Below are 57,671 nucleotides of genomic sequence, written 5' to 3'. Positions count from 1 at the left end.
CAGAATCGACCCCATGCCGCCAATGACCACCACCGCAAACACCACGATCAAAAGATTGGAGCCCATGGTAGGTGAGACAGGGTAAAGCGGTGCAGCCAACACCCCGGCAAAGGCCGCCAGGCCCACGCCAAACCCGTAGGTCAAGGTGATCAACAGCGGTACGTTGACGCCAAACGCCTGCATCAATTGCGAGTTTTCGGTACCTGCCCGCAGGTAGGCACCCAGCCGCGTACGCTCGATCATGAACCAGGTGAACAGACACATGGCCAGCGCCGCCACCAGCACCCAGGCACGGTAGGTGGGCAGGAACATGAAGCCGAGATTGAGCCCACCCTGCAGCACCTCCGGAGTGGCATAACGCGCCCCGGAAACCCCAAAGAAGTTCACCAGAGTGCCTTCAAAAATCAGCGCCAACCCGAACGTCAGCAGCAACCCGTACAGGTGGTCCAGGTGGGCAATGCGACGTAGCAGAAAACGCTCCATCAGCATGCCGAAACCGCCTACCACTACGGGCACCAGCACCAGCGCCAACCAGTAATTGATGCCCAGATAGCGAAAGCCCAGCAGCGCCGCAAAGGCACCCAGCATGTACTGCGCCCCATGGGCAAAGTTGACGATCTTCAGTAGCCCGAAGATAACCGCCAGGCCCAAGCTAAGCAGCGCATAAAAGGCTCCATTCACAAGCCCAAGCGTTAGCTGGCCCATGAAGACGGCCAATGGCACGCCGAATATCATCGTCATGGTGTGATTCTCCTTGTCACCAGGCGGGGGCTGCCCGCCTGGTGCTGTTCAGCGTGACGTGCCGATCAGTTGTTCACCAGCGAACACTGGCTTTCAGAGAGCGGGCGATAGGCTTCTTCGGCGGGAATGGTGCTGAGGATCTCGTACAAGTCCCACTCACCGGTCGACTCTTCCGGCGTTTTCACCTGGGCCAGGTACATGTCGTGAATCATGCGGCCATCTTCACGAATACGGCCATTGCGGGCAAAGAAGTCCTCTACCGGCATCTCGGCCATTTGCGCACGCACGGTCTCCGGGTCATCGGTGCCTGCCGCTTCTACGGCCTTGAGGTAATGCATGGTGCTGGAGTAGATACCGGCCTGAACCATGGTCGGCATGCGACCCACCTGCTCGTAATAGCGCTCGGACCACTCACGCGACTCGTCGTCCATGTCCCAGTACCAGCCAGTAGTCAGCAGCAGCCCTTGGGTGGCTTCCAGGCCCAGCGCGTGCACGTCGTTGAGGAAGATCAGCAGGCCCGCCAGTTGCTGGCCGCTTTGGGTCAGGCCGAACTGGCTCGCCGTTGTGATGGCGTTCACGGTGTCTGCCCCGGCATTCGCCAGACCCACGATCTTGGCACCGGACCCCTGGGCCTGAAGAATGTAGGAGGAGAAGTCGCTGGTGGGGAACGGGTGACGGACACCGCCCACCACTTCACCGCCATTGACGGCCACCACACGAGTCACGTCGCCTTCCAGAGCGTGACCAAAGGCGTAATCAGCGGTCAGCATGAACCAGGTATCGCCCCCCTGCTCCACTACGGCACGCGCCGTACCATTGGCCAGCGGGTAAGTGTCGTAGACCCAGTGAATGTGATTGGGGGTGCAGTGTTCGTTGGTGATACTGGAAGCCGCGGACCCGGACACGATTCCCAAGCCGTTGTTCTCTTCCAGCACGCGGGTCACGGCGATGGTTACCGACGAGGCCACCAGACCGCCCACCATGTCCACGTTGCGCTGATCGATCCACTCGCGCACGGTATTGGCGCCAACGTCCGCGCTATTGCGGTCGTCGGCGCTGAAAATCACGATGGGGGCACCGTTGACGCTGCCACCAAAGTCGGCCACAGCCATCTCCATGGCCGTTTGACCACCCGGACCCGCCAGATCTCGGTAGGTGCCCGACATATCGGCCAGATAGCCAATGCGCACTTCGCCGTCGCTGATCTCGGCCTGGGCGGCAGAGGCCATCATGCTGGCAGTGGCGGCCACGGCAATGCTGGCGGCCAACGTTTTTCTGGTAAAGATCATGTTCGTCTCCTGGCCCTGGGGGCCTTTGTTGTTGTGATGCGGACGCTGTTGTAATGCGGACATTCAATAGTGGTGTTCGAGTGGAGCCTGAGTAGTGCGGTTAAAGGATATGTTGTGTGCGGTGTCTATACCCCCAGCATGCTGTTCAAATGCTCGCGGCGCGAAGGCAGCTGCGCCGCCGTGATCTCTTCGACGATCTGGCCGTGATCCATGACGAAATGGCGGTCGGCCAGCGGCGCGGCAAAACGGAAGTTCTGCTCGACCAGTACGATGGTCATGCCCCGCTCTTTCAGCTGCACCAGCACTTCGCCCAGCTTCTGCACGATGACCGGGGCCAGGCCTTCGGTAATTTCATCGAGCAGCAGCAGCCGCGCACCGGTGCGCAGAATGCGCGCCATGGCCAGCATCTGTTGTTCACCGCCAGAGAGTCGGGTTCCCTGACTCTTGCGCCGCTCGTACAGGTTGGGGAACATGGCATAGATCTCATCCAGGCTCATTCCACCGGAGCGCACCGTGGGCGGCAGCAGCAGGTTTTCGTGCACGTCCAGGCTGGCGAAGATGCCGCGCTCTTCAGGGCAGTAGCCAATACCCAGACGAGGAATATGGTGAGGCTTCATGCGCAGGGTTTCGCTGCCATTGATGACGATGGAGCCGGTGCGGCGCCCCACCATGTTCATGATGGACTTTAGCGTGGTGCTACGCCCTGCACCGTTGCGACCCAGCAGTGTCACCAGCTCGCCCCGCTTGACGTTGAAATTGACCCCATGAAGGATATGCGACTCGCCATAGAAGGCATGCAGGTCCTGCACGCGGAGCATTTCCAGGCTTTGGGTCTCTGCGGCCGGATGTTCGAGGGCTTCTGCGGTCTTCATACGGCGGCCTCCTCACTGGCAGCTTCGCTGCCCATATAGGCTTCACGTACCAGCGGGTTGCGGGAAACGCTGTCGTAGTCGCCTTCCGCCAATACCGCACCTCGGGCCAATACCGTAACGCGGTCACACAAGCGGCTGACCACGCTCAGGTTGTGCTCCACCATCAGCACGGTACGCCCCTGGGAAACGCGCTTGATCAACGCCACGATGCGATCCACGTCTTCGGCACCCATGCCCTGGGTGGGCTCGTCCAGCAGCATCATGCTGGGGTCCAGCGCCAGAGTGGTCGCTACCTCCAGGGCGCGCTTGCGGCCATAGGGCATTTCAACCGTCAATGTATCGGCATACTCGCGCAGCCCCACTTCATCCAGCAAGGCCAGCGCACGATCATTGAGGTGATCCAGCGTTTTTTCGGACTTCCAGAAATGAAACGACGTGCCCAACTGGCGCTGCAGCGCAACGCGTACGTTTTCCAGCGCCGTCATGTGCGCAAACACCGCCGAAATCTGAAACGAGCGCACCAGGCCCAACTGGGCAATGTCATTGGATTTCTTGCTGGTAATCGGCTGGCCACGGTAGAGAATCTCACCGCGCGTTGGAGGGAGGAACTTGGTGAGCAGGTTGAACACCGTGGTTTTGCCAGCACCGTTGGGGCCGATCAGGGCGTGGATATGCCCTTCCTGCACTTGTAGGTTGACGTTATCCACGGCCGTAAAGCCGCGAAATTCTTTGGTCAGCCCTCGCGTTTCGAGCACTGGCCTCTGGGTCACTTCATCTGCACGCATGAGGTAGGACGCCTCTTGTTGTTCTTGTTGAGTGGGAAGCGCGGCGGAGTAACCGACAACGCATCCTTACCTGAACGTAAGCTGTAGGTGCAAACTAGCAACCCAGCACCGGGTATTACAATTACAACTTTGGTCTATGCACCACGATAGCACAGCGCTTGAAAACGCTGAAATCGCTAAATTTCAATAGCTTGCAAATTTTAAACGCTTGCCAACGATAGCCACTCACTACTTTACGTTAACGTAAACTTGTTTTAGCCTCATGGTCAGTGTTCCATAGGGACATCCCCCTATCGACGAGAATAACGATCATGAGCAAAACCTACACGATCAGCGAGTTGGCCAGCGAGTTCGATGTCACCACGCGCAGCATCCGTTTTTATGAAGATCAGGAGCTGCTGCACCCTTCTCGCCGTGGGCAAACACGCATTTACAGCAGTAAGGACCGCGTACGCCTGAAGCTGACCCTGCGCGGCAAACGGCTGGGCTTTTCACTGGCCGAGATTCGCGAACTGTTCGAGCTGTGGGACGAAACCCGCAGCGGTAGCGAAAAGCAGTTGCACCTGATGCTCAGCAAGATCGGCGAACGCAGGGCCGCGCTGGAGCAGCAGATGAAAGACATCACCATGGTGCAACTGGAGTTGGAGAGTGCCGAAATCCGCTGCCGCCAGGCGCTGGAAGAGTTGAACGAGAAGCACCCGACCACTTCCAATTAAGCCGCTCGAATACCGCCAGCAGACACGGCCCATTAACAATTAACAATCAATAAGCAACGACGACAAGGTGATTGAGCATGTTTTCCCACTACACAGAACTGAATTTTGGCCTCGACGATGAGCTGAACATGCTACGCGAACAGGTCAATGCGTTTGCCGCCAGCGAAATCGCGCCCAGAGCCGCCGAGATCGACCGTAACAACGAGTTCCCCAACGACCTGTGGCAGAAGTTTGGTGACATGGGGCTGCTGGGCATTACCGTCCCGGAAGAGGATGGCGGTAGCGGCATGGGCTATCTGGCGCACTGCATTGCCATGGAAGAGATCTCCCGTGCCAGTGCGTCGGTGGCCCTCTCCTATGGCGCGCATTCCAACCTGTGCGTCAACCAATTGAAGATCAACGCCTCCGCCGAGCAGAAAGCCAAATACCTGCCCAAACTGATCAGCGGTGAGCACGTGGGCGCGCTGGCCATGTCGGAGCCGGGTGCCGGTTCCGATGTGGTGTCGATGCAGCTGCGCGCCAAGGAAGATGGCGACCACTACGTGCTCAACGGCAACAAGATGTGGATCACCAACGGCCCCGATGCCGACGTGCTGGTGGTCTACGCCAAGACCGACCCGGAAGCAGGCTCCAAGGGCATCACCGCGTTCATCATCGAGAAAGGCATGCCCGGCTTCACCACCGCCCAGAAGCTCGACAAGTTGGGCATGCGCGGCTCCAACACCTGCGAGCTGGTGTTTCAGGACTGCCGTGTGCCCGCCGAGAACGTGCTGGGCGAGGTAGGCAAGGGCGTGCGGGTATTGATGAGCGGGCTGGATTACGAGCGCACCGTGCTGGCCGCCGGCCCCATCGGCATCATGCAGGCCGCCATGGACGTGGTCATTCCCTATATCCACGAGCGCAAGCAGTTCAACCAATCCATCGGCGAGTTCCAGCTGGTACAGGGCAAAGTGGCCGACATGTACACCACGCTGAATGCTTGCCGCGCTTACCTGTATGCCGTGGCCAGCGCCTGCGACCGGGGCCAGACCTCGCGCAAGGATGCCGCCGGGGTGATTCTGTATTGTGCTGAAAAGGCCACCCAGGTCGCGCTGGACGCCATTCAACTGCTGGGCGGCAATGGCTATATCAACGAATACCCCACCGGCCGCCTGCTGCGCGATGCGAAGCTCTACGAAATTGGCGCCGGTACCAGCGAAATTCGCCGCATGCTGATTGGTCGCGAACTCTTCACCGAAAGCCATTAATCGACTCAGGAAGGTTTGCGCCATGAGCACACTATCGACACAGATCAACCCGCGCAGCGATGTGTTTCAGGCCAACGAGGCCGCCATGCTGGGGGAGGTGAACAAGCTGCGTGAGCTGACCGCGGCCATCGCCCAGGGCGGCGGCGCCAACGCCCGCAGCCGCCACGAAAGCCGTGGCAAGCTGTTCGTACGTGACCGTATCGACCACTTGATCGATGAAGGCTCGCCGTTTCTGGAATTTTCTGCGCTGGCAGCCCATCACGTTTACGACAGCGATGTGCCCGCCGCCGGGGTGGTCACCGGGATTGGCCGGGTATCGGGGGTGGAGTGCGTGATCGTGGCCAACGATGCCACGGTCAAGGGCGGCACCTACTTCCCGCTGACGGTGAAAAAGCACCTGCGCGCCCAGGAAGTGGCTCGCAAGCACCGCCTGCCATGCATCTACCTGGTCGATTCCGGCGGGGCTTTCCTGCCCCGCCAGGACGAGGTCTTCCCCGACCGCGACCACTTCGGCCGCATTTTCTACAACCAGGCCACGCTCTCTGCCGAGGGTATCCCGCAAATCGCGGTGGTCATGGGCTCCTGCACCGCAGGCGGTGCTTATGTGCCCGCCATGGCGGACGAGTCCATCATCGTCAAGGAGCAGGGAACGATCTTTTTGGGCGGCCCACCGCTGGTCAAAGCAGCGACCGGGGAAAACATCAGCGCCGAAGACCTGGGCGGCGCCGATGTGCATACCCGCATCAGCGGCGTGGCCGACCACTACGCCGAAAACGACGCCCATGCGCTGCAGCTGGCACGGGCCTGCGTGTCCCGGCTCAACTGGCAAAAGCGTGGCCAGCTCGCCATGCAACCCCCCAGGCCGCCAAGACTCGACCCCGCAGAGCTGTACGGCATCGTCGGCACCGATCTGAAAAAACCTTACGATGTGCGCGAAGTGATCGGCCGTATCGTCGATGGCTCTGATTTCGATGAGTTCAAGCGCTACTACGGCGACACCCTGGTGACCGGCTTTGCGCATATCCACGGCTACCCGGTGGGTATCGTCGCCAACAACGGCGTGCTGTTTTCGGAAAGCGCCGTGAAAGGCGCGCACTTCATCGAACTGTGTGCCCAGCGCAAGATTCCGCTGGTCTTCCTGCAGAACATCACCGGCTTCATGGTGGGCTCCAAATACGAGCACGAAGGCATCGCCAAGCACGGCGCCAAGCTGGTCACCGCCGTAGCCTGCGCCAACGTACCGAAGTACACCGTGCTGATTGGCGGCAGCTTCGGTGCTGGCAACTACGGCATGTGTGGCCGAGCCTACGACCCCAATCTGCTGTTCATGTGGCCCAATGCGCGTATTTCCGTGATGGGCGGCGAGCAGGCAGCAGGCGTACTTTCCCAGGTGAAGCGCGAGCAGTACGAACGTGAAGGCCGGGAATGGAGCAAGGCAGACGAAGAGGCCTTCAAACAGCCCACCCGCGACCAGTACGAGCACCAGGGCCACCCCTACTACGCCAGCGCGCGCCTGTGGGATGACGGAGTCATCGACCCGCTGCAAACCCGCGACGTGCTGGGTCTCTCGTTGGCCGCCGCCATGAACGCAGAAATCAAAGAGACGCGCTTCGGCGTGTTCCGGATGTAAGGGGCATCACATGGCTTACTCAACCCTGGTTATCGAATCGGGTGTCGCCCGGCTGACCTTGAACCGTCCAGAGGTGCACAACGCCTTTGACGATCGCTTGATCGCCGAACTGAACGGTCATCTGGAGAGCCTGCACGATCTGGCCAGCGCAGGCGACGTGCGCGTAGTGGTCCTCGGCTCCGAGGGCAAGAGCTTTTCGGCCGGTGCGGACCTGAACTGGATGAAGCGCATGGTCGATTACGACCTGGCCGACAACCTGGCCGATTCACGCAAGCTGGCGGCGCTGATGCACGGCCTGGACACGCTGCCCTGCCCCACCCTGTGCCGCGTTCAGGGCGCCGCGTTCGGTGGCGCGGTCGGGCTTGCCGCCTGCTGCGACATCGTCATCGCTTCCGAGAAGGCTCGGTTTTGCCTGTCGGAGGTCAATATCGGCCTGTCACCGGCCGTGATCAGCCCTTACGTCCAGCGCGCCCTTGGCCAACGGCAGATGCGCCGCTACGCGCTGAGCGCCGAAATCATGGATGCCCCTACCGCGCTGCAGCTGGGGCTCGCCCACCAGGTAGTCGAACACGATGCGCTGGATCACGCCATCGATACCATGATCGACACCCTGGCCAAGGGCTCTCCTCAGGCGCAGCGGGCAACCAAAGCCCTGCTGGCCAGCGTGGCCCAGGCCCCGGATTCGGATGCCACCCGCGAGCACACCTGCCAGGTCATCGCCCAGCTGCGGGTCAGTGAAGAAGGCCAGGAGGGCCTGGCCAGCTTTTTCGACAAGCGCCGCCCCGCCTGGACATCCCCCGAAGAACACCAACACGCCGCGGAGCCACGCTCATGACGCCTACCCCGACCCCCTTCGATACCCTGCTGGTAGCCAACCGGGGTGAAATTGCCTGCCGCGTGATGCGCACCGCCCGCCGTCTGGGGCTGAAAACCGTGGCGGTCTACTCGGATGCCGATGCCACCGCCCGCCATGTGCGGGAAGCCGACGAGGCCGTGCGTCTTGGCCCGGCGGCCGCCCGGGAAAGCTACCTGAACATCGAGGCAGTGATCGACGCCGCCCAACGCACCGGCACCGGCGCCATTCACCCCGGTTACGGCTTTCTGTCCGAAAACGGCACTTTCGTCAAAGCGCTGGAACAGGCCGGTATTACCTTCGTTGGCCCGCCCGCTTCCGCCATTGCCGCCATGGGCGACAAATCGGCGGCCAAGGCACGCATGGCCAACGCGGGGGTGCCGCTGGTACCGGGCTACCACGGCGACGATCAGGATGACGCCCTGCTGCGCGCCGAAGCCGACAAGATCGGCTACCCGGTGATGCTGAAAGCCAGCGCAGGCGGCGGCGGCAAGGGCATGCGCGCGGTCGAAAGCGGTGAAGGCTTCAAGGCGGCGCTGGACGGCTGCCGCCGGGAATCGAAAGCCGCCTTTGGCGACGACCGCATGCTGATCGAAAAGTATCTGGTGCAGCCCCGCCATGTAGAGGTACAGGTCTTTTGTGACCGCTACGGCCAAGGCGTGTACCTCTTCGAGCGCGACTGCAGCGTGCAGCGTCGCCACCAGAAAGTCATCGAAGAAGCCCCCGCCCCCGGCATGACGCCCGAGCTGCGCTCTGCCATGGGCGACGCCGCCGTTCGCGCTGCCAAGGAGATCGGCTACGTGGGCGCGGGCACGGTGGAGTTCCTTCTGGACGCCGATGGCTCGTTCTACTTCATGGAGATGAACACCCGCCTGCAGGTGGAGCACCCCGTCACCGAGATGATCACCGGCCAGGATCTGGTGGAGTGGCAATTGAGAGTCGCCATGGGCGAGCCGCTGCCCTGTCGTCAGGACGAGCTGACCATCACCGGTCACAGCTTCGAGGCGAGGCTCTACGCCGAGGACCCGGAGCAGGACTTCTTGCCTGCCACCGGCCTGCTGTCCCGCTTCGAACTGGACACCGAAGGCGCGGGCCTGGCCGCCGACCAGGTGCGCCTGGACAGCGGCGTGGAGAGCGGCGATCGCGTGTCGATGCACTACGACCCCATGCTGGCCAAGCTGATCGTGCACGGTGTCGACCGCGACGCCGCGCTGGCTACCTTGAACCGGGCGCTGGCCGCGCTGGATGTGCAGGGGGTGGTGACCAACCGCGCCTTCCTGCAGCGGCTGGCCAATCACCCCGGCTTCAAGAACGTCGAGCTGGACACGCGCTTCATCGAACGCAACGAAGCGACGCTATTCGCGCCACGCCGCTATACCACGCAGGACTATGCCAGCGCTGCGCTGATCGGGCTGCACCAGCTGGCTCAGGAGTGCGAAAGCGACTCGCCCTGGGACCGCCACGACGGCTTCCGGCTCAATGCCCCGCATACCATCCGCATCACGCTGTGCGACCCCAGCGCGGCGCAAGGCCCGGAGAGTGACAGCCTGGTCGTGGTGGAGGGCAAACGCACGAGCCTGGACGCCCAGTGGCAGCTGACCGTCGGCGAGCACACGCTCAGCGCCAGCCTGCAACCGCTGGCAGGCGATGCGGTGGCGGTGACCCTCGACGGCCATCGCCGTCGCCTGCAGGCCTACCGGGATGGCAATGTCGTCGTGATGGCCGAGCCCAGCGGTGAAACCCGCCTGCTCTGGCAGCGTATCGACGCCATCGACCACGGCCATCAGGAAACCGAGGCGACCCTTACCGCCCCCATGCACGGCACCGTCGTGGCGCTGCTGGTCGAACCCGGCACCACGGTAGAAAAAGGCATGCCCTTGATGGTCATGGAGGCCATGAAAATGGAGCACACCATGACGGCACCGACCCACGGCAGCGTGGCCACGTTCCACTTCCAGGCAGGCGACACGGTCAGCCAGGGTGACGTGCTGCTCGACTTTGCCCCCAGCGAATAGGAGCTTCTCCATGGCACTGCCTACGGCTATCAAGCTGTTTGAAATGGCCCCTCGCGACGGGCTGCAGAACGAACCGGGCACCCTGGTGCCCACTGCCACCAAGATCGCGCTGATCGAGCGCCTGGCAGCGGCCGGCCTGCGGCATATCGAAGCCGCCAGCTTCGTTTCTCCCAAGTGGGTACCGCAGATGGGCGATGCCGCCGAGGTGATGCGCGGCCTCAAGCGCCAGCCCGGCGTGGTGTATTCCGCCCTCACGCCAAACCTGAAGGGGCTGGAAGGCGCTCTGGACGTGGGCGTCGAGGAGGTCGCCGTGTTTGGCGCCGCCTCGGAAGCGTTCTCGCAGAAGAACATCAACTGCTCGATCACCGAGTCGCTGGCACGCTTTGAGCCAGTGCTCGCGCGGGCCAACGAGGCAGGCGTGCGAGTGCGTGGCTACGTCTCCTGCGTGCTGGGGTGCCCCTACGAAGGGGACATCGCCCCGCAGAAAGTCGCCGAGGTGGCGAAAGCGCTCTACGACATGGGCTGTTACGAGATTTCCCTCGGGGACACCATCGGTACCGGCACGCCGCTGGCCGCCAAGCGCATGATCGCAGCCACCGCTCAACACGTGCCCATCGAACGCCTAGCCGCGCACTTCCATGACACTTACGGCATGGCCATCGCCAACCTGTACGCCGTGCTGGAAGAGGGCGTCAGCGTCATCGACGCCGCCACGGCAGGCCTCGGTGGCTGCCCCTATGCAAAGGGCGCCTCCGGCAACGTGGCCATGGAAGACGTGCTGTACCTGCTGCAAGGACTCGGCATCGAGACCGGCATCGACCTGCAAGCGGTGATCGACACCGGCGACTGGATCACGCGGCAGTTGGGCCGCCAGCCCAGCGCCAAAGTGGCGCTGGCCAGAGGGTGCACACAGCGCACTCCCGGCTAGTACGGCCCGGCCCTAATAATTAAAAACGCTTCACTTCCCGTTCAGACAACAAAAAGATTTCGGAGAGACTCACCATGGCATCATCTGCACCGCTTTCCAGCGCCCTGCCCAGCTACACCAGCAGCACCGCCGACAAACCCTTGCTGGGCATGACCATTGGCGACAAATTCGACCAGATTGCCGCCCAATACCCAGACAACGACGCGTTGATCGCACTGCACCAGAACATTCACTGGAGCTACCGAGAACTGCAGCGGGAGGTGAATCGCTGCGCTCGGGCCCTGCTTGCCATGGGGGTCAAGAAAGGCGACCGGGTCGGCATCTGGGCACCCAACTGCAGCGAGTGGACGCTGAGCCAGTTTGCCACCGCCAAGATCGGTGCCATTCTGGTCAACATCAACCCCTCTTACCGGACCCACGAGCTGGAGTACGCGCTCAACCAATCCGGTGCACGCTTTTTGATCACCGCCCACCAGTTCAAGAGCTCCAACTACACCGCCATGCTGTACGAGCTGGCCCCCGAGCTGAACCACTGCGCCGAAGGGGCGCTGAACGCCCATAAGCTGCCGCAGCTGCAGTGCATCATCAACCTCAGCGACGAGAAGCACAGCGGCATGTGGCGCTGGGCCGACTTCATTGGCCAGGCCGACACCGTCAGCCAGACCGAAGTGGACGACCTGCAGGCCACCCTGCAGTTCGACGACCCGATCAACATTCAATACACCTCCGGCACCACGGGGTTTCCCAAGGGGGCCACGCTCTCCCACCACAACATTCTCAACAACGGCTTTTTCGTGGCAGAGAGCATGGGCTTTACCAGCGCCGACCGGCTGGTGATCCCCGTGCCGCTCTACCACTGCTTCGGCATGGTCATGGGCAACCTGGGCTGCATGACCCATGGGGCCGCCATGATCTACCCGGACGAAGGCTTCGACCCCGGTAAAGTCCTGAAAGCCGTCCATGAGCAGAAAGCCACCGCCCTCTACGGTGTACCCACCATGTTCATTGCCGAGCTCGAACACCCCGACTTTGCGTCGACCGACTTTTCCTCGCTGCGTACCGGGATCATGGCTGGCTCCATCTGCCCTGCCGAAATCATGAAGCAGGTCATCGACAAGATGAACATGAAGGGCGTGCAGATTGCCTACGGCATGACCGAGACCAGCCCGGTGTCGACACAGACCGGCGCCAACGACACCATCGACAAGCGCGTTTCCACCGTGGGCCGCACACAACCCCACCTGGAAAGCAAGATCGTCGACCCCGGCAATGGCGGCATTCTGCCCCGTGGTGAAATCGGCGAGCTGTGCACCCGTGGATATAGCGTGATGCTCAAGTACTGGAACAACGACAAAGCCACCGCCGAAGCCATCGACGAGGCAGGCTGGATGCACACCGGCGACCTGGCCACCATGGATGACCAGGGCTACATCCAGATCGTGGGGCGTATCAAGGACATGGTGATTCGCGGCGGTGAAAACGTCTACCCGAAAGAGATCGAAGAGTTTCTGTACGCCCACCCGGCCATTTCCGAAGTCCAGGTCACCGGCGTGCCCGACAAGAAGTATGGCGAAGAGCTGATCGCCTGGGTGAAGCTCAACGCCACCGCGGGCGAGATCACCGGTGAAGACCTGCGCGAATACTGCAAGGGCAAGATCACCCACTTCAAGATCCCACGCTACTTCAAGTTCGTGGATGCGTTCCCCATGACCGTCACCGGCAAGATCCAGAAATTCAAGATGCGCGAAATCTCGATAGAAGAGCTGGGCCTGGACGAGCAGAAGTAGCCGCCATGGCAAAGCCCCTGGCGCATCATTACGATCAGGGGCTGCGCGACCAGGAGATCCTCCAGCAGTTGCGCAGCCATTATCCTGAGGGTCCGACGCTGCACCAGCTCGCGCCACTGGACCAACTGCATATCGGTGGCCTGGCCGCCTCGGCCAGGCTGTTGGCCCTGATCGAGCCGCACAGCCAGGTGCTGGACATCGGTGCCGGGCTGGGCGGGCTGATGCGCCAGGGCGCGGCCATGGGCCTGCACATGACCGGGCTGGATATCACCCACCGCTTCAGCGCGCTCAACCGGGCCATCAGCCAACTCACCCCCACCCCCATGGGCGGAAAATTGCGCTGGGTGACGGGAAATGCCAGCGCTCTGCCGTTTACCGACGCGAGCTTCGATGCGGTGGTGTTTCAACACAGCCTGATGAACATGCCTGACCCGGAAAGCGTACTGGCCCAGTGCCGCCGAGTGCTGCGCCCCGGCGGGCAGCTGGTGATGCACGAAGTGGTAGGCGGCCCGAACCAGGCGGCGCTGCGCTACCCCGTGCCCTGGGCGGAAGGGCCCGAACATTCACACCTGCTCAGCCTGGAAGCACTGACTACCCTGCTGCAACGGCAAGGCTTCACCTTGCAACACCACGAGGATTGGAGCCAGACCGCCCTGGCCTGGCGCCAGCGTCAACGCCAAAAGGAGCAGACCGCCCAGCCTGCGGTCGTCTCGCCCCAGTGGGTATTTGGCGAGCGCTTCCTGACCATGGGCAAGCACCTGCTGGAAAATCTCGCTCAACAGGCAATTAACGTGGTGGAAATCAGCGCCCGTTGCTAACCTGTAACGGTTGGCTCGATAAATGGCGACAATCACGCATAACGACAAGGTCACGATCAAGGACAAGAGGAACGCCAATGAACCGCCTGGCAAGCACCCTGTTCCTGACGCTGGTGAGCGCCGCGCCCTTCGCCACTGCCCTGGCAAATGACGATACGGCACTGCTTGCCTATGCGGCCCCCGACGGTGAGTGGATTCGGCTGGATAACGGCGTGGTGCTGGAAGGCAGCGACCTGAGCAGCCTGGACACCAACACCACCGGCTTTCGGCTGACCGCGGGCTTCAGCCCCGAACGGCTGCCCCGGCTGGATATCGGTGCCGAGATCGCCTATCGCGAAAGTGAAGAAGTCCCCATTACTTCCCAGGTGAACCCGCTGCTCATGGACACCCTGAGCCTGGGTGGCGCCCTGGTGGCAGGCGTGCGCATGGGCGCCATCAGCATTTATGCCAAGTCCGGCTTCACCGAGTGGCGTGGTGAAGCGTACCAGCCCCAGGCCGATGATGGCGGCACGGCGCTACTGCAAGGCTTCGGCGCCACCATGACCATCAACCGGTTGATCAGCCGTTTCGAGTACGAACGTATCGATGCACCCACGCTCAGCCACCTCAATATGCTCAGCGCTTCGCTACACCTGCCGTTTTAATCCCAGTTTTCGATGCTGCCAGCCGAGATGTCTCTTGACCCGGCGTTCATCCGTGTTAATGTACTAGCGTACTAGTACATTAACACGGATTACATCGACCGCTGGTGACTCACTCATGACCCTCTCTCCGTCACATTATCAGACTGAGCTGGTACGCCATCTGGTGGCCATCGAGACCCCCGAGGCCATGGACGCTGCGCTGGCCAGCCTGCTGACACCAGCGGAGTACCAGGAAATCAGCAAGCGCCTGCAGATTTTCAAGCTGCTCAACGAAGGGGTGCCCCACCGCAAGATTGCCGACACCCTCGGGGTCGGTATTGCCACGGTATCCAGGGGCTCTCGCGCACTGAATCAGTCATCTTCATCACGGAACGACCCTTTATGAGCACTCACACTCAGGCCAACACCACTGGCCCAACGCCGTTTACACTGCCTCGTAAACCGCACTACGTGACGCTGGCGGCAGACTGCGACTTCTTCGCCCTGTTTCAGAAAATCGAGCGCCGCTTCGACACCTGCTACATGCTGGAGTCGCTGGGCGAAGATAGCCACATGGCACGCCACTCGATCATTGGCTTCGATCCCGAATATACGCTGTACGCCAATGGCCACACGCTGACCATCGAAAACCGCGACGGTCAGGCCGAGCAGTACACCAGCGAGAACCCCTACGAGCTGCTGCGCAGCCTGATTCCGCAGAACATCATTTCCCGCAAGTACGCCGGCGGCCTCAGCGGCTATCTGGGCTACGACGCCATGCAGTACTTCGAGCCTTCGCTGACGCTGAAAGCCAGCGACGACTTCGATACGTTCCGCTTCGGGCTTTACAAGGATGGCTTGATCCTCGACAAGATGACCGGGGAAGTCACCTACTTCTACTACGACAACAGCCGCTATGATTTTCTGCAGACACTGATCGAAGCAGCAGACGAGCCTGCCGGGGCGCTCAGCATTACCGCACTGGGCGACACCATGAGCAAGGCCCAGCACGCCGAAGCCGTGGCCAAAGTGAAGCAGGACATCATCGACGGCAAGGTGTTCCAGTGTGAAGTGGGATTCAAGAAGCGCTTTCGCATCCAGGGCGATACCCTGGCGCTCTATGACCAGCTGCGCACCATCAACCCCTCACCGCAGATGTATTACGTCAAATTCGGTGAACAGAAGCTGATCGGCGCCAGCCCCGAACTGCTGTTTCGCCTGCGCCAGGGTGAAATGGAAACCTTCCCGCTGGCGGGCACCACGCTCCGTGGCCAGACCCCCCAGGAAGACACGCAGCTGGCCCGCGCACTGCTCAACGACCCGAAAGAGATCGCCGAGCACAACATGATCGTGGACCTGCACCGCAACGACATCGGCCGCGTGGCCCAGTTTGGAACGGTGAAGGTACGCAGCCTGATGGACATCAAGCGGTTCAGCCATGTACAGCACATCTCCAGCGAGATCGTCGGCATCATCGCCGAAGGCGAAGACATGTTCTCCGCCCTGGCCAGCAACTTCCCTGCCGGAACGCTGACCGGCGCTCCCAAGATCGAGGCCATGAAGATCATCGACGACCTGGAAACCGACGGTCGCGGCCCCTATGGCGGCGCAGTGGGTCAGTTTTCCTTCAATGGCGACTGCACCTTCGCCATTCCCATTCGTACGGTGTTCGTCAACGGTGAACGCGCCTACGTGCAAACCTGCGGCGGCAACGTCTATGACAGCAATGCCGAGGATGAGTACGAGGAGATTCGTCGCAAGTTTGCCGGTACCCGCAAGGCGCTAGCCCCCTTTATGAGCACGGAAACGGAGAGCCCCGCATGAAGGTGCTGATCATCGACAACTACGACTCGTTCACCTACAACCTCTACCAGTTCATCGGTGAAATTCTCACTGCCGAAAAGAATCGCGGGGAGCTGCCGCATTTCGAGATCGTGGTGAAGCGGAACAACCATATCGACTTCAAGGCCATCGAGGCCATGGCCCCGGACCGCATCATCATTTCGCCGGGGCCGGGCTCGCCGGACGACCCGCGCTACTTCGGGGTGTGTGCCGAGGTCATCGAAAAACTCGGCAAGACGACGCCACTGCTGGGAGTGTGCCTGGGCATGCAGGGAATCGTGCATGTCTTTGGTGGCAAGGTGGTCAAGGCACCGCTGCCCATGCATGGCAAGATCAGCCCCATTCACCACGATGACCGCTCGGTGTTTCAGGGCGTCCCCGACCAATTGGAAGTGATGCGCTACCACTCCTTGATTGCCGACGCCACCACCCTACCCGAGTGCCTGGAAGTGACCGCCACGGTCGGCGCGCTGACCGCCGAGCATTTTGCCGAGCGCAGCGCCTGGCAGGCCGCAGGCGAGTTCGAGCTGATGGGCGTGAAGCACCGCGACTACCCCATCCACGGCATTCAGTTTCACCCGGAGTCGTTTGCCACCGAAGGCGGCAAGGAACTGATCGCCAACTTCCTGTTCAACTCGGCCAAGGTTGCGTAAGCGCCAGAACAGCCGCCAGACAGGCCAGGTTGAGCACCACCGTGACCCAGAATACTCGCCGAAAAGCGGTTTTCTGGGTCTTGTGGCGCAGCTGCTGCTGAGCGCACCACGCGCCTGGCCAACCCCCTAACAGCGCCAGCCAGTGCAGCGTTTTTTCGCTCACCCGCTGGCGCTTCTTGATCGCCGCCCGCTTGTCCCATGCATAGGTGGCATAAGTCACGACGCTGGCCGCTGCATAGAGCGCCAGCCCGAAAAGCATCCATGAGTTCATGATGGGCCCTGGCTGACTATTTGCGCCGGGAAGACGGCTTACCGGCGGCTGTTCTGCCCCCGCCAGGTCGACCACCCTTGATGGCACTCTTGCCCGCGCCCGGCTTGCCACCGGGTTTACTGCCGGGCCTGCCCTTGCCTTTGGCAGCCGGTTTTCCCGTTGGCTTTGCTTTGGCGCCTGGCTTACCCGACGCGGCTACTTTTCCCTTGGAGTCCTGACGGCTCTTGCCACCCGAACGGGCACCTGGTGAGGCCTTTTTCGCTGCCGGTGGTTTACCTTTCGCGCCATGTCTGTTGCCGCTGTAGTCAGGCCTGTCGCTTTTTTTCTTCTCCGGTGCGGCTTGCGAGGTTTCGGTCAGGGCAATGATGGTCTCGATCTCACGGGGCGTCAGATCGCGCCAGTCGCCCAGCGCCAGGCCTTTCAGGGAGACGTTCATGATGCGTGTACGCACCAGTTGCGTCACTTCGTAACCGAAGTATTCGCACATACGGCGAATTTGACGATTCAGCCCCTGCACCAGCGTAATATTGAAGACGAAAGTAGACTCCTTGACCACGCGACACTTTTTGGTCACCTGGCCAAGAATGGGCACCCCGCCCTGCATACCGGCAATGAACTCATCGGTGATCGGCTTATCCACCGTCACCACGTACTCTTTCTCGTGATGATTGTTGGCGCGCAGAATCTTGTTGACCAGATCGCCATTGTTGGTGAGAAAGATCAGGCCCTGGGAGTCCTTGTCCAGCCGTCCGATGGGAAAGATACGCGTGCCGTGCTTGACGAACTCGACGATGTTGTCCTTCTCGGCAGACTCCGTGGTGCTGACGATGCCCACCGGCTTGTTCAGCGCGATCAATACCAGGTCTTCTTCTTCCTGCGGTTCGATCTCCTGGCCGTTCACCTTGACCCGATCTCCCGCCACCACCTGATCCCCCGTGGTGGCCCGGCGACCGTTGATATAGACATTGCCCTGCTCCACGAAGCGGTCGGCTTCGCGGCGGGAGCACAGGCCGCTTTCACTGATGTACTTGTTGATACGGGTAGAGGTTCTTAACGGCATAAAGCGCTACGTCATCCCATTGGGTTAAAAAAAGGAGCCCGGCTGCTGGAGGAAGGCGACTTCTTCCGGCGTGGCGAGGGCAGGCGCTAAGGTTTGAAACCAGAAGACCATCACGGCCTGAGCATCTGCGTGCATGGTGCACCTCCCCTGGAGTGCGTCGATAAAAGCTCAACGAAAACAGCAGCCCAACATAAACAAAAGCGCCGCCACCCGAGGAGTGACGGCGCTGGCCCACGGTGCGACTAGCCGGTATTGCGCAGCCCGGCAGCGATGCCTGCCATGGTGACCATCAGCGCCCGTGAGAGATCGGCGCTGATGGCGCCGTCAGCATCCCGGTTACGCTGCAGCAGCTCGGCTTGCAGGCCGTGGAGCGGGTCGATGTAAGGGTTGCGAACATCGATGGCCTGACGGATCAGCGGCGTATTCTCCAGCAGCCGCTCCTGCTGAAGAATGTCCAGCACCACCAGCTCCAGCCGCGCAAAGCGTTCTCGCAGCTGCTTGCCCAACGCCTTCAGCGCAGGCTCGTCGACCAGGCGATGCTCGTAATAAGCCGCAATGGCCACATCGGCCTTGGCCAGCAACATCTCCAGCATGTCCAGATAGGTGCCAAAGAATGGCCACTGCGTGCGCATCTCCTGCAGCACTTCCAGGCCGCCCGGCTCCTCAAGGCGTCGGGCAAAGGCCTCACCGCTGCCCAGCCAGGCGGGCAGCATCAGGCGAATCTGCGTCCAGGCAAAGATCCAGGGGATCGCCCGCAGCGTTTCCACGCCGCCATCCTGGCGACGCTTGGCGGGCCGCGAACCCAAGGGCAGCCTGCCCAGCGCGCCCTCGGGCGTCACCGCGCGGAAATAGGGGACGAAATCCGGGTCTTCACGCACCACGCCCACGTAAGCCGCGTGGGCAACCTTGGCCAGCTGGTCCATCTCTTCGCGCCAGTGCGGTTGTGGTGCAGGCGGCGGGAGCAGCGTGGCTTCCAGCACCGCGCAGGCGTAGATCTCCATGGAGCGCAGCGCAATGTCCGGCTGGCCGAACTTGAAGCGAATCATCTCTCCCTGCTCGGTTACCCGCAGGCTGCCGTTCACCGACCCCGGCGGCTGAGAGAGAATCGCCGCATGGGCCGGGCCGCCACCACGGCCTACCGTACCGCCTCGGCCATGGAACAGCGTCAAATCCACGCCGTGCTTCTCGCACACGTTGACCAGCGCTTCCTGGGCGCGGTACTGCGCCCAGGCCGCCGCCAGTTGCCCGGCATCCTTGGCAGAGTCGGAGTAACCGATCATGACTTCCTGACGGTCCTGAGTGAGCGCTCGGTAACCCGGCAGCGACAGCAGCTGATCGATGACAGCACCGGCGTGGTCCAGGTCGTTGAGCGTCTCGAACAGCGGCGCGATGGGCAGCGTCACTTGGCCGCCCACCTCTTTCATGAGTAGCGCCACGGTCAGTACATCGGAAGGCTCGCCTGCCATGGAGATGATATAGGTACCCAGCGCTTCGGCATGCTCCTGGGCAATCACCTTGAACGTATCCAGTACTTCTCTTGATTCGGCGGAACACTCCCAGCGGCGCGGGATCAATGGACGGCGCGAGGCCAGCTCGGAAAGCAGGAACTCCTGACGCTGGGGCTCGCTCCACTCCTGATAATGACCAAGGCCCAGGGCACTGGTGAGTTCTTCCATGACCTGGGCATGGCGGCCCGCTTCCTGGCGCAGATCCAGCTTGGTCAGGGTAACGCCGAACACGGCGACCCGTCGCAGCGTATCCAGCAGCGCGCCGTTGGCGATGGTGTCCAGCCCCACATCGCACAGCGAGCGATAGCAGGCCAGCAGCGGCGCATACAGCTGATCACGGGTTTCGATGATGGGCCCGCCATCGTAGTTGCGCCCCTCCAGCTGTGCCTTGGCCCAGTCACGGGTAGCTTCCATCTTCGTCAACAGACGCTTGAGCAGCTCCCGGTAAGGCTCGGCGACATCGCCCACTTCGGCCTTCAAGGCGCTGTTGGCCTTCCACATGGAAAGCTCGGTCTTCAACTGCTCCAGATCGCGCAGATAGAGGTCTGCCGCCATCCAGCGCCCCAGCAGCAGGACTTCCTGGGTCACCTTCGCCGTGACATTGGGGTTGCCGTCGCGATCGCCACCCATCCACGAGGCGTAGCGAATGGGCGCCGCATCCAGCGGCAGGCGCTCGCCTGCCGTTTCCAGCAACAGGCTATCCAGGTCGCGGTGAAAATCGGGCACCGCCTGCCACAGGGAGTTCTCGATGACCGCAAAGCCCCACTTGGCCTCATCCACCGGGGTGGGACGTTCGTGACGAATCTCGTCGGTGTGCCAGGCCTGGCTGATCAGCTCTTCCAGCCGCCCCTGAGCGCGGGCGCCACGCTCAGGGTAATCCTCGGAGCTTTCAATGGCGGTCAGGCACTCGTCGATGGCGTCATACTTCTGAATCAGGGTGCGGCGAATGACTTCGGTGGGGTGGGCAGTGAGCACCAGCTCCACGCGCATGTTGGCCAGGGTTTCGACCAGTTTGCGGGGGGAGTTGCCCGCCTGCTGGGCGCGACTGAGCAGTTCGCCCAGCACCGGCTGGGTGCCTGGCTTGTAATCCTCCACGCGACGAAACCGGGCGCGGTAATGCTGCTCGGCGATGTTGGCGAGGTTCAGGAACTGGTTGAAGGCACGGGTGACCGGCAGCAGGTCGCGCTCGGGAAGCTGGCGCAGATACTCGATCAACTGCCGCTGTTGAAGGGTGTCGCCCTGGCGACCCCGCTTGGCATGGGCACGAATGGTTTCAATCTTGTCGACGAACGACTGGCCCAGATCATCGGCGATGGTACGCCCAAGACTGTCACCCAGGATACGGACATTATCGCGCAGCGACTCGTGTAGATCATGGCTCATTGGCGGGGCCTCCTTGCGGGGTCGCGTTGATATGGTGAGATATTAGCGTTGTTCTTGGGCTTTCGCGGCTTGCCAGTGGTGTTCCATTTCTTCCAGGGTCGCCTGACCCAGCGGTCGCTCGGCCCTGGCAAGTGCGCCTTCGACATGGCGAAAACGGCGCTCGAATTTGCTGTTGGTCTGGCGCAGGCACTGCTCAGGATCGGCCCCAAGGGTACGCGCCAGGTTGGTGACCGCAAACAGCAGGTCACCCACTTCTTCCTGCGCATGCTGGCGGTCGCCGGCGGCCAGCGCCTCTTCGACCTCGGCCAGCTCTTCACGAATCTTGTCCAGCACGCCGCGGGCATCGGGCCAGTCGAAACCCACTCGGGCGGCACGCTTGGAGAGTTTGGTCGCCCTGCTCAGCGCAGGCAGGTTACGCGGTACATCGTCGAGCACCGATACCTCTTCGACGCTGCGCTGCGCGCGCTCTTCGGCCTTGAGCGCTTCCCAGCGGCTGTTGACCTGCTGGGTTTTGACGGCGTCTGCGCTCATGCCAGGCGGGCGGCGAGACGCCAGCGTCCCCTCTGGAAACACATGCGGATGGCGACGCAGCATCTTTTCCGTCAACGTATGGACGATATCGTGGAAATCGAAGCGCTGCTCCTCGGCGGCGAACTGGGCGTAATAGACCACTTGAAACAGCAGGTCCCCCAGCTCTCCGGGCAGCTCATCGAAAGCACGCCGCTCGATGGCATCGGCAACTTCGTAGGCTTCTTCCAGGGTATGCGGCACGATGGTGTCCCAGTGCTGCTTGACGTCCCACGGGCAGCCCTGCTGCGGGTCACGCAGCACGGCCATCAGCGTCAACAGGTCTTCCAGGCGGTAGCGCATCAGGCCCCTCCTTTACGGGCACTTTTTTCGGGGTCGGCGTTACGCAGGCGGCGAACCTCGGTCACGTTGGGCAACTGCTGAATACGCGAGAACAGCCGTCCCAGGGACTCCAGGCCATCCACCTCCAGGGTGATGCGCAGGCGGGCAATGCCCTCGTCGGTATCGGTCAGCGTGTTGACCGCCAGTACATTGACCTTTTCATTGCCCAGCAGGCCCGTGACATCGCGCAGCAAACCCGAACGGTCCCAGGCCTGAATCTCGATGGTCACCGGATAGCGGGTATGGGCGCGTTCGCCCCACTCCACTTCGATAATGCGCTGAGGCTCCTCCATACGCAATTGGAGAATATTGGTGCAATCCTGACGGTGCACGGTGACCCCACGCCCTTGCGTGATGAAGCCGACAATCGGCTCGCCGGGCACCGGTCGGCAGCAGTTGGCCATGCTGGTCTTCAAGTTGCCCACGCCCAGCACGGTAATATCACTTTTGGTGGCCTTGCTGGGCTGGCGGCGAGGCTTGGCCAGCAGTCGGTCCAACTGCTCCTGGTCATCGGTCTCGCCAAACAGCTGCTGCGCCTGATGCAGTACCTGGCCTATCCGCAGGTCACCGGCGCCCAACGCGGCGTACATGTCGTCAGCGTTCTGGTAATTGACCGCCTTGGCCAGTTTTGGCAGGTCGAGCCCTTCCACATCCAGACGACGCATTTCACGCTCGAAGAGCGTGCGCCCTTCGTCCAGGTTCTGGTCCCGGGCCTGATGTTTGAACCACGCCTGGATCTTGGCCCGCGCCCGCGAGGTGCGTACGTAGCCCAGGCTGGGGTTGAGCCAGTCGCGGCTGGGGCCACCTTTGGTCGCGGTGAGAATCTCGATCTGCTGGCCAGTCTTGAGCTTGTAGGTCAGGGGCACGATACGCCCATTGACCTTGGCACCTCGGCAGCGATGGCCTATTTCGGTGTGTACCCGGTAGGCAAAGTCGATGGGAGTAGCGATACGCGGCAGGTCGATCACGTGGCCGTCAGGGGTGAAAACATAGATTCGGTCCGGCGCCACGTCGCTGGAGAGCCCTTCGCGCAGGTCTCCAAAGCCGCCCACTTCGTCCTGCCACTCCAGCACCTGCCGCAGCCAGGCGATCTTTTCTTCGTAGCTGCGACTCTTGGCATTGGTATCGTGGCCCTTGTAACGCCAGTGGGCACACACCCCAAGCTCGGCCTCGTCGTGCATACCGAAGGTGCGGATCTGAATTTCCAGCACCTTGTTTTCCGGCCCCATGACCGCCGTGTGCAGCGACTGATAACCGTTTTTCTTGGGGTTGGCGATGTAGTCGTCGAACTCGTTGGGCACGTGGTGCCAGCGGGAGTGGACGATACCCAGCACGGTGTAGCAGTCGGTGACTTCGGGTACCAGAATGCGCACGGCGCGCACATCGTGGACCTGGGAAAAATCGATCCGCTTGCGCTTCATCTTGCGCCAGATGGAGTAGATATGCTTTGCCCGGCCACTGACATCGTAACGATGGATATGCTGGGCTTCCATGAGGGTCTTGAGGGTTTCGACCACATCGTGAATATAGCGGTCGCGGTCCAGGCGCTTCTCTGCCAGCAACTTGGCAATCGCCTTGTACTCGTCCTCATGCAGGTAGCGGAACGAGAGGTCTTCCAGCTCCCACTTGATCTGGCCAATGCCCAGGCGGTGGGCCAGCGGCGCGTAGATATCGGCCACTTCCCTGGCCACCTGCAGGCATTTTTCCCGGGGGGCGTCCTTGACCTGACGCAGCGCGCAGGTGCGTTCGGCAATCTTGATCAACGCGACCCGTACATCTCCCACCATATTGACCAGCATTTTGCGCAGGTTTTCCTGCTGGTTATGCTGGCTCATGCCATGGTTGGGCGCCAAGGGGTAGCTGATGGCGGCCATCTGCAGTACGCCATCGATCAGCTTCGCCACTTCATCGCCAAAGCGCTTGGTCACTGCGTCGAGGCTCAGCAACCCTTCGCGCACGGCGCGATACAGCACGGCAGCTTCCAGCGTGGCTTGATCGAGCTTGAGATCGGCCAGAATATCGGCCATTTCCAGGCCCATGCGAAAACTGGAACCTGGTGACAGCCACACACGATGGGTGCGGGGGGCTTCTCGCTCCAACTGGTCGGCCAGCTCGCAGGCCTGAAGCAGGCGCTCGGGCTCACGCAGGCGCACATCTTCCTGAAGGCGCGTTAACCATTGTTGTATGTCCACCTTTCCGCTTTCTGTCAGCGGCTGGTCTTCACGCACTTTCACCATGACAATGACTCATCCTTTTGGGTGGCGGCTTGCTGCAAATGGCACGCTAGCCCGTATATTCAAACAGCATCAGCGTTTCCATGTGCGCCGTATGTACGAACATGTCGGCCACGACAACGTGCTTGATAGCATACCCTGCATGCACAAGATGTGCCGCATCGCGAGCCAGGGTTGCCGGGTCGCAGGAGACATACGCGATCTTGGCAATGCGATGGCGGCCCAGCGCCTGACACACCGCCTCGGCACCGCTACGCGGCGGGTCCAGCACCAGCGCATCCACGGGGTGCTGCCGCAGCACCTTGGCCACGGCCTCGGCATTGCTGAGATCCGCTTGTTCCGCGCTGACCGCCAGGACTGCATCGGCATCGCGGGCGTTATGGGCATTGTCGCGCAGCCGTTCGACCATGCCTTGGCTCCCTTCGACCGCATGAACGCGAGCGCCTGCAGCGGCCAACGGCAGGCTGAAATTGCCGATACCGGCAAACAGATCCAGCAGCACCATGCCGGGCTTGGGCGCCAACCAGCCTACCACTTGTGCCACCATCTGCTGGTTCACCTCGGCATTGACCTGCAAAAAGTCTCCCGGCGCAAAGTCAAGCGACAGGTTGGATGGCAGTGTGCTGGCGTCGATGCCCAACGCCTGCATGTCAACGCGCTCTCTCAGCAAAGGTGGCGCACCATACCAGTGCAGCTGGGGCGTTTCGCGCCCCAGCCAGGCACCGACATGTACCTGGTGCTGCTCAGCGAAACGCTGCCAGCGCAGCTCATCGTCAGGCTGTGCCTTCAACTGACGCACCAGCACGACCGTCGCATCCGAGGTCGCCAGCAGTTCGAGGTGGCCGACCAAGCGCGGGGCTTCCAGGCTCGCCAACAGCGCTCGCAGAGGGGCAATGAGCGCCTGCAAGGCAGGCACCAGCACTGGACAGGTGTCGATATCTACCAGCCGATGCGTGCTGGCGGCGCGAAACCCCAGGTGCACCTTGCCCTGGCTATCCACCTTGACACCCAGCCTCGCCCGACGGCGATACGCCGTGGTCTGCCCGTGGAGCAAGCCGATGGCATCGTGGGCCAGGCCCTGCCGTGCCAGTAGCTCAGCGACCACCTCACGTTTGTGATGGCGCTGGGTGTCGAGCGCCATATGCTGCAAATCGCACCCTCCGCACTGGCCAAAGTGGGCACAGGGCGGCGTCACGCGCAGGGGCGAGGGAGTCAGCAGAGTTTTGACATGCGCCTCATCGAAGCGTTTGCGGGTCACATGGACCGCGACCTCCACTTCCTCGCCGGGCAGCACCCGGTCGATGAATACGGTCTTCCCGGCAGCGTTGTGGGCCACCCCTCGGCCATCATGGGCCAGCCGCTCGATGACCAGCGGCGCACCGGAGAGCTCGCCAGTCTGCTCTTTTGCGGCTCGCCCACTTGGCGTGCGTGCCAGGCCCGAATGGCCCGAGGCGGGGCGTGGAGGCCGCCGCTTACCCAACATGGCCATTCATACCTCCGGGGCGAACAAGCCCGTGGAGAGATAGCGATCACCACGGTCACAGACGATGAACACGATGACCGCGTTTTCGGTTTGTTCGGCGATGCGCAGCGCACCTGCCAGGCTGCCGCCGGATGAAACCCCAGCCAGAATACCCTCTTCCCGGGCCAGGCGACGCATGTGCTCTTCGGCTTCCTGCTGGGCGATGTCCAGCGTGACATCGACTCTCGGCGCTTCGAAGATGGCGGGCAGGTACTCCTGGGGCCAGCGGCGAATGCCGGGAATACTGGCGCCATCGGCCGGCTGCAGCCCGACGATCTGCACGGCCGGGTTCTGCTCCTTGAGATACCGTGACACGCCCATGATGGTGCCCGTAGTACCCATGGAGCTGACGAAGTGTGTGATCTCACCGTCGGTTTGCCGCCATACCTCCGGGCCGGTGGTGCGATAATGCGCCAGCGGGTTGTCCGGGTTGGCAAACTGGTTGAGCGGCTTGCCCTCGCCTCGGGCAATCATGGCGTCGGCGATATCGCGTGCCTCTTCCATGCCTCCCTCCTTGCTCGCCGAGATGAGCCTGGCGCCATAGGCCGCCATGGCTTGCTTGCGCTCGGCGGAAGCATTTTCAGGCATGACCAGCACCATCTTGTAACCCTTGATGGCGGCCGCCATGGCCAGCGCAATGCCGGTATTGCCCGAGGTCGCCTCGATCAGCGTATCACCGGGACGAATGTCACCACGGGCTTCTGCTTCGCTGAGCATCGACAGCGCTGGGCGGTCCTTGACCGAGCCTGCCGGGTTGTTGCCCTCCAGCTTGGCCAGCAGCGTATTGTTGCGGCCTGCCGTGATTCTTTTCAGACGTACCAGCGGTGTGTTGCCGACCACATCTTCAAGCGTGGGATAATTCATCACACATTCCTTATCGTAACCGTTATGCTGCATTATATCGGTGCTGCCCATGCCTGGACAGGCAACCTTCTGGATTCGATGAGCTTCTTTCATGTCTTTAAACACGCGCCTGCTGTTTGCCCTGCTGGGTTTTCCACTGTTGGTGTATGCCATGATGGCGTTTCTGTTCGTCTTTCACGCCGACGCCACAGGCCGTGCGGTACTTGTGGAAAGGCTGGTCAGTACTGGCGAGCTGTTGGCTCCCAGCCTGGGCGAGGCCATGGCCGATGGCGACTCGCAACGCCTGGAGAGCCTCGCGGGAAAACTGCTCGAACAGCGCCACCTACGAGCCGTCACCCTCTTCGATGAACAAGGCAATCGCCTGCTGGTGATGGGTACCTCGCTGCCACCCCCGGCTCGACTGCACGCCCCGGAAACGACGACCATCGCCATGGAAGACGATCTGTGGCGCGTTCAGGTACCGCTGACCAGCGAGTCACTGAGCGGTCGTGGGCGCACGAACAATGGCTGGCTGGAAGCCGAGATGGATATCCGCACGCTGGTGCTGGAGCGCTACAAGCTGATTGCCAGCCTCAGCCTGGGCGGCATGCTGCTGGGCCTGTTGCTGTTTCTGATCGCCTTTGCCATCAGCCGCTATGTTACCCGCCCCATCGAAGAAGCCAGCCAGGCACTTTACCGACTGTCGAGAGGCGATGACCGCCTGCAGATCACTCCTGCCAACCCCATCGAGCTGCGCCAACTGGCCCAGCATATCAATCGGCTGGCGGAGTATTTCCAGCACGCCCGGCGCAACATGCAGAGCCAGATCGAGCAAGCCACCAGTGAACTCCAGGAATCCATGGAGACCATCGAAGAGCAGAACATCAAGCTTGATCTGGCACACCGCAGCGCGCTGAGAGCCAACGCCGTGAAGTCTGAATTTCTGGCCAACATGAGCCATGAGATACGTACACCGCTCAATGGCATCATCGGTTTCTGTCGGCTGCTGGGCCGCTCGTCGCTCGACAGCCGCCAAAAGGAGTGGCTGGACCATGTGCGCCGGGCCTGTGACAACCTGCTGATGCTGGTCAACGACGTGCTGGATTTCTCGAAACTGGAAGCAGACCGCCTGACACTGGAAGAAGTGGACGTGGATATCGTGGCGCTGGTCGATGAAGTGATTGGCCTGCATGCCCCAGAAGCGCAGCGCAAGCAGCTCAACCTGGTCGCCATGGTGTATGACGACGTGCCGACCCCGCTATGCGGTGACCCGCTACGCATCCATCAGGTGCTGAACAACTTGCTTGGCAATGCCCTCAAATTCACCAATGAGGGCGATGTGATCGTGCGCGTCATGCTGGACAACCAAGAGGGTCAGCACGTCGTCCTGCACATCAGCGTCAGTGATACCGGTATTGGATTGAGTGATGAACACCAGCAGCAGCTGTTCAGCGCCTTCTCTCAGGCAGAGCCCAGCCACTCCCGACAGTTTGGAGGCAGCGGTCTGGGCCTGTCGATCTGCCGCCAGCTGATTCAACGCATGGGCGGCGAGATTGGTGTCGAAAGCGAGTTGGGCAGAGGGTCGACTTTTTCGTTTACGCTCCCCCTGCTCGCCCATCAGGCAGACGAGCGCCCTCCAGAACTGGTGCTGGACAATCCGATCGTGCGTTTGCACGAACCTCACTTGCCCACTCGAAACGTGCTGGAACACTTGCTGGAACGCTGGGGCGCACGCCCTGTATCGTTCATCGATGCCGGCAATGAGGCACTGCTGATGGTCAGCCTCGAACACGATGATTTTGACGGCGAACGTAAGGGCTATTGGCAGAACATCATTGCCCAGACCCCCTGCCCAGTCATCATTCTGGCCAACACCACCAGCTTTGAACTGCCCCACTGGGACTTACCCCATGGCGGTGACATGCTCTGCAAGCCCTTCACCCGCGCCCAACTGGTCACGATGGTACGACGCTTGCTGCAGCCCACGGTACTGCCAGCGGGTCAGGAGCCGAAACCCCTGGAGCTTGCCAACAAGCCTTCCCAAGGCGCCCCTTTGACGCTGCTGATCGTTGACGACAACACTGCCAACCGTGAGCTGCTCAAGGCCATGCTGGAGAGCAGCACGCTGCGCATCGTCTTGGCTGCCAGCGGCAGAGAGGCATTGGAGTTCGCGCGCCAGCATACCGCCGACATGGTACTGATGGATATTCGCATGCCCGACATGAACGGCATTGAAACCACCAAAGCGCTGCGTCGCGTCAACGGCAGCTGGGCACGCTGCCCCATCATCGCGGTCACCGCCCACGTACTGAATAACGAACGCCAGCAGTGGCTGAGTGAAGGGCTGGACGATGTGTTGATCAAACCCATCAATGACGTACAGTTGCAGCAGCTCATGCAGCGGTTTCTGGGTATTACGCCCGACCCGGGGTATCAAGACATCACGCCAACTTCTACTGAAGCAGATACCCCACCGGCCACACCAGAGCCCTTGGCAGAACCCTTGGCAAAACCCTTGGCATTGCCCAGCGCCCTGCCTGCCGTGGATCTCGCCCTGGGGACGCGCTTGGCAGGCGGCAAGACATTATTGGCCAAGCAGCAGTTGGTCAGGCTGATCGACAGCCTGGAAGAGCACGAACGACAAATGCGCGAGGCTTTCCAGGCAGACGACCTGAACGAACTGCTGGACTGGGTGCACGGGCTGAACGGGGCCAGCCGCTACTGCGGTGCACCAGAGCTGGCCCTGCTGGTGGAAACCCTGGAAACTCGGCTACGCACCAGCGGGCTACGCCATGTCGATACGCTGCTGGAAGAGCTTTACGCCGCCATGACGCGACTTGCCCAATACCGCGATGGCTTACTGGAGTAAACAAGGAGAACGGCATGTGATGGGGGCGATCAGCGCTCCAGCACCACGAACGCCACGGCATACTCGGCTTCGTCACTGAGGGTAATGTGCGCCGTGGCGGCGCCGCTGGCTGCGAAGAGCCGCTGGGCCTCACCATGCAGGTGTAATCCGGGCTTGCCCAGCGCGTCGTTAAGCACCTGGATGTCTCCCCACTGCATGCCCTGGCGCAAGCCAAGGCCCAAGGCTTTCACGAAGGCTTCCTTGGCCGCGAAGCGCTTGGCCAGATAAGCCACCGGGCAGCCTTTGGCCCGCCATACCTGCTGCTCCTGCTGGCCCAGAATGCGTTCGGCAAAACGCTCACCGTGGCGCTCCAGGGCCTGGCTAAACCGAGCAACGCGGGCTATATCAGAGCCAATGCCAACGATCATTCAATGCCCGCAGCAGCCGTGATGGCCATCATGCTCGTCATGCGCATGCTCGTGTTCATGGGCATCCAGCGCGGCCATCAGGCCCGCCTCCTGGCCAGCAATTATCAGCCGCTTCATTTCCTGAATGGCCTCTTTCAGGCCCACAAAAAGGGCGCGCGCAATGATCGCGTGCCCGATGTTCAGCTCGTTGACACCCGGCAAGGCAGCAATGGCTTCCACATTGTGGTAATGCAGACCATGCCCGGCATTGACCACCAGCCCAAGCGAGACGGCATGGACCGCTGCTGCACTAAGGCGGTCATACTCGGCGTTGGCCGTTTCGCTGCCCGGCCGAGCTTCGGCATAGGCACCGGTGTGCAGTTCGATGGTAGGCGCTCCAGCACGCTTGGCCGCGTCGACCTGGGCTACATCGGGGTCGATGAACAGCGATACGTCACAGCCCGCGGCTGCCAGACGCTGGCAAGCAGCGGCAATCTGTTCGAACCCACCCACCACGTCCAGGCCACCTTCCGTGGTCAGCTCTTCGCGCTTTTCCGGCACCAGGCAAACGTGGGCAGGCCGCACTTCTTCGGCCAGGGCCAGCATCTCTTCGGTCACGGCCATTTCGAGGTTCATGCGCGTGTTGAGCATCTCGGCCAGCAGGCGTACGTCGCGGGGCTGGATATGACGGCGGTCTTCACGCAGGTGAACCGTGATGCCATCGGCACCGGCCTCTTCGGCCAACAGCGCTGCCTGAACGGGGTCCGGGTAGCGGGTGCCCCGTGCTTGGCGCAGGGTGGCGACGTGATCGATGTTGACACCCAGTAGAATACGAGGAGGATGCATCGTGACTCTCCATTGGATGGCACACAGAGGCCATCATTGCTTGTCTGAGTATTGCTTGTCTGAGAATTGCTTGTATGAGAGAGGCCCGCCTAGCGCTGACGGCGGCGGGCCAAATCCATCATCAGCTCTCGCGAGCGTAGTGCCACCGCCCCCAGGTGGGGCGCCAGCGCTGCTCGCATGAGCGCTTTCAAGGCGCTGGCCAGGCTCTCTGATTCCCAGTCACCCTGCTCGATATAGCGCAAGGCACGGCCGTCGATCCCTCGCTCGGCGGGCAAGAATGCACGACTGGCCGCCTCGAATCGATAGCGCCCGTGAGGGTCCAAAGGGGTACCTTGAGGCGTGCAGAAGCGCGGCGTGGCTTCCAGGGCTTCCAGTAGCGCCCACTCATAGCGTCTCAGCGCCAACCCGCGCGCGGCGGGCACCGGAAGTGCCTCCAGCAGCGCACTGTAAAAGGCAAACACATTCGCGGATGCCAGTTCCAGCGGCAGCAAGCGGGTGGCAATTTCATTGGCATAAAGGCCACACAACAGCCCTTCACCCGCCAGCAGCGCGGTCTGTCCCCGGGACTCCATCAAGGTCAGCCGCTTCAGCTCACGCTCTCCGCGCCAAGCGATGAACAGCGGCGTAAAGGGTTGCAAACGCTGGCGCGATTTCGAACCGGGGCGCTGCCCGCCCTGAGCCACCGCACGGATGCGCCCGTGGTTGAGCGTCAGCAGGTCGACCAGCGCGCTGGTTTCCCGATACGCCTTGCGGTGCAACAGAAAGGCAGGCTCGGGGGTCATGGCCGCGCTCAATCCAGGTCGTAACCCAGGCTCTTCAAGGCACGCTCATCGTCCGACCAGCCTCGCTTGACCTTGACCCACAGGTTGAGCATGACCTTGGTGCCCAAGGCACGCTCCATGTCCAGCCGCGCCTCTCGGCCGATACTCTTGATCCGATCGCCGTTTTCACCGATCAGAATCACTTTCTGGCCCTGGCGCTCCACCAAAATCAACGCGCTGATATGGGTCACCCGCTCGGTCTCGCGAAACTCCTCGATCTCGACGGTCATCTGATAGGGCAGCTCGTCGCCCAGCTGACGCATGACCTTTTCGCGCACCAGCTCGGCGGCCATGAAGCGCAGACTCTTGTCGGTAATCTGGTCTTCAGGGAAGAAGTGAATACTTTCTGGCAGGTGTTTGGCCACCTCATCTTCCAGCGCTTCGACCTGCGTGCCGTGCTTCGCTGAAATGGGGATGACGGCAGCAAATTCACGCCGTGCCCCCACCTCCGCCAACCAGGGCAGCAGGTCGGCCTTGTCCTGCAGGCGGTCGACCTTGTTCACTGCCAGAATCACCGGCGCCGTGACATGCTCCAGACGCTTGAGCACCGCCTGGTCTTCCTCGGTCCAGCGCGTACGATCGATGATGAAGACGACACAATCCACGTCACGCAGCGCCTGGGTGGCTGCCTGGTTCATGAATCGGTTGATCGCCTTGTTGCGATCCTTGGACATGATGTGCATGCCCGGGGTGTCCACGTAGATGAACTGCGTCTCATCGACGGTCTTGATACCCATCACCTGATGGCGGGTAGTTTGCGGCCGCCGAGAGGTAATCGAGATCTTTTGCCCCAGAATCCGGTTCATGAGGGTTGATTTGCCTACGTTGGGACGGCCAACGATGGCCACGAATCCGCAGGTTTGGCTCATGATTTGTCTCCAGGGGGTTGTTCAAGATAGGACAGAGCTTCTTCCGCCGCCTGTTGCTCTGCATGTCGGCGGCTAGGACCTTTACCAGTGGTATGCTCGCTCAACAGATCGATATAGCACTCCACGGTAAACGTCTGGGCATGCGCCTCGCCCTTGACCGAGACCACTTCGTAGCGAGGCAACGCGGCCTGGCGTGACTGGAGAAACTCTTGCAAGCGCGTTTTGGGGTCCTTCTGAGTATCCTGAAGAGAGATGTTTTCCAGTCTCTCCGCATACCAGGCCAGTACACGGTCACGCACGGCGTCCATACCTGCATCCAGGTAGATGGCCCCGATCACGGCCTCGACGGCATCGGCCAGGATGGATTCACGGCGGTGACCGCCGCTTTTCATCTCTCCCGAGCCAAGTCGCAGGCACTCGCCAAACGACATTTCACGGGCCAGCTCGGCCAAGGTCTGCCCCTTGACCAGACGCGCGCGCAGGCGGGAAAGCTGACCTTCTCGCGCCTGGGGGAAGCGCTGAAACAGCGCTTCGGCAATGACAAAGTTGACGATAGAGTCACCCAGAAATTCCAGGCGCTCATTGTTGCGACCACCATAGCTGCGATGGGTCATGGCCAGTTCCAGTAGCGTTGGGTCGCCAAAGGTATGGCCGATTCGTCGGCAAAAAGCGGTTAAGGAATTGCTCACGGTGCTCCTACGTCATTGACGTTATACAAAATAACCACGCTGACCTTGTTGTTTAACAGGTGCTTCATTCGATGCGACGCACGCTGCTGAAGCTGGGCAAACCACCATCCCAGTGCATCCAGACTGCAAAGGCGCGCCCGACGATGTTCTCTTCCGGAACAAAGCCCCAGTAGCGGCTATCGTTGGAGTGATCACGGTTATCGCCCATGGTGAAATAGTGCCCTTCCGGCACCACTACCTCACGCATTTGCGGGCCAGGATCACGCGGATTGTTATAAATGAAATGGCTCACTTCACCCAGCTGCTCTTCGAGCAACAGCTGCTGGGGAGACAAGGCCGGGCCTTCTTCGACCAGCACCTTGCTGACTGCTTCGCCGTTCACATAGAGCTGCTTGCCTTCATACCGAACACGGTCGCCGGGCAGGCCCACTACGCGCTTGATGAAATTGACCGAGGGCTCGTCAGGGAAGCGAAACACCATGACATCACCACGCTCCGGGTCGTCCACTTCCAGAAAGCGGTGGTGTACCACGGGCAGGCGCAGGCCATAGGCAAACTTGTTCACCAGGATGAAGTCGCCTACTTCCAGCGTCGGCTTCATGGAACCCGAGGGAATCTGGAACGGTTCGACGATGAAGCTACGCACCACCAGTACGACCAGCAACACGGGAAAGAAAGAGCGAGAGTAGTCGACCGGCCAGGGCTCCTTGAGAAGCTTTTCCCGGCTGGCATCGTCCAGCCCGTCTACCGTGGCGGCTTCGGCAGTGGCCACCCGCTCACGGCGCTTGGGCCGCAGCACCAGCACATCCAGCAGAAAGATAGCCCCGGAGAGTACGACGGCAAGTACCAGTAATAATGAAAAATCCATGTGAGGTCGAGTCCCTAGTCGTTGACCTTGAGCACAGCAAGGAAGGCATCCTGGGGAATTTCGACACGCCCCACCTGTTTCATCCGTTTTTTACCGGCTTTCTGTTTTTCCAGCAGTTTTTTCTTGCGGCTGACGTCGCCGCCATAACACTTCGCGGTCACGTTCTTGCGAAGCGCCTTGACCGTCGAGCGCGCGACCACCTGCCCGCCAATGGCAGCCTGGATGGCCACGTCGAACATCTGCCGCGGAATCAGCTCTTTCATCTTCTCCACCAGCAGACGGCCGCGGGTGTGGGCATGATCCCGATGGATGATGACCGCCAGCGCGTCTACCTTGTCGCCATTGATCAAGACGTCCAGACGCACCAGCTTGGCGGCTTCAAAACGCTCGAAGTTATACTCCAGCGACGCGTAACCGCGAGAAATCGACTTCAGACGATCGAAGAAGTCCATGACCACTTCCGACATCGGCAGCTCATAAGTGAGCTGAATCTGGTTGCCCAGAAACTGCATGTCCAGCTGGGTGCCACGGCGCTGCTCGCACTCGGCAATCACGTTGCCCACGTACTCCTGGGGCACCAGAATACTGGCCCGCACGATAGGCTCGCGCATCTCGTCGACGTCGGCCATGTCCGGCAGCTTGGAGGGGTTGGAGACGTATTTGATGTCGCCATTTTTCATGCCCAGCTCATACACCACCGTGGGTGCAGTCGTGAGCAGATCCAGGTCGTATTCGCGCTCCAGGCGCTCCTGGATGATTTCCATGTGCAGGGTGCCGAGGAAGCCCACGCGGAAACCGAAGCCCAGGGCATCCGAGTTTTCCGGCTCGTACTCCAGCGACGCATCGTTCAGCGCCAGTTTCTCCAGCGCATCGCGGAAGTCTTCATAGTCATCGGCGCTGACCGGGAACATACCGGCGTATACCTGCGGCTTGACCTTCTGGAAGCCCGGCAGGCGTTCGACATCGGGGGTTTTGGTGTGGGTGATGGTATCACCGACCGGGGCACCATGAATTTCCTTGATCCCGGCAACCACGAAACCGACCTCACCCGCGCGCAAAATATTGGTCTCTTTACGCAGCGGTGTGAAGATGCCTACTTCGGTGGCGTTCCAATCCCGCCCGGTCGATTTGATGCGAATCTTGTCGCCCTTGCGCAGCGTACCGTCGAACAGCCGCACCAGCGAAACGACGCCGAGATAGTTGTCGAACCAGGAATCGATGATCAGCGCCTGCAAGGGCGCGTCCGGGTCCCCTTTAGGGGGCGGAATGTCACGCACCAGGCGCTCCAGCAGTGCGTCGATACCAATACCGCTCTTGGCCGACACCTGGCAGGCATCGGTGGCATCCAAGCCGATGATTTCTTCCACTTCCTGAGAAACGCGGTCCGGGTCGGCCTGGGGCAGGTCGATCTTGTTGAGCACCGGCAGGACTTCCAGGCCCTGCTCGATGGCGGTGTAGCAGTTGGCCACCGACTGAGCTTCGACGCCCTGAGCGGCGTCCACTACCAGCAGCGCCCCTTCACAGGCGTACAGCGAGCGGGATACTTCGTAGGAGAAGTCCACATGCCCTGGTGTATCGATGAAGTTGAGCTGATAGACCTGACCATCGGCCGCGGTGTAGTCCAGCGTGACCGACTGCGCCTTGATGGTAATGCCGCGCTCGCGCTCGATATCCATGGAGTCGAGCACCTGCTCCTTCAGTTCACGCTCGGACAAGCCACCACAAGTCTGAATCAAACGATCGGAAAGCGTCGATTTACCGTGGTCGATGTGGGCGATGATGGAGAAATTGCGAATATGCTTGAGCTTTCCGCCGGAAACGTCATGAGACATCGAGTGTGTTCTGCCTTATTGGTACGCAAGCGATGGTGTTGGGGACAGCGCCAACAAGGCGTAACGTGAACACCGCACCACTGCATTGCCAAAGTTCGTCAAAAGATAAGCGCTATTGTAGCGATATGCGGGGGATAGGAACAGCAGTCCGGCGAGAACCGCCGGACTGGAGGGAGCGAAAAGCGTACTTATTCCAGACGCAGCGCTACAAAAAGTGAGCGTCTATCACGATACAGGCGCAGCGGGATGGCACGATCGGTGGGCAAGGCTTCGACGATTCGCATCAGCTCATCGGCAGAAGCAACGCTACGGTGGTCGAGGCTGACCAGAATGTCTCCCGGGCGGAGCCCCGCCTGGGCGGCAACGCTGTCCGGCTCCACCTGACGAACCTCTACGCCACCGGTGATGTTGAGCCGCTCGCGCGTGGCTTCATCCACTTCGGCCACAGCGACACCTAGTCGCATCTGATTGTTGCTGCTGGAAGCTTGCTCGACGCCTTGGGCATCCGGCCAGCTTCCCAGTTCGATGGTTTCAGTCACCTGCTCACCATCGCGCATCAGGGTAAGCTCCACATCGCTGCCAGGGGCAACACGCCCGATGAGGCGCGGCAACGTGCTGGAGCGATCGACCTCTTCGCCATTGACTTCCAGAATCACATCCCCAGCCTGCAGGCCACCCTGCGCGGCGGGACCTTCGGGGTCCAGGTCGGCAATCAGCGCACCGATGGCTTCGTTCATGCCAAACGACTCGGCCAAATCACGAGACACCGGCTGAATCATCACGCCCAGCCAACCACGGTTCACCTGGCCATCTTCACGAAGTTGGCTGGCGACGTCCATGGCGACGTTGATCGGAATGGCGAACGACAGTCCCATGAAACCACCGCTACGGGTGAAGATCTGCGAATTGATACCGACGACTTCACCTTCCAGATTGAACAGTGGACCACCGGAGTTACCCGGATTGATGGCCACGTCGGTCTGGATGAAGGGGACGTAAGCGTCCTGTGGCAGCGTACGGTTGATGGCACTGACGATACCCGCAGTGACCGAATGGTCGAAGCCGAAAGGCGAGCCAATGGCCGCCACCCACTCCCCTACCTTGAGCTCATCGGAATTCCCCAACGTGAGCACGGGCAGGTCGCTGGCATCGATCTTGAGCAAGGCAACGTCGGTCTGCACATCGCTGCCGATCAGCTCCGCGGGCAGTTCGCGACGGTCGTTGAGGCGCACCAGAATTTCATCGGCATCCTGCACGACGTGGGCGTTGGTCATCACGTAGCCATCTTCACTGATGATGAAGCCAGAGCCCAATGACTGTCGTTCCTGGCTACGCCCCTGACCACCACTGGGCGGCGTTGGAAAACTGTCACCAAAAAAGTGGCGGAAGATTTCGGGAATTTCCTGACCACCAAACCCTTGTGCCGACGGCGAGCTGCTGCGCTGCACCGTGCGCGTGGTAGAAATGTTGACGACGCCCGGCGCCGCTTCTTCTACCAGCACCGTGAAATCGGGCAAGGTTTGCGCCTGGGCACTTTGACCCACCATGAACAGCGCAACCAGGCATAACCATAACGTTGAGGGGAGAACCAAGCGCTTCATGAAACAGCTCCTAGTCAAGCAGGGACGACACCATGGAAGTGCAACTCTTAGCGAGCTACAGGACAACTAACTGACCAAACGCGGACGGAAGCGTTCCATCCCCCCGCGCATGAGAAATCTAAGCGCCACCAAGGCGCACGCCAAGGTACCAAAAAAGACACTCGCGCTGATCCATTGACTCTCTGCCACCCTGGCAATCGCCCCCGACACGACCAGCGCCAGCAGCATGGGCGCGGCATAGACCAAAAGCGCCAGATAGCCAACGGCTTGCCGCTCCACCGTCAGCGTCACCGCACTGCCCAAAGGGTAACGCTCTGCCAATTGGCTTTCCAGACACTCAGGCCGCACCTCGACACGCTGGTGCTGGCGGCGCGCCAGCAGGCCCATGCCACAACCCCGCCCCTTGGCGCAGGCATCACATTCGCTGGCCACCGACACATCCACCACCAATCGCCCTTCGACATGCCCTGTGACTCGGCCAGTGCGATAGAGCGCAGAACAGGGTGCGGGCTCGGCCAATGACATCAGGGCTGAATCACGATGGACTGAACGATACGGCGCATGACAGCAGCTGGCAGCTCACCAACGCCTACCAGCTGCCAACGCTGATCATCGACCTCCACGACCGATACCGTGGCCGTAGAAACGCCCAACTGATGGCTACCTTCCGAGAGCGCCTGCTGCTCCACGGGCGCTGCAAACAAGCTGACCGAAGCCAAGCCGTCGCTGTAGACACGCTGACTCGATAACGAACTCGTTTCGACCGGCTGAGAAACGAAACCATCCGGCAACCACTCAGCCTGCCAACTCATCGCAGGCTCCTCCGGCGAAGCAGGATGGGCAATCTCGCCTTCATACAGAACCGGGGCTTGCAGCTGAGTAATCTGAAACGTTTCCAGCGCCCGCGATTGGCTATCACGCATGACATGCTTGAGCAGCAGCCCCGTCTCTTTGTCTAGCCACCACTCATGCTGATAGCGCTCGCCATCCTGCGGCGCAAACTTGAGCTGCACGGCTTCGCGACCCGCGACACGATCATCGTTGAGCAGCTCGATCTCATAATAATGGGCTACGTGAGCGGCCCAGGCTTCCGCTGCGCTGCTGGTCTCTTGATCTTCTAAGGTAAAGCGGGCGCGATAGCCCACGGCGGACTGACGCTCGACACTCACGGAAGGGCCATCCAGATGCTGAACGACCTGCTGCCGAACGCCATCTCGAATACGATGTGAAAGCGCCAGGGTACGCACTCCCAAAGCATCGATGGAGACGGCCCTGGCCTGGAAGTCGTAGCAGTGACCGGCCTGCTTGCTGAGCACAAGCCAATCCTGAACGTTGGCGGGCGCGGTAAAGGAGGTAAGGTCATCGCAGCTGAATGCGGGCGCTTGCTCTGCGATGACCGGCGTGGAAAAGGAGAACAGGCTTACGAGCCCAGCAGACGCGACGGCCTGAATTCCCCACTGTCGGCACTTGTCCATCGCCATAATGCTCAGGCCACTCTCTCCAACATTAACGCTGTCCCAGAGGTTCGGTGACCGAAGAGCGCATCAGCGGCATCCAGCTGTCACCACCGCCACTAGCCGCCCCTTGAGCATGCTGCTCCAGGTAGGACTGCAACAGACGCAACTGATCGATATCGATGGACGTTGGCTGCTGAGCCATGACGCTTTGCGGCGCAGACGGAGCCGCGAAACCGGCTTCGCTGACGTTCATCAAGCCGCTATTACCTGCCTGCCCATTGATCCGGAACGGCGTAGGTTCGAACATCGGCATATCGGAGGCTGCCAAGGCACCTGTCTGGGCACCTGACAAGCTGACTGGCTGCACCTGAGCACCCACGCCGGTACCGGGCTGCGCAGCAATACCCCCATCAGGTTGGCCGCTGGTACCCGTGCCGCTATTGAAGAACTGGACGCCCGTAATCACCATCAAGGAAACGGCCGCTGCCACACCAGCACCGCGGGCAAACGAGACGCCGCCGACACGGCTGTTCGATGCCGCGACGGACTCTGCCATCGGGACGGGCTCGTTACGCAACCGATCCATGATGCCCGCCGAAAGGTCGACGCTGACATCGACTTCGCGCTCACGCTGCATCATGCTGCGCGCCAGATGATAGCGGCGCCAAGTCTCTGCCGCGTCGGCGTCGTCAGGTAGTGATTTCAACACTCGGCGAAGTTCCAGCTCATCACTTTCACCGTCCATCAATGCGGAAAGTGACTCCCGTGTGTTTTGACTCATACTTCACACCCTCACACTGTGTTGGAAGAAGCTTCACGACAACACGGCTAGTGCGTGTTTTAGCCGCAAAACCTCACAGGCCAAGACTCAGATTATCTATCACCGTCTGCACAACGCCATTGCCAAGTTGGCAGGCAACATGATTGGGCTGCTCGGCGGCTCAACTCAATAACGCTGGCAGCCCTTATGACGCCTGACTCGCCAGACAGTTCACAAAAAAAGTAAAAACGTAAATGTTTGTGTCCATGCGCAGGCAGCGGCCCAACGTTCAGGGCTCTTCACGGCTGTTGCGCGCCGTGGTGACCAGCGGGCGGATATGCTCGTCTACCGCCTCCCTGGCACGAAAAATACGCGAACGCACCGTACCCACCGGGCACTGCATGATTTGCGCGATGTCCTCGTAGGCCAACCCATCCAGCTCACGCAGGGTAATGGCCGTGCGCAGGTCATCCGGCAAGCGTTCGATGGCTTCGAACACAGCGGCTTCCAACTGGTCCCGCGCAATGGCAGCTTCGGGAGACTCGGAGTCGGCCAAGCGGCCGCTTTGATCGACGATTTCGGCATCGACGATATCCAGGTCGCTGCCGGGTGGACGACGCCCTCTGGATACCAGGTGGTTCTTCGCCGTATTGATGGCGATCCGGTACATCCAGGTATAGAAAGCACTTTCTGCACGAAACTTGCCCAACGCACGGTACGCCTTGATGAAGGCTTCCTGCGCCACATCCTGCACTTCGGCGTGGTCGTGCACGTAGCGTCCTATCAGGCCAATGATCTTGTGCTGATACTTCTTAACCAAAAGATCGAAAGCGCGTGTATCGCCTTTCTGGGCACGCTCAACCAACTGCTGGTCCGTTTCACGAGTGCCCATTCACACGCTCCTTCCGCGCCGGTATCACACCGGCCGCTTCATATTCTTGTCGCCCTGTTGATCGGGCCTTCACAGCAAGCAGCATAGTGTCCCTTGGGCATTGGTTAATCGTCATGGAGAGCTCGAGGCCCATGAGGCCTGGTGGCTCACCTGTTCTGGAGGGCGTTTGGTGGCATAACGCCAATGTCATCTAGTGTTACGCGTTCTTAGCAGCGCATCAAGCGCTTACCCCCTTTCTTGAAACCCTGTGGCTGACATTTTTCCTTAATGCAAAGTTCCGTAACAATTGATTTTTACCACCGTGACGCGCCATAGTAGTGACCACTTTTCGTCCATCGCGCATGTACAGGTAGCAAGATGTCTGATCAACAGGTTAGCAATCTCAACGTCCTCGCTCAGGATGTTCTCACCACCCCCGACGCTCTGAAGTCGGCCATTCCCCTCACCGAAGCCGCCGAGCGCTCCGTCGTGGAAGGCCGTCGCGTCATTCAGAACATCCTGGATGGCAACGACCCGCGCCTGCTGGTGGTCGTGGGCCCCTGCTCCATCCACGACGTGGATGCCGCGCTGGATTACGCCCGCCGCCTGCGCGCGCTGGCCGACAAGGTGAGCGATAGCCTGTACATCGTCATGCGCGTCTATTTCGAAAAGCCGCGTACCACCGTGGGCTGGAAAGGGCTGATCAACGACCCCCACCTGAACGACTCGTTCGAAATCGACGAAGGTCTGCACATCGCCCGCAAACTGCTGGTCGACCTGGCCGAGATGGGCTTGCCCCTGGCCACGGAAGCCCTGGACCCGATCTCGCCACAGTACCTGCAGGACTGCATCAGCTGGTCAGCCATTGGCGCCCGCACCACCGAGTCACAAACCCATCGCGAGATGGCCTCAGGCCTCTCCTGCCCGGTCGGCTTCAAGAACGGCACCGACGGCAGCCTGGATGTCGCCATCAATGCCCTGCAGTCGGTCGCCAACCCACATAACTTCCTGGGCATCAACCAGGCCGGCCAGGTCGCCATCATCCGCACCCGGGGCAACGCTTATGGCCACGTGGTACTGCGCGGCGGCAACGGCAAGCCCAACTACGACAGCGTCAGCGTCGCGCTGGCCGAAAAAGAGCTGAGCAAGGCCAAGCTGTCGGCCAACATCATGATCGACTGCTCCCACGCCAACTCCAACAAGGACCCGGCCCTGCAGCCGCTGGTACTGGAAAACGTGACCAACCAGATTCTGGAAGGCAACCGCTCCATCATCGGCCTGATGGTCGAGTCCAATATTGGCTGGGGCGCCCAGAAAGTGCCTGCCGACCTGAGTCAACTGCAGTACGGTGTCTCGATCACCGATGCCTGTATCGACTGGGACACGACCGTCGAAACCTTCACGCGCATGAACGAAAAGCTTGCTCCGGTGCTGGCCAAACGTATTGCCTGAAGCCAACCTGTCGACGCCCCGCCAGATCTCTCTGGCGGGGCGTTTTTCATTAGCATCACCCGCTACCGAATTCAGGCCTGAATGTCACGCCTAAAGGGCGGCAAGGCATCCAGCAGCGCCTGACCGTAGCGCCGCGTGATCACGCGGCGGTCCAGCAACGTGATCACGCCCCGGTCGTTCTCCTTGCGGATCAACCGACCACAGGCCTGCACCAGCTTGATGGAAGCATCGGGCACGCTGATACGCATGAAAGAGTTGCCGCCCTGGCTTTCGATCCACTCGGCCAACGTGGCACCCACCGGGTCATCGGGCACCGCAAAGGGTAACCGAGTGATGACTACATGAGTCAGGTAATCCCCAGGCAGGTCGATGCCCTCTGCAAAGCTGGCCAAGCCGAAGATGATGCTCCCCTTGCCGCTATCGACCGCAGCACGATGCCGCTCGATCAACTCCCGCTTGGGCAGCGCATCCTGCGCCAGCAGGCGCTCTTTCAAAGCCGCTGGCAGCACTTTTTCCACCGCCCTGAGCTGGGCCCGGGACGAAAACAGTACCAGCACCGCTTCATCCTCCCCCAACTGGGAGACACAGCGCACGATGGCACGCTCATGGGCCTCTCGGTCGCTGGGGTCCGTGGCTTCCGCGGGCACGCGCAGCACCGCGTTGGCATAATCGAAGGGGCTGGGCAGCGCCTGGTACCGATAGCGACTGGCCAGGCCTGCGCGCTCCTGAATACGTTCGAAGCGCCCCAGTGCCGTCAAGGTAGCGGAGGTGACCACCGCACCATGGCAGCGCCCCCACAAATGCTTGGCCAGCGTGTGCGCCGCCGAGACAGGGCTGGCGGAGAACTCGATTTCGGGCTCCCCAGCCACACGACTCAACGTGATCCAGCGCGCACAGGGCGGCGCATTGGGCGGGTCTTGCTCGCTGAACGCCTGCCAGAGCGCGTGGGCTTCCAGGGCGCGACCATGCAGCAGCGCCACCAGCGGTAGCCAGGCTTCGGCCTGATCGCGGTCCAGCCCCGTCTGCTTGTCCGGGTCCAGGCTCTCACGCAGGATATCGGCAATGCTTTCCAGGCTGCGTGATAGCGTGGCAAACATCACCAGCAGCTGCCGCGCCTGCTCGCGCAGCGCTTCCGGCAACTCGCCCTTCTCGAAACGCTGCTGGTGGCTGGCCTCTTCATCCGCCAGCCCCTGCTCGCGCCCGGCCAGCTGGTGCCCCAGGCTGAACACGTCCCCCAGGGCAGGCTCCAGGCCATGCAGCACTTCAGGCAGGCTGGCCAGCAGCCGGGCCACGGTGGGCTGAACTGCCAGCCCCTGGTGGAGATCGGTCAAGCTGCTGCGCAGCGTCTTGAGCCAGCGCAGACAGCCATGCACCGCGAAGCGGTGGGCAAAGTGCGACAGCGCCTTGTCCGGCAGGTGATGACCTTCGTCGAAGATGAAGATACAGTCGGCAGGGTCCGGCAGAATGGCGCCGCCCCCCAGGGCCAGGTCCGCCAGTACCAGATCGTGGTTGGCCACGATGACATCGGCATCTTCCAGCTCACGGCGTGAGCGGAAGAACGCGCAAGCACCGAAATGGCCGCAGCGGCGCCCGGTACACTGGCGGTGATCGACGGTGAGCTGACGCCAGTGGGCATCATCGATGGTGTCAGGCCAGGTATCACGGTCACCCTGCCACTCGCCTTTGCCATAGGCATCGGCAAGGTCGCTGGCAAGCACCTGATAGTCGCTGCTATCGCTTTGCAGGGAGTGCTCGAACAGCGACATGGTCGGGTTCGGCTCACTGCCCTCCAGGGCCTGATCCAGCCGCGCCACGCACACATAGCGCCCGCGTCCTTTGGCCAGCGCGTAGCGAAAGGCGATGCCACTGTGCTCGGCCAGGGAGGGCAGGTCCTGATGCAACACCTGCTCCTGCAGAGCCACCGTGGCCGTGGACACGATCAGCCGCTTGCCCTTCGCCTTGGCAATGGGCAAGCCTGCAATCAGATACGCCAGCGTCTTGCCCGTGCCGGTACCGGCTTCCAGCACACAGACGTGGCTGTCGCTGGTGCGCTTGCCATCGCTGTCGCACTGAATATCGCCCAGGGTGCGGGCAATCTCGGCAATCATCAGCCGCTGACCGTAGCGTGGGGTCAGCGCTAACTGCTCCACCACGTTACGGTACGCTTGCTGAATATCGGCCTTGAGCGCGTTATCCAGCATGTGCGTTACAGCATGCCTTCCGGCGGATGCTCGCAGGGCAGCTTGCCGTTGATGTAGCGCTCGATTTCCGGCAGCGAGAAGGCGTCTTCTTCACCCACGAAGCTGATCGATACCCCTTTGGCACCGGCACGACCGGTGCGGCCAATACGGTGCACGTAGTCTTCCGGGTCTTCCGGCAGGGTGTAGTTGATCACGTGGCTGACGTCTTCGATATGGATGCCACGACCGGCCACATCGGTGGCCACCAGCACCTGGATCTCGCCTTCGCGGAAGCTTTCCAGCGTCTTGATCCGCTGATTCTGGGGCACGTCACCCGACAGCATGGCGGCACTCACGCCTGCTTTTTTCAGCAGGTCATCGAGTTTGCGCACCAGATCCCGACGGTTGCCGAACACCATGACCCGCTCGAAGCTCTCCTGCTCCAGCAGCTTGACCAACAGGCGCTGCTTGTCGTCATCCGACACCAGGTATACGCGCTGGTCGATATCGGCCTGATTCTCTACCGTGACTTCGATCTCGACATGGGCTGGTTCCTGCGTCCACTGGCTGGCCAGGTTGAGAATGTCGTCGGTGAAGGTGGCCGAAAACAGGAACGTCTGACGCTCCTCTTTCTTGGGGGTATAGCGGATGATGCGCTTCACATCCGGGATGAACCCCATAGAAAGCATGCGATCCGCTTCATCGAGCACCAGCACTTCGGTTTCGGACAGGTCGATATCGCGCTTCTGATGGAAGTCGAGCAGACGGCCAGGCGTGGCCACCAAAATATCGAGTTTCTTGCCGAGGCTCTCACGCTGTTTCTGGTAATCCATGCCACCGACCACGCTGGCCACGTTCAACGACGTGAAGCGGGCGAGCGCCTTGGCGTCTTTCTCGATCTGCAGCGCCAGTTCGCGGGTGGGGGCGATGATCAGCGCACGGGGAGCCCCCGGCTTCTGACCGTCCGGCGCGGGCTCTTCCAGGAAGTAGGCCAGCACTGAAATCAGGAAGGCAGCGGTCTTGCCAGTGCCCGTCTGGGCCTTGCCCACAATGTCGCCACCCAGCAGCGTGTGGCGCAGCGCCTCTGCCTGAATGGGAGTGCAATATTCATAGCCTTGGGCATGAATAGCGCGCATCAAGGGCAGCGGCAGATCAAAGTCATGGAAGCGCCACTTGCCGGCAACGGCGGGCACCTGAAACTGACGAAGATCCCAGTTCGACTGACGACGACGCGGCTTGCGACGACGGCGTTTAGGCTTGCGGTTCTGGTCCGATGCTGTGATCTGTTCCGACTCGCTCATAGGCTGTGTATCTGTCCATTGCTGTGGAGGTTAGGCATCACGAATCGCGCATTGTAGCAGGGCTTGGCGATAAGAGCGCGCTCTGCTGTCGAAGGAGCGCCCTTGCCTGTTAGAATGAGGCATAAATTAACCCAAGGAGCGCGACGATGACGCGTAAGAAAAAGACTCGTTCACTGGCAGACAAGGTGACGATCCGCACCGGTCGCCGCAAGGATTACAAAAAGTGGCGCCATGAAAACCCGGATCAGGTGACCTCATCACGCCGTTTCGTGGCCAAGAAACAGCAACAGCGCAAACTGCAGGCAGTGCGCAAGCTGGCACGCCAGCAAAGTGGCCAGAACATTGCCATCCACCCCGACAAGGGGAGCGACTCCTCTTCGGGAGAGCCCTCCTGATGCGTCTGGTGTCTTTCAATATCAACGGTATCCGGGCAAGGCTGCATCAGCTGCAAGCGCTCATCGACACCCATCGCCCTGATGTGATCGGCCTGCAGGAAATCAAGGTGCAAGATAGCGAGTTTCCCTTGGCCGACGTGGAAGCCATGGGGTACCACACCTTTCATTATGGCCAAAAGGGCCACTACGGTGTGGCCTTGCTCTGCCGACAGAAACCTCAGCAGGTCTTCTACGGCTTTCCTGATGATGAGGAAGATGCCCAGCGACGCATGATCGGCGTGCGCCTGCTGACCACCGACGGCCAGCCGGTCACCGTGTGGAACGGCTACTTCCCTCAGGGCGAAAACGTCGACCACCCCACCAAATTTCCGCACAAGGAGCGCTTTTACCAGCAGTTGGCCAATCTGCTGGCCACGCAGCACTCCTCGGAAGAGCATCTGGCCGTCATGGGTGACTTCAACATTTCACCCGAAGACCAGGACATCGGCATTGGGGAAGCCAACCGAAAGCGCTGGCTACGTGATGGCAAGGCCAGCTTTCAACCCATCGAGCGGGAGTGGCTGGCAGGCATCAAGGCATGGGGGCTCAGCGACAGCTATCGGCTCTGCCACCCCGACAACAGCGAATGGTTCAGCTGGTTCGACTACCGCTCGAAGGGCTTTGACCAAGAACCCAAGCGCGGGCTGCGCATCGACTACATCCTTGTCTCGCCTCCCTTGGCACAGCGAGTCACCGATGCAGGTATCGACTATCCCCTGCGTGCCATGGAGCGACCTTCGGACCACGCGCCCACCTGGAGCGACTTTTCCCTGACCCTGGCAGACTGACCGCCCCTTGGCTGCCGCCCACTCGGGCGGCACGGCTCACCCCCTGAGCCCCCTCAATCGAAATAGCCAAGCCACTGCTCGGCCTGTTCGTCGCCCAGCTCCGCCGCTCGCAAGAGCGCCTCTTTCGCCAGCGACTCATTGCCCCACGCGTAGGCCAACTGACCATACTGGCGCCAATCGTCAGCCGCCCGAGTGGTTTCAGCCAGCGCCTGCCAAGCGTTCAGGGCATGCTCGACATGCCGGGCCTGCTGCCAGGCCGTGGCTCGCAGGCGCAGCGTTTCTTCATCATCAGGCAGCTCCCCTGCTTCCAGCGCTGCCTCCAGATGCTCACCGGCACGCGCTGGCGTGCCCCCTGCCAGGTGCAGCCGAATCAGGGTCAAACGATCCTCGGGCGCAGTGAACTTGCCCATATGCCAAGCCGCTTCCCAGACGCCGGCGGCAGCGCCCAGCAGCCCCGCCTGCTGCGCCAATCCAGCCGCCTGACGCCACTCCTCGGCGCTGCTGCGCTCGCTCAGGTTTTCCAGCAGCCAGACCAGCGCCTGCTCGCCTTCGCCTGCATGGCGCAACACGACGTTGACCAGCGCCTGCTGGGCATCACTCAGTTCTCTGCCCGGCTCCAGCTGGGGGGTGAGCCATTCGAGGGCCTCTTCCCAGCGCTCCTCTTCTGCCAATAGGCGCACCAACGCCCAAACCGACTCAAGGTAGCGCTCATGGCCCGCCGACTCGCCGAGCCATTGCGCGTAGAGCTCGATGGCCTGAGAGCGCTGACCTGCCGCACGGCGCAGGGACGCTTCGTCACGCAACCAGCGCAGTCGTTGGCTGTTCGGCACGCTGGTACGCTGGCGGGCACTGGCCAGTTCGTCTGCCGCCGCCTCGGGCGCCTCTTGACGCACCAGCGCACTGGCCGCCAATTGATGATATAGCGCGCTGGCCCACTGATCGGCTCGATTACCCGAGGCCAACCTGGCGGCCTGGGAGCGCGCACGGTTCAGAATGGTGTCCAACGACTCATTCTCTGCACCTGCACCGGAAAGCTCCGCCAACTGGCTCTGCAACCCGTTCAGGTCGAGAATGATATCTTCACTCAGTGGCACATCCGCCACCGCCACCGTGCTCCACACGTAGAGCACTGCCATTGCCAATAAACGCTGCATAACGCTCCCTCGACGGGCTTACCGCAACTGAAATTCGATGCGCTGAGTGGCACGACGCAGCTGCTGACTCGGCTCGAATTGCCAGCGCGCAATGGCCTCCTCCGCCGCCTGCTCGAACACCCGGCGCGGCTGGGCGTTGACGACGCGAATCGTCCCGCCATCGACGCTGCCATCACGCCGAATGACGAACTCCACCTCGACAAAGCCCTCCATCCCACGCCGCTGGGCACGGGTGGGGTACGTGGGATTGACGCGACTCGTGGGCGCCACCTGCCCGACACTCACCGGCTCATTGGAAGGTGCTGGTTCTGCCGCAGGCGCCGCTTCACGCTCGGCCGTCGCGGGTGCCGCGGATGGCTCGGAGCGCGACGCGGGCTCTGCGGCAGGCTCCGGCGTGGGCTCTGGCGCAGGCTGCGGCTCCGGTCGTGGTTGCGGTGTCGGCTCTGGCCTTGCCTCGGTAAGCTCCGGCAGCTCACTCTCCAACTCCAGCGGCTCTACCGGTGCATCCGGCAAAGCCAGATCGGGCAGCGCAATCTGACTCGTCGCGACCGGCGCAGGAGCAGGCGCTGGTGCAGGAGGGGGAGCCGCAGGAGCCGCCTGGGCAGGCTCTGGCGGCGGCGTTTCCGGCTCGGCAGCCTGCTCAGGCGCTTCCACCATGGTCATGGCCATGGACATGACCGGCTCGTCGACGCTGCGTTCCGGCGGTGCCACCAGCAGCGCCAGCATCCAGAACAGCCCCATCGCCAGCGCAGCACCAGCCAGCAGCGAGAACCCGTGGCGTATCATGGCGCACTCCGACTAGCCGCCACCGCCACTTGCTCGACGCCTGCCTGCTGCAGGCGATCCATCACTTCGATCAGCAGTCCAGTGGTGGACGCTCTATCGGCCTGGATGACCACCGAGCCATCGCCACTGAGCATGCCGGCCACTTCCTGACCGATGCGATGGGCATCGACCGGACGACCATCCACCCAGACGGCTCCTTCCGGCGTAATCGCGATCAGCACCTGGGCGTCCGGACGCTGTGTGGCGGCGGCCGCTTCCGGGCGCTCGATCTCTACGCCACTCTCCTTGATAAAGCTGGTCGTCACGATAAAGAAGATCAGCATGATGAAGACCACATCCAGCATCGGGGTCAAGTTGACTTCATTGCTCTCTTCGACGGCCTCTATAGAACGGCGTCTACGCATCATTTTCCTCCAGGGCACGTGCCAGGCGATCATGCAGACGCTGGTCTTCTCGCCGAATCACGTGCTCCAAACGGCTGATAAACAGCATACCCACCACGGCAATGGCCATGCCTGTCAATGTAGGTAGCGTGGCTCGGGCCACGCCATCGGCCATGGCCCTGGCCTGATGGGTGTCACTCATGGAAAGGCTGTCGAACACGGTGATCATGCCAGTGACCGTGCCCAGCAGACCCAACAGCGGGCACAACGCCACCAGCAATTTGATCCACGGCAGCGGCCGACGCAGCTTGGCCACCAGGGCCGCACTCCACACATCGCGCAACGTTCGTGCGCTCCAGCTGCGATGGTCGCTACGCGCTGCCCAGCGGTGCACCAGCTTACGACGCGCACGTCGCCAGCTGATGCGGTAGTACCACCAGCGTTCGATGGCCATGGCGAACACCAGCACAGCCACAAGCGCCAGCACCACCAGCACCGCGCCACCGGCGTCCAACAGCCGCTCTACCGGCTCCAGCCAAAGGGGCAACGTCGGCATCTCAGTTCACCGCTTGCCCGGGATGGGCAGACTGCGCTTCCAGGTGATCGGCCAGGGTGGCGCTGGCCTCCCCTTCGATCACTTGCGTAATGAACCGGCTTCGGCTGGACAGTGCCGTTTGTGCGAACAGCAGCGGCACCGCCGTCACCAGCCCCAGCACCGTCGTCACCAGCGCCTGACTGATCCCACCGGCCATGAGCTGCGGATCGCCAGTACCGAACACGGTAATGGCCTGAAAGGTGACGATCATGCCCGTCACCGTACCCAACAGGCCCAGCAGCGGCGCAATGGCTGCCAACAGTTTGACGATGGGCTGGCCTCGCTCGATGCGCGGCAGCTCTGCCAGCACCGCTTCATCCAGGCGGGCTTCGAGGGCTTCGGGGGTTTGATGCTTGTCCATGTCCTTGAATCGCAGCAGCACTCGGCCCAGCGGATTGTCGGCTCGCGGCTGCTCCAACTGACGGCGTTGACGACGCACCCGTGCGCTCACCAGCAGCAGATAGAGGTATTGCGCCAGCGCCACCAGCAGGCCGACACCCCCCAGCACCACGACCACATAGCCGACATAGCCACCCTGCTGGAAACGCTCCCAGAGACTGGGCTGCTGTGCCAACGCCTGCAGTACGCTGCCTTGGGTAGGGTCGATGGCAAATTCACGACTGTCGCCTTGATGGTAGGCGGCGAGCAGACGGCGGATTTCCGACGGCGTACGCGGCAGCTCGGCCAGGCTCTGGTCATCCTGCCCCTTGCGGAGCAGTGCCGACTCCGTGAAAGCGGCAAAATCCCCCAAACGAACCACCTGACGAGGCGCAATCTCGCCCGCACCGTCTGCCACGGGCAGCTCGAGACGCTCGGCCTGCCCAGTGTTCATGGTCAGGGCTGCCAGCCGGTCTACCACGCTCTCCAGGTGCTCACGCTCCAGCACCTCGACGTCGTTGAGGCGCGGGGGCAATGCGTTCGGCGTCAACGTCAGCCAGCTTTCACCCCCCAATTCGTTACGCAGCTCCTCGCTGTGCCGTGTCAGATCGGCCAACAGTGCCGCAAGGGCCTCCCCCTGCTCATCCTGACGCTGAGCCAGAACCTCGGCCTGTTCGGTCTGCTCTTGCTGTTGCGCCTGCAGGGCAGCTTGCTCCTGCTCGGCTGCTGCGTGCGCCGTGCGCGCTTCCTCCAGGGCCGCGGTCAGGGCGTCCTGATCTTCCAGAAACGACTGCAGTCGCGCCTGGTCTCGCGCTTCTGCTGCTTCGCGGGCATCACGCAGCGTCGCGACATCACTGCTTTGGGCGATGGCCGGGGCGCTCGCCCAAACGCTCATGGCCAGCAGCAGGCAGGCCATCTTGTGCACGCCGCGCCGATAGCTGGATAGTTTCATTACGGCGCTCCTGTGGCGGTGATCGATAGCGGCAATTGCAGCAGTTCAGGCGTACGCTGATCATCGGCAATACGCAGGCCATTACGCACTTCTCGGCGGGCACGCTCTTCCAGCGCCAGCCATTCGCCGCGCTGCTGGTCCCAGACGCCGCCCTCTCGACCATCCGGCGTCAGGTAATAGAGGCCAATACGCCCAATACGCAGATAATCGACTTCCCGAGGAGCCCCGCCGTCGCGTTGCAAACGCCCCCGCCAGCTATCTACCTGGCGGCCGTATGCCAGCTCTGCACGCCAGGCTTCGAGCAGCTCGGCAATCCGTTCGGCGCTCTCCTGGGAGGATACCTCTACCCCTTCTACCCGTGCCAAGCGCTCGCCACGCAGGAAAGGCAGATCCGACTCGATCCATCGGGTGAGCTGTTCGGCCATATCCTGCTCGATGGCCGGCAGCGCAGCACGCGTATCGCTCAGCGTATCCAGCGCCTGGGCCAACCGCTGCTGGCGCTCCGCCTCAGTGCCCAGGCGACTGCTCAGGGCAGCATTGGAAGCGCTCATCTGCCGCGTCTCCTGCTCCAGTTGGCGCAGTTCTTCCAACTGTTCTCGCGTTGCTTCGTCGGCCCTGTCGATTTGCTGCTGCAGCTCAGATTGCACTTGCTGGGCCTCGACACTCTGGGCCGCCTGATCCATCGTTTCATCGCTCGCCATCAGCGATGTACTGGCCAGCATTCCAGCAAGCCAATATCCGCTCAAGGCAAAGAAAGGCCTTTTCAGCACGTCGTCTCTCCATCACTGCTCGGCGCGCATCTGCATCAGCTCGCCAAGGCTCACCAAATATAAGAACGATTTGCGTTTAAATCGTTAGCGTGCATAGCCTACCATCAATAGAAGAAATGACAATATTTATCATTAACATTCAATAACGAAATCTTTTCATCGTCCATAAAAAAACGGGAGCCCTGAGGCTCCCGCTGAGTGGCACACTAATCGACCGATCAGAACGACCAGTCGTCGTCTTCGGTAGCGACCGCCTTGCCGATGACGTAGGACGAGCCGGACCCCGAGAAGAAGTCGTGGTTCTCGTCTGCGCTGGGGGACAGCGCCGCCATGATCGTCGGGTCGACGTCCGTGACGCTGCTGGGGAACAGCGGCTCGAAACCGAGGTTCATCAACGCCTTGTTGGCGTTGTAGTGCAGGAACTTCTTCACGTCTTCGGTCAAGCCCACCGCATCATAGAGCGACTCGGTGTAGCGCACTTCGTTGTCGTACAGCTCCAGCAGCAGCTCGTAGGCATAATCCTTCACTTCCTGCTGACGCTCCGGAGTGGCTTCCGCCAGCGCCTGCTGGAACTTGTAGCCCACGTAGTAACCGTGCACCGCTTCGTCACGAATGATCAGGCGAATCAGGTCGGCGGTATTGGTCAGCTTGGCATGGCTGGACCAGTACATGGGCAGATAGAAGCCGGAGTAGAACAGGAACGACTCCAGGAAAACGCTGGCCACTTTGCGCATCAACGGGTCATCGGAGCGATAGCGCTTGAGGATCAGCTCGGACTTCAGCTGGAGCGACGGGTTCTCCTCACTCCAGCGGAACGCATCGTCCACGTCCCGGGTGGCGCACAGCGTCGAGAAAATCGAGCTGTAGGAGCGCGCATGCACCGATTCCATGAAGGCAATGTTGGTATACACCGCTTCTTCGTGGGGCGTACGCGCATCTTCCATCAGCACCGGCGCACCCACGCTGCTCTGGATGGTATCGAGCAGCGTCAGGCCGGTGAAGACCCGGATGGTCAGCTGCTTTTCCTGCTGAGTCAGCGTGTTCCACGACTGAATGTCGTTGGACAGCGGCACTTTTTCCGGCAGCCAGAAGTTGCTGGTCAGGCGGTTCCACACCTCCAGATCTTTATCGTCCTGCAGACGGTTCCAGTTGATCGCATTAACCCGCGACAGGCGTTGCATCGTTGTCATCAGCGCTCTCTTCTAAACGTCATCACATGCCAGTGGGGATATCGTTACAGCGTGCAGGAGACACAGCCTTCTACCTCGGTGCCTTCCAGCGCGCTTTGGCGCAAGCGAATGTAGTAAAGGGTCTTGATGCCCTTCCGCCATGCATAGATCTGCGCCTTGTTGATATCCCGAGTGGTAGCGGTATCAGGGAAGAACAGTGTCAGTGACAGCCCCTGATCCACATGCTTCGACGCTTCTGCATAAGTATCGATGATTTTCTCAGGGCCAATTTCGTAGGCATCCTGGAAGTAATCGAAGTTTTCTTCATTCAAGAACGGCGCCGGATAATAGACCCGCCCCAGCTTGCCTTCTTTACGAATCTCGATTCTCGCCGCCACCGGATGAATGCTGGAGGTGGAGTTGTTGATATAGGAAATCGAGCCCGTGGGCGGCACTGCCTGCAGGTTGCGGTTGTACAGGCCGTGCGCCATGACCGAGGCCTTCAGGGCCTGCCAATCTTCCTGGGTCGGCAGCGCGATACCACTGCGTTCGAACAGCTGGCGTACTTTTTCGGTACGCGGCAGCCAGGCCTGGTCGGTGTACTTGTCGAAGAACGTGCCCGACGCGTAGGTGGAGTCTTCGAAACCGGCGAAGGTGGCGCCATGCTCGATGGCCAGCTGGTTCGAGGCACGAATGGCATGGAACGCGACGCAGTAGAAGTACAGGTTGGTGAAATCCAACCCCTCTTCCGAGCCGTAATAGATGTGCTCACGCGCCAGGAAACCGTGCAGGTTCATCTGCCCCAGACCAATCGCACGCGACTTGGCATTCCCTTCGGCAATCGAGGGCACGCTGCTCAGGTTGCTCATCTCGGACACGGCAGTCAGGCCGCGAATGGCGATCTCGACGCTGGTGCCGATATCGCCCGAATCCATGACCTTGGCAATGTTCATCGAGCCCAGGTTGCAGGAGATGTCCTGACCGATGTCGCGGTATCCCAGGTCGTCGTCATACTCGGTCGGCGTGTTGACCTGCAGAATCTCGGAGCAGAGGTTGCTCATGTTGATGCGACCGGCAATCGGGTTGGCGCGATTGACCGTATCTTCGAACATGATGTACGGGTAACCGGACTCGAACTGCAGCTCAGCCAGCGTCTGGAAGAAGGCGCGAGCATTGATCTTCTGCTTGCGAATGCGCGCATCCGCCACCATTTCATGGTACTTCTCGGTGACGCTGATATCGCCAAACGGCACCCCGTAGACCCGCTCTACATCGTAGGGGGAGAACAGGTACATGTCGTCGTTGCGCTTGGCCAGTTCGAACGTGATGTCCGGAATGGTCACGCCCAGCGAAAGCGTCTTGATGCGGATCTTTTCGTCGGCATTTTCACGCTTGGTGTCGAGGAAACGCAGAATGTCAGGGTGGTGAGCATTCAGGTACACAGCCCCGGCACCCTGACGAGCCCCCAGCTGGTTGGCGTAAGAAAACGCATCTTCCAGCAGTTTCATGATGGGGATGATGCCCGACGACTGGTTTTCGATACGCTTGATCGGCGCGCCAGACTCACGGATGTTGGTCAGCAGGAACGCCACCCCACCACCACGCTTGGAGAGCTGCAGCGCCGAGTTGATCGACCGACCGATCGACTCCATGTTGTCTTCGATACGCAGCAGGAAGCATGACACCAGCTCACCGCGCTGCTGTTTGCCGCAGTTCAGGAAAGTCGGCGTGGCTGGCTGGAAGCGACCACTGATCACTTCATCCACCAGCGACTTGGCCAGCGCTTCATCCCCACGAGCCAGCGTCAGCGCAACCATGCACACGCGATCTTCGTAGCGCTCCAGGTAACGCTTGCCATCGAAGGTCTTCAGCGTATAGCTGGTGTAGTACTTGAAGGCACCCAGGAAGCTGGGGAAGCGAAACTTGTAGGCATACGCCTGCTCGAACAGCGACTTGATGAATTCGAAGCTGTACTGATCGAGTACGTTGGCCTCGTAATAGCCCTCTTCCACCAGGTAGTCCAGCTTCTCTTCCAGCGAGTGGAAGAAAACCGTGTTCTGGTTGACGTGCTGAAGGAAGTACTGACGCGCCGCTTCGCGGTCCTTGTCCAACTGCAGTTCGCCGTTGGCACCGTACAGATTGAGCATCGCGTTGAGCGCATGATAATCCAGCGTACGCGCTTCGGTGGTACCCGCAGCAGGACGTTTCGCTTCTGCCGACTTCTTGGTAGCGGCGCTGGTGGACGCTACGTTGTTAGAGACTGAGCTTGACGTTTCCAAAACTCTTCTACTCCTTTGCGGACCTTGGCGACATCGTCATCGGTGCCAAACAGTTCAAAGCGATAAAGCAACGGTACCTGGCACTTTTGCGCGATGATGCGCCCTGCCAACCCGTAAGCTTCACCAAAATTCGTATTACCCGAGGCAATGACACCTCGAATGAGGTGCCGATTGTGCTCATCGTTCAAGAAGCGAATCACCTGCCCCGGTACGGCGCCTTGTGCATGGCCACCGCCGTAGGTAGGCGTCACCAATATGTAAGGCTGCGTGACGCGTGGAGTGGGCTCTTCACGATTCAATGGCAGCCGCTGGGCACTCAAGCCAAGCCTTTCGATAAACCGGTGGGTATTGCCTGACTTGGTGGAAAAATAGACCAGCGTACCCGCCTGTCTGGTTTCCACCGTGGCCGTGTGCATGGCGGCGGAGCTACGCCAGCGCCTGGATACGGTCAGGGCGGAAGCCGGACCAGTGATCCTCACCTACCACGACGACCGGCAGCTGACGATAGCCCAGAGCTTCGACCTGCTGCTGCGCGCCTGACTCTTCCGTAATGTCGATCACGGTGTACTCCAAACCCTGCTTGTCCAGCGCACGATAGGTAGCGGTGCACTGTACGCAGGCAGGCTTGCTATAAATTTGGATTTCCATGGCTATTTTCCTTTTCATAGCGACACTTTTCGGGTAGCGCATGGCAATGGCGCCACCCCTCTGAAATTCTCCACGCATACTATATATAGACCACCAGAAAATCAATTCAAGCATATATGGTATTTTTTCATCCACAGGTTATTGACAAGCCATACCCAGCGCTATACCCAGAAACAAAAAAAGCCGCCCCCTGAAAGGGGGCGGCTTTGGCTGCAAAATCACGCGCTCAGGCGCAATTTTCGACCATTATCAGGCCTTGGCAGCTTGGTAGCGACGCTCGACGTCTTCCCAGTTCACGACGCTGAAGAATGCGTCAACATAGTCGGGGCGCTTGTTCTGGAACTTGAGATAGTACGCGTGCTCCCATACATCCAGACCCAGCAGCGGCGTGTTGCCATGCATCAGAGGGCTATCCTGGTTGAGCGTGTTCTCGACGACCAGCTTCTTCTCGGGTGTGACAGATAGCCACGCCCAGCCGCTGCCAAAACGGCCCAGCGCCGCTTTCTTGAAAGCGTCCTTGAACGCATCGAGGCCACCCAGCTCGGCGTCGATGGCCTTGGCAACATCACCCTGGGGCTGACCGCCACCATTGGGAGACATCATCTGCCAGAACATGGAGTGGTTGGCGTGCCCACCACCGTTGTTGATCACGGCCTGACGCTTCTCTTCCGGCACGCGATCCAGATTGGCAACCAGCTCTTCTACCGGCATATCTTCCAGACCAGTGCCTTCCAGGGCACCGTTCAGGTTGGTCACGTAGGTGTTGTGGTGACGAGAGTGGTGGATCTCCATCGTCATCGCATCGATGTGCGGCTCGAGTGCATCGTAAGCGTACGGTAATTCAGGAAGGGTATGGGCCATGCTATCTTCTCCTTGAGTGGCTTCTATAACGTTCACTACCTAAGGTGCGGTCTTGCTTCACCCTTTTCAACTGCCGCCCCGGCAATTTTTCTACCAGCGCGACGACTTCTTTATCCCAGTACTTTAGTCAACTATTTTCAGTTTATCGAATTCATCGCCATTAAAAAAGCCGACCTCTTGCGACGTCGGCTTTTGGTAAAACGGCGTTCCTGCTTACAGCTTGCTCTCCAGCTCCGGCAGGATCTCGAACAGATCCCCCACCAAGCCGTAGTCGGCTACCTGGAAGATCGGGGCCTCTTCGTCCTTGTTGATCGCCACGATCACCTTGGAGTCTTTCATCCCCGCCAGGTGCTGAATCGCGCCGCTGATGCCCACGGCAATGTAGAGCTCGGGGGCGACGATCTTGCCGGTCTGGCCTACCTGCATGTCGTTGGGCACGAAGCCTGCATCCACCGCCGCACGAGACGCGCCAATGGCGGCGCCCAGCTTGTCGGCGATGCCGTCCAGCAGTTTGAAGTTTTCGCCGTTGCCCATGCCGCGGCCGCCGGAGATGACGACCTTGGCACCGCCGAGTTCCGGGCGGTCGCTCTGGGCCAGCTCCTGCTTCACGAAACGGGACTGGGCGTTGTCGACGACCACGTCCACGGCGTCNTCGGCGCTCTCGACGCCAATCACTTCCGACAGTTGGCTGACGTCTTTCAGCGCGGCCAGCCGGGGCAGCACGTTCTTGCCGGTGGTGGAGGCGCTGGTCAGCACGTGGGTGTAGTCGTCGGCCAGGGCGACCAGCAGCGCGCCCATGGGCTCGGCAAGCTGATGGGCGTAGACGGCGTTGTCCGCCACGCGCACCTTGCTCACGCCGTCGAGTGTCGCGGCGGCTTCGGCGGCGGCCTGGACGCCTTCACCGGCGACCAGTACGTCGATATCGCCACCGATCGCCTGGGCGGCTGCCACGACGTGGGCGGTGGCGCTGGCCAACTGACCTTCATGCAGGTCGGCAAGTACCAGAATGCTCATGAGATCAGCTCCTTTTAAAGCACTTTGGCTTCGTTTTTCAGTTTATCGATCAGCTCGTCCACCGAGGCGACCTTGATACCGCCCTTGCGCTCGGCGGGTGACTCGACCTTGAGCAGCGTGACGTTCGAC

At 61.1% G+C, this 57,671-nt stretch carries 53 protein-coding genes and 1 pseudogene (1 of these 54 running past the window's edge); 16 read left to right on the top strand and 38 right to left on the bottom strand.

What is annotated here, in order from left to right:
* From IE061_RS10510 to IE061_RS10495, 4 genes are all read right to left on the bottom strand, one after another.
* A protein-coding gene (locus tag IE061_RS10510) for a branched-chain amino acid ABC transporter permease (RefSeq protein WP_081137171.1) crosses the window boundary here: on the bottom strand, nt 1–741 show its 5' portion. 147 nt of this gene lie to the left of the window's left edge; 741 of the gene's 888 nt are visible here — the first part of the coding sequence; its start codon is at nt 739–741; the stop codon falls past the left edge of the window.
* A 65-nt stretch (nt 742–806) separates the two neighbouring features.
* Complete coding sequence (locus tag IE061_RS10505) at nt 807–2,030, bottom strand: ABC transporter substrate-binding protein (protein WP_193461574.1); 1,224 nt, start codon at nt 2,028–2,030, stop codon at nt 807–809.
* A gap of 125 nt (nt 2,031–2,155) precedes the next feature.
* Nucleotides 2,156–2,902 carry an ABC transporter ATP-binding protein gene (locus IE061_RS10500; RefSeq protein WP_016913615.1) on the bottom strand — a complete coding sequence of 249 codons (747 nt, stop codon included), beginning with the start codon at nt 2,900–2,902 and terminating at the stop codon, nt 2,156–2,158.
* On the bottom strand, nt 2,899–3,687 hold the full coding sequence (locus tag IE061_RS10495) for an ABC transporter ATP-binding protein (RefSeq protein WP_193461573.1): 789 nt from the start codon (nt 3,685–3,687) through the stop codon (nt 2,899–2,901). The genes IE061_RS10500 and IE061_RS10495 overlap by 4 nt, the downstream gene beginning before the upstream one ends.
* Nucleotides 3,688–3,998: 311 nt before the next feature.
* On the opposite strand from IE061_RS10495, the gene IE061_RS10490 reads away from it, so the two are divergent.
* The 12 genes from IE061_RS10490 to IE061_RS10435 all read left to right on the top strand — a co-directional run bounded on the left by IE061_RS10490 (nt 3,999) and on the right by IE061_RS10435 (nt 16,799).
* Entirely contained in the window at nt 3,999–4,403 is a 405-nt protein-coding gene (locus IE061_RS10490) for a MerR family transcriptional regulator (RefSeq protein WP_193461572.1), read from the top strand.
* A gap of 77 nt (nt 4,404–4,480) precedes the next feature.
* Nucleotides 4,481–5,650: an isovaleryl-CoA dehydrogenase gene (locus tag IE061_RS10485; RefSeq protein WP_081194056.1), complete on the top strand. Its 1,170-nt coding sequence runs from the start codon at nt 4,481–4,483 to the stop codon at nt 5,648–5,650.
* A gap of 22 nt (nt 5,651–5,672) precedes the next feature.
* The gene (locus IE061_RS10480) at nt 5,673–7,280 is read left to right on the top strand and encodes a carboxyl transferase domain-containing protein (protein WP_081194057.1); all 1,608 of its coding nucleotides are present in this window, start codon (nt 5,673–5,675) and stop codon (nt 7,278–7,280) included.
* Nucleotides 7,281–7,290: 10 nt separating this feature from the next.
* Nucleotides 7,291–8,115 carry an enoyl-CoA hydratase/isomerase family protein gene (locus IE061_RS10475; RefSeq protein WP_096923123.1) on the top strand — a complete coding sequence of 275 codons (825 nt, stop codon included), beginning with the start codon at nt 7,291–7,293 and terminating at the stop codon, nt 8,113–8,115.
* Complete coding sequence (locus tag IE061_RS10470) at nt 8,112–10,148, top strand: acetyl/propionyl/methylcrotonyl-CoA carboxylase subunit alpha (protein WP_193461571.1); 2,037 nt, start codon at nt 8,112–8,114, stop codon at nt 10,146–10,148. Before IE061_RS10475 ends, IE061_RS10470 begins: the two co-directional genes overlap by 4 nt.
* A 10-nt stretch (nt 10,149–10,158) precedes the next feature.
* Nucleotides 10,159–11,076, top strand: coding sequence for a hydroxymethylglutaryl-CoA lyase (locus IE061_RS10465; protein WP_193461570.1), 918 nt, complete (start codon nt 10,159–10,161; stop codon nt 11,074–11,076).
* A gap of 74 nt (nt 11,077–11,150) precedes the next feature.
* Nucleotides 11,151–12,863 (top strand): AMP-binding protein, encoded by a 1,713-nt coding sequence (locus IE061_RS10460; RefSeq protein WP_039177131.1) that lies wholly within the window; start codon nt 11,151–11,153, stop codon nt 12,861–12,863.
* A 5-nt stretch (nt 12,864–12,868) separates the two neighbouring features.
* Complete coding sequence (locus IE061_RS10455; protein ID WP_193461569.1) at nt 12,869–13,681, top strand: class I SAM-dependent methyltransferase; 813 nt, start codon at nt 12,869–12,871, stop codon at nt 13,679–13,681.
* A 77-nt stretch (nt 13,682–13,758) separates the two neighbouring features.
* Complete coding sequence (locus tag IE061_RS10450) at nt 13,759–14,325, top strand: hypothetical protein (RefSeq protein ID WP_193461568.1); 567 nt, start codon at nt 13,759–13,761, stop codon at nt 14,323–14,325.
* A 115-nt stretch (nt 14,326–14,440) separates the two neighbouring features.
* Entirely contained in the window at nt 14,441–14,710 is a 270-nt protein-coding gene (locus tag IE061_RS10445) for a Trp family transcriptional regulator (protein ID WP_039177138.1), read from the top strand.
* Nucleotides 14,707–16,128, top strand: coding sequence for an anthranilate synthase component I family protein (locus tag IE061_RS10440; protein WP_081194062.1), 1,422 nt, complete (start codon nt 14,707–14,709; stop codon nt 16,126–16,128). The genes IE061_RS10445 and IE061_RS10440 overlap by 4 nt, the downstream gene beginning before the upstream one ends.
* A complete protein-coding gene (locus IE061_RS10435) occupies nt 16,125–16,799 on the top strand; it encodes an anthranilate synthase component II (RefSeq protein WP_193461567.1) in 675 nt (224 codons plus the stop codon). The genes IE061_RS10440 and IE061_RS10435 overlap by 4 nt, the downstream gene beginning before the upstream one ends.
* On the opposite strand, the gene IE061_RS10430 is transcribed toward IE061_RS10435, so the two are convergent.
* The 7 genes from IE061_RS10430 to cysM form a co-directional block, all read right to left on the bottom strand.
* Entirely contained in the window at nt 16,777–17,070 is a 294-nt protein-coding gene (locus IE061_RS10430; protein ID WP_229800729.1) for a DUF1294 domain-containing protein, read from the bottom strand. The genes IE061_RS10435 and IE061_RS10430 overlap by 23 nt on opposite strands.
* 16 nt (nt 17,071–17,086) lie before the next feature.
* Nucleotides 17,087–18,130 (bottom strand): 23S rRNA pseudouridine(2604) synthase RluF, encoded by a 1,044-nt coding sequence (gene rluF, locus IE061_RS10425; protein WP_189462856.1) that lies wholly within the window; start codon nt 18,128–18,130, stop codon nt 17,087–17,089.
* Nucleotides 18,131–18,372: 242 nt separating this feature from the next.
* A complete protein-coding gene (gene ppc, locus IE061_RS10420) occupies nt 18,373–21,021 on the bottom strand; it encodes a phosphoenolpyruvate carboxylase (RefSeq protein ID WP_081137151.1) in 2,649 nt (882 codons plus the stop codon).
* Between the two features lie 42 nt (nt 21,022–21,063).
* The gene (gene mazG, locus IE061_RS10415) at nt 21,064–21,891 is read right to left on the bottom strand and encodes a nucleoside triphosphate pyrophosphohydrolase (RefSeq protein WP_039177156.1); all 828 of its coding nucleotides are present in this window, start codon (nt 21,889–21,891) and stop codon (nt 21,064–21,066) included.
* Nucleotides 21,891–24,167 carry a GTP diphosphokinase gene (gene relA / locus IE061_RS10410; protein ID WP_039177160.1) on the bottom strand — a complete coding sequence of 759 codons (2,277 nt, stop codon included), beginning with the start codon at nt 24,165–24,167 and terminating at the stop codon, nt 21,891–21,893. The genes mazG and relA overlap by 1 nt, the downstream gene beginning before the upstream one ends.
* A gap of 46 nt (nt 24,168–24,213) precedes the next feature.
* A complete protein-coding gene (locus IE061_RS10405) occupies nt 24,214–25,653 on the bottom strand; it encodes a TRAM domain-containing protein (protein WP_193461566.1) in 1,440 nt (479 codons plus the stop codon).
* On the bottom strand, nt 25,654–26,550 hold the full coding sequence (gene cysM / locus IE061_RS10400) for a cysteine synthase CysM (RefSeq protein ID WP_039177164.1): 897 nt from the start codon (nt 26,548–26,550) through the stop codon (nt 25,654–25,656).
* Nucleotides 26,551–26,641: 91 nt separating this feature from the next.
* Between cysM and IE061_RS10395 the strand changes: the two genes are divergently transcribed.
* The gene (locus IE061_RS10395; RefSeq protein WP_193461565.1) at nt 26,642–29,398 is read left to right on the top strand and encodes an ATP-binding protein; all 2,757 of its coding nucleotides are present in this window, start codon (nt 26,642–26,644) and stop codon (nt 29,396–29,398) included.
* A gap of 29 nt (nt 29,399–29,427) precedes the next feature.
* Here IE061_RS10395 and acpS read toward each other — a convergent pair whose 3' ends face one another.
* The 12 genes from acpS to rpoE all read right to left on the bottom strand — a co-directional run bounded on the left by acpS (nt 29,428) and on the right by rpoE (nt 40,419).
* Complete coding sequence (acpS, locus tag IE061_RS10390; RefSeq protein WP_096923133.1) at nt 29,428–29,805, bottom strand: holo-ACP synthase; 378 nt, start codon at nt 29,803–29,805, stop codon at nt 29,428–29,430.
* On the bottom strand, nt 29,806–30,630 hold the full coding sequence (gene pdxJ, locus IE061_RS10385; protein ID WP_144982494.1) for a pyridoxine 5'-phosphate synthase: 825 nt from the start codon (nt 30,628–30,630) through the stop codon (nt 29,806–29,808).
* A gap of 89 nt (nt 30,631–30,719) precedes the next feature.
* The gene (gene recO, locus IE061_RS10380; RefSeq protein WP_039177176.1) at nt 30,720–31,412 is read right to left on the bottom strand and encodes a DNA repair protein RecO; all 693 of its coding nucleotides are present in this window, start codon (nt 31,410–31,412) and stop codon (nt 30,720–30,722) included.
* 8 nt (nt 31,413–31,420) lie between these two features.
* Nucleotides 31,421–32,320 carry a GTPase Era gene (gene era / locus IE061_RS10375; RefSeq protein ID WP_039177179.1) on the bottom strand — a complete coding sequence of 300 codons (900 nt, stop codon included), beginning with the start codon at nt 32,318–32,320 and terminating at the stop codon, nt 31,421–31,423.
* Complete coding sequence (rnc, locus tag IE061_RS10370; RefSeq protein WP_039177180.1) at nt 32,317–33,009, bottom strand: ribonuclease III; 693 nt, start codon at nt 33,007–33,009, stop codon at nt 32,317–32,319. Before rnc ends, era begins: the two co-directional genes overlap by 4 nt.
* A 64-nt stretch (nt 33,010–33,073) precedes the next feature.
* Nucleotides 33,074–33,877 (bottom strand): signal peptidase I, encoded by an 804-nt coding sequence (gene lepB, locus IE061_RS10365; RefSeq protein WP_039177182.1) that lies wholly within the window; start codon nt 33,875–33,877, stop codon nt 33,074–33,076.
* Between the two features lie 14 nt (nt 33,878–33,891).
* Nucleotides 33,892–35,709, bottom strand: a complete 1,818-nt coding sequence (gene lepA / locus IE061_RS10360; protein ID WP_039177184.1) for a translation elongation factor 4 — start codon at nt 35,707–35,709, stop codon at nt 33,892–33,894.
* Nucleotides 35,710–35,897: 188 nt separating this feature from the next.
* The gene (locus IE061_RS10355) at nt 35,898–37,310 is read right to left on the bottom strand and encodes a DegQ family serine endoprotease (protein ID WP_193461564.1); all 1,413 of its coding nucleotides are present in this window, start codon (nt 37,308–37,310) and stop codon (nt 35,898–35,900) included.
* Between the two features lie 66 nt (nt 37,311–37,376).
* Nucleotides 37,377–37,835: a SoxR reducing system RseC family protein gene (locus IE061_RS10350; protein WP_229800731.1), complete on the bottom strand. Its 459-nt coding sequence runs from the start codon at nt 37,833–37,835 to the stop codon at nt 37,377–37,379.
* Nucleotides 37,835–38,791, bottom strand: coding sequence for a MucB/RseB C-terminal domain-containing protein (locus IE061_RS10345; protein ID WP_230478438.1), 957 nt, complete (start codon nt 38,789–38,791; stop codon nt 37,835–37,837). The genes IE061_RS10350 and IE061_RS10345 overlap by 1 nt, the downstream gene beginning before the upstream one ends.
* A 25-nt stretch (nt 38,792–38,816) precedes the next feature.
* Nucleotides 38,817–39,548 (bottom strand): sigma-E factor negative regulatory protein, encoded by a 732-nt coding sequence (locus tag IE061_RS10340; protein ID WP_081137131.1) that lies wholly within the window; start codon nt 39,546–39,548, stop codon nt 38,817–38,819.
* A gap of 268 nt (nt 39,549–39,816) precedes the next feature.
* Nucleotides 39,817–40,419, bottom strand: coding sequence for an RNA polymerase sigma factor RpoE (gene rpoE / locus IE061_RS10335; protein ID WP_193461563.1), 603 nt, complete (start codon nt 40,417–40,419; stop codon nt 39,817–39,819).
* A gap of 357 nt (nt 40,420–40,776) precedes the next feature.
* Between rpoE and IE061_RS10330 the strand changes: the two genes are divergently transcribed.
* Nucleotides 40,777–41,850: a 3-deoxy-7-phosphoheptulonate synthase gene (locus IE061_RS10330; RefSeq protein ID WP_039177196.1), complete on the top strand. Its 1,074-nt coding sequence runs from the start codon at nt 40,777–40,779 to the stop codon at nt 41,848–41,850.
* Nucleotides 41,851–41,921: 71 nt separating this feature from the next.
* Here IE061_RS10330 and dinG read toward each other — a convergent pair whose 3' ends face one another.
* Complete coding sequence (dinG, locus tag IE061_RS10325) at nt 41,922–44,051, bottom strand: ATP-dependent DNA helicase DinG (protein ID WP_193461562.1); 2,130 nt, start codon at nt 44,049–44,051, stop codon at nt 41,922–41,924.
* A 5-nt stretch (nt 44,052–44,056) separates the two neighbouring features.
* Nucleotides 44,057–45,331, bottom strand: a complete 1,275-nt coding sequence (gene rhlB / locus IE061_RS10320; RefSeq protein ID WP_039177199.1) for an ATP-dependent RNA helicase RhlB — start codon at nt 45,329–45,331, stop codon at nt 44,057–44,059.
* A gap of 146 nt (nt 45,332–45,477) precedes the next feature.
* Here rhlB and IE061_RS10315 point away from each other — a divergent pair, with 146 nt between their 5' ends.
* Both IE061_RS10315 and xthA read left to right on the top strand, forming a co-directional pair.
* Complete coding sequence (locus tag IE061_RS10315) at nt 45,478–45,726, top strand: hypothetical protein (RefSeq protein ID WP_016913576.1); 249 nt, start codon at nt 45,478–45,480, stop codon at nt 45,724–45,726.
* Complete coding sequence (xthA, locus tag IE061_RS10310) at nt 45,726–46,553, top strand: exodeoxyribonuclease III (protein ID WP_039177208.1); 828 nt, start codon at nt 45,726–45,728, stop codon at nt 46,551–46,553. Before IE061_RS10315 ends, xthA begins: the two co-directional genes overlap by 1 nt.
* A 53-nt stretch (nt 46,554–46,606) precedes the next feature.
* Here xthA and IE061_RS10305 read toward each other — a convergent pair whose 3' ends face one another.
* The 13 genes and pseudogenes from IE061_RS10305 to IE061_RS10245 all read right to left on the bottom strand — a co-directional run.
* Nucleotides 46,607–47,707 (bottom strand): hypothetical protein, encoded by a 1,101-nt coding sequence (locus IE061_RS10305; protein WP_193461561.1) that lies wholly within the window; start codon nt 47,705–47,707, stop codon nt 46,607–46,609.
* Nucleotides 47,708–47,725: 18 nt separating this feature from the next.
* Nucleotides 47,726–48,493 (bottom strand): energy transducer TonB, encoded by a 768-nt coding sequence (locus IE061_RS10300; RefSeq protein ID WP_193461560.1) that lies wholly within the window; start codon nt 48,491–48,493, stop codon nt 47,726–47,728.
* Complete coding sequence (locus IE061_RS10295; protein WP_039177216.1) at nt 48,490–48,897, bottom strand: ExbD/TolR family protein; 408 nt, start codon at nt 48,895–48,897, stop codon at nt 48,490–48,492. The genes IE061_RS10300 and IE061_RS10295 overlap by 4 nt, the downstream gene beginning before the upstream one ends.
* A complete protein-coding gene (locus IE061_RS10290; RefSeq protein WP_193461559.1) occupies nt 48,890–49,432 on the bottom strand; it encodes a MotA/TolQ/ExbB proton channel family protein in 543 nt (180 codons plus the stop codon). Before IE061_RS10290 ends, IE061_RS10295 begins: the two co-directional genes overlap by 8 nt.
* 1 nt (nt 49,433) lies before the next feature.
* Entirely contained in the window at nt 49,434–50,801 is a 1,368-nt protein-coding gene (locus IE061_RS10285; protein ID WP_193461558.1) for a MotA/TolQ/ExbB proton channel family protein, read from the bottom strand.
* Nucleotides 50,801–51,571: a DUF3450 domain-containing protein gene (locus IE061_RS10280; RefSeq protein WP_230478437.1), complete on the bottom strand. Its 771-nt coding sequence runs from the start codon at nt 51,569–51,571 to the stop codon at nt 50,801–50,803. Before IE061_RS10280 ends, IE061_RS10285 begins: the two co-directional genes overlap by 1 nt.
* 218 nt (nt 51,572–51,789) lie before the next feature.
* Nucleotides 51,790–52,761: a class 1b ribonucleoside-diphosphate reductase subunit beta gene (nrdF, locus tag IE061_RS10275; RefSeq protein WP_039177224.1), complete on the bottom strand. Its 972-nt coding sequence runs from the start codon at nt 52,759–52,761 to the stop codon at nt 51,790–51,792.
* A 44-nt stretch (nt 52,762–52,805) separates the two neighbouring features.
* The gene (gene nrdE / locus IE061_RS10270; RefSeq protein WP_084123752.1) at nt 52,806–55,019 is read right to left on the bottom strand and encodes a class 1b ribonucleoside-diphosphate reductase subunit alpha; all 2,214 of its coding nucleotides are present in this window, start codon (nt 55,017–55,019) and stop codon (nt 52,806–52,808) included.
* A complete protein-coding gene (gene nrdI / locus IE061_RS10265; RefSeq protein WP_052196365.1) occupies nt 54,986–55,435 on the bottom strand; it encodes a class Ib ribonucleoside-diphosphate reductase assembly flavoprotein NrdI in 450 nt (149 codons plus the stop codon). The genes nrdE and nrdI overlap by 34 nt, the downstream gene beginning before the upstream one ends.
* 10 nt (nt 55,436–55,445) lie before the next feature.
* Complete coding sequence (gene nrdH / locus IE061_RS10260; protein ID WP_039177227.1) at nt 55,446–55,667, bottom strand: glutaredoxin-like protein NrdH; 222 nt, start codon at nt 55,665–55,667, stop codon at nt 55,446–55,448.
* 249 nt (nt 55,668–55,916) lie between these two features.
* Nucleotides 55,917–56,528: a superoxide dismutase gene (locus IE061_RS10255; RefSeq protein WP_039177232.1), complete on the bottom strand. Its 612-nt coding sequence runs from the start codon at nt 56,526–56,528 to the stop codon at nt 55,917–55,919.
* 213 nt (nt 56,529–56,741) lie between these two features.
* Nucleotides 56,742–57,542 (bottom strand): electron transfer flavoprotein subunit alpha/FixB family protein, encoded by an 801-nt coding sequence (locus tag IE061_RS10250; RefSeq protein ID WP_193461557.1) that lies wholly within the window; start codon nt 57,540–57,542, stop codon nt 56,742–56,744.
* A 14-nt stretch (nt 57,543–57,556) separates the two neighbouring features.
* Nucleotides 57,557–57,671, bottom strand: a pseudogene (locus tag IE061_RS10245) (electron transfer flavoprotein subunit beta/FixA family protein); the annotation flags it as partial.

Origin of the sequence: Vreelandella hamiltonii (assembly GCF_014651795.1) — a bacterium.
Lineage (GTDB): Bacteria > Pseudomonadota > Gammaproteobacteria > Pseudomonadales > Halomonadaceae > Vreelandella > Vreelandella hamiltonii.
The sequence above is the reverse complement of the archived record's forward strand: the minus strand, read 5'-3'. Positions and strand labels throughout refer to the sequence as shown.

Excerpts from the sequence above, each read along its gene's own strand:
- IE061_RS10505 (WP_193461574.1), bottom strand. The coding sequence starts at position 2,030 with ATGATCTTTACCAGAAAAACGTTGGCCGCCAGCATTGCCGTGGCCGCC.
- IE061_RS10500 (WP_016913615.1), bottom strand. The coding sequence starts at position 2,902 with ATGAAGACCGCAGAAGCCCTCGAACATCCGGCCGCAGAGACCCAAAGC.
- IE061_RS10495 (WP_193461573.1), bottom strand. The coding sequence starts at position 3,687 with ATGCGTGCAGATGAAGTGACCCAGAGGCCAGTGCTCGAAACGCGAGGG.
- IE061_RS10490 (WP_193461572.1), top strand. The coding sequence starts at position 3,999 with ATGAGCAAAACCTACACGATCAGCGAGTTGGCCAGCGAGTTCGATGTC.
- IE061_RS10485 (WP_081194056.1), top strand. The coding sequence starts at position 4,481 with ATGTTTTCCCACTACACAGAACTGAATTTTGGCCTCGACGATGAGCTG.
- IE061_RS10480 (WP_081194057.1), top strand. The coding sequence starts at position 5,673 with ATGAGCACACTATCGACACAGATCAACCCGCGCAGCGATGTGTTTCAG.
- IE061_RS10475 (WP_096923123.1), top strand. The coding sequence starts at position 7,291 with ATGGCTTACTCAACCCTGGTTATCGAATCGGGTGTCGCCCGGCTGACC.
- IE061_RS10470 (WP_193461571.1), top strand. The coding sequence starts at position 8,112 with ATGACGCCTACCCCGACCCCCTTCGATACCCTGCTGGTAGCCAACCGG.
- IE061_RS10465 (WP_193461570.1), top strand. The coding sequence starts at position 10,159 with ATGGCACTGCCTACGGCTATCAAGCTGTTTGAAATGGCCCCTCGCGAC.
- IE061_RS10460 (WP_039177131.1), top strand. The coding sequence starts at position 11,151 with ATGGCATCATCTGCACCGCTTTCCAGCGCCCTGCCCAGCTACACCAGC.
- IE061_RS10455 (WP_193461569.1), top strand. The coding sequence starts at position 12,869 with ATGGCAAAGCCCCTGGCGCATCATTACGATCAGGGGCTGCGCGACCAG.
- IE061_RS10450 (WP_193461568.1), top strand. The coding sequence starts at position 13,759 with ATGAACCGCCTGGCAAGCACCCTGTTCCTGACGCTGGTGAGCGCCGCG.
- IE061_RS10445 (WP_039177138.1), top strand. The coding sequence starts at position 14,441 with ATGACCCTCTCTCCGTCACATTATCAGACTGAGCTGGTACGCCATCTG.
- IE061_RS10440 (WP_081194062.1), top strand. The coding sequence starts at position 14,707 with ATGAGCACTCACACTCAGGCCAACACCACTGGCCCAACGCCGTTTACA.
- IE061_RS10435 (WP_193461567.1), top strand. The coding sequence starts at position 16,125 with ATGAAGGTGCTGATCATCGACAACTACGACTCGTTCACCTACAACCTC.
- IE061_RS10430 (WP_229800729.1), bottom strand. The coding sequence starts at position 17,070 with ATGAACTCATGGATGCTTTTCGGGCTGGCGCTCTATGCAGCGGCCAGC.
- rluF (WP_189462856.1), bottom strand. The coding sequence starts at position 18,130 with ATGCCGTTAAGAACCTCTACCCGTATCAACAAGTACATCAGTGAAAGC.
- ppc (WP_081137151.1), bottom strand. The coding sequence starts at position 21,021 with ATGAGCCATGATCTACACGAGTCGCTGCGCGATAATGTCCGTATCCTG.
- mazG (WP_039177156.1), bottom strand. The coding sequence starts at position 21,891 with ATGCGCTACCGCCTGGAAGACCTGTTGACGCTGATGGCCGTGCTGCGT.
- relA (WP_039177160.1), bottom strand. The coding sequence starts at position 24,167 with ATGGTGAAAGTGCGTGAAGACCAGCCGCTGACAGAAAGCGGAAAGGTG.
- IE061_RS10405 (WP_193461566.1), bottom strand. The coding sequence starts at position 25,653 with ATGGCCATGTTGGGTAAGCGGCGGCCTCCACGCCCCGCCTCGGGCCAT.
- cysM (WP_039177164.1), bottom strand. The coding sequence starts at position 26,550 with ATGAATTATCCCACGCTTGAAGATGTGGTCGGCAACACACCGCTGGTA.
- IE061_RS10395 (WP_193461565.1), top strand. The coding sequence starts at position 26,642 with ATGTCTTTAAACACGCGCCTGCTGTTTGCCCTGCTGGGTTTTCCACTG.
- acpS (WP_096923133.1), bottom strand. The coding sequence starts at position 29,805 with ATGATCGTTGGCATTGGCTCTGATATAGCCCGCGTTGCTCGGTTTAGC.
- pdxJ (WP_144982494.1), bottom strand. The coding sequence starts at position 30,630 with ATGCATCCTCCTCGTATTCTACTGGGTGTCAACATCGATCACGTCGCC.
- recO (WP_039177176.1), bottom strand. The coding sequence starts at position 31,412 with ATGACCCCCGAGCCTGCCTTTCTGTTGCACCGCAAGGCGTATCGGGAA.
- era (WP_039177179.1), bottom strand. The coding sequence starts at position 32,320 with ATGAGCCAAACCTGCGGATTCGTGGCCATCGTTGGCCGTCCCAACGTA.
- lepB (WP_039177182.1), bottom strand. The coding sequence starts at position 33,877 with ATGGATTTTTCATTATTACTGGTACTTGCCGTCGTACTCTCCGGGGCT.
- lepA (WP_039177184.1), bottom strand. The coding sequence starts at position 35,709 with ATGTCTCATGACGTTTCCGGCGGAAAGCTCAAGCATATTCGCAATTTC.
- IE061_RS10355 (WP_193461564.1), bottom strand. The coding sequence starts at position 37,310 with ATGAAGCGCTTGGTTCTCCCCTCAACGTTATGGTTATGCCTGGTTGCG.
- IE061_RS10350 (WP_229800731.1), bottom strand. The coding sequence starts at position 37,835 with ATGTCATTGGCCGAGCCCGCACCCTGTTCTGCGCTCTATCGCACTGGC.
- IE061_RS10345 (WP_230478438.1), bottom strand. The coding sequence starts at position 38,791 with ATGGCGATGGACAAGTGCCGACAGTGGGGAATTCAGGCCGTCGCGTCT.
- IE061_RS10340 (WP_081137131.1), bottom strand. The coding sequence starts at position 39,548 with ATGAGTCAAAACACACGGGAGTCACTTTCCGCATTGATGGACGGTGAA.
- rpoE (WP_193461563.1), bottom strand. The coding sequence starts at position 40,419 with ATGGGCACTCGTGAAACGGACCAGCAGTTGGTTGAGCGTGCCCAGAAA.
- IE061_RS10330 (WP_039177196.1), top strand. The coding sequence starts at position 40,777 with ATGTCTGATCAACAGGTTAGCAATCTCAACGTCCTCGCTCAGGATGTT.
- dinG (WP_193461562.1), bottom strand. The coding sequence starts at position 44,051 with ATGCTGGATAACGCGCTCAAGGCCGATATTCAGCAAGCGTACCGTAAC.
- rhlB (WP_039177199.1), bottom strand. The coding sequence starts at position 45,331 with ATGAGCGAGTCGGAACAGATCACAGCATCGGACCAGAACCGCAAGCCT.
- IE061_RS10315 (WP_016913576.1), top strand. The coding sequence starts at position 45,478 with ATGACGCGTAAGAAAAAGACTCGTTCACTGGCAGACAAGGTGACGATC.
- xthA (WP_039177208.1), top strand. The coding sequence starts at position 45,726 with ATGCGTCTGGTGTCTTTCAATATCAACGGTATCCGGGCAAGGCTGCAT.
- IE061_RS10305 (WP_193461561.1), bottom strand. The coding sequence starts at position 47,707 with ATGCAGCGTTTATTGGCAATGGCAGTGCTCTACGTGTGGAGCACGGTG.
- IE061_RS10300 (WP_193461560.1), bottom strand. The coding sequence starts at position 48,493 with ATGATACGCCACGGGTTCTCGCTGCTGGCTGGTGCTGCGCTGGCGATG.
- IE061_RS10295 (WP_039177216.1), bottom strand. The coding sequence starts at position 48,897 with ATGCGTAGACGCCGTTCTATAGAGGCCGTCGAAGAGAGCAATGAAGTC.
- IE061_RS10290 (WP_193461559.1), bottom strand. The coding sequence starts at position 49,432 with ATGCCGACGTTGCCCCTTTGGCTGGAGCCGGTAGAGCGGCTGTTGGAC.
- IE061_RS10285 (WP_193461558.1), bottom strand. The coding sequence starts at position 50,801 with ATGAAACTATCCAGCTATCGGCGCGGCGTGCACAAGATGGCCTGCCTG.
- nrdF (WP_039177224.1), bottom strand. The coding sequence starts at position 52,761 with ATGACAACGATGCAACGCCTGTCGCGGGTTAATGCGATCAACTGGAAC.
- nrdI (WP_052196365.1), bottom strand. The coding sequence starts at position 55,435 with ATGCACACGGCCACGGTGGAAACCAGACAGGCGGGTACGCTGGTCTAT.
- nrdH (WP_039177227.1), bottom strand. The coding sequence starts at position 55,667 with ATGGAAATCCAAATTTATAGCAAGCCTGCCTGCGTACAGTGCACCGCT.
- IE061_RS10255 (WP_039177232.1), bottom strand. The coding sequence starts at position 56,528 with ATGGCCCATACCCTTCCTGAATTACCGTACGCTTACGATGCACTCGAG.